Annotated in this window: 51 protein-coding genes and 3 tRNA genes (2 of these 54 cut by a window edge); 24 read left to right on the top strand and 30 right to left on the bottom strand. The window is 69.3% G+C overall.

Translation table 11 applies throughout. The features are described from left to right. The 4 genes in view from kdpC to G5C66_RS15685 are tightly spaced (at most 11 nt apart) and all read right to left on the bottom strand, a layout consistent with a single transcriptional unit that may run on beyond the window. Positions 1-495, bottom strand: partial view of a potassium-transporting ATPase subunit KdpC gene (gene kdpC, locus G5C66_RS15700; protein ID WP_165111894.1) — the 5' portion only. Its footprint begins 120 nt before the window's first position; 495 of the gene's 615 nt are visible here — the first part of the coding sequence; it begins with the start codon at positions 493-495; the stop codon falls past the left edge of the window. Positions 496-506: 11 nt separating this feature from the next. Beyond that, positions 507-2,579 carry a potassium-transporting ATPase subunit KdpB gene (gene kdpB, locus G5C66_RS15695; protein WP_165111893.1) on the bottom strand — a complete coding sequence of 691 codons (2,073 nt, stop codon included), beginning with the start codon at positions 2,577-2,579 and terminating at the stop codon, positions 507-509. Then, the gene (gene kdpA, locus G5C66_RS15690) at positions 2,576-4,240 is read right to left on the bottom strand and encodes a potassium-transporting ATPase subunit KdpA (RefSeq protein ID WP_165111892.1); all 1,665 of its coding nucleotides are present in this window, start codon (positions 4,238-4,240) and stop codon (positions 2,576-2,578) included. The genes kdpB and kdpA overlap by 4 nt, the downstream gene beginning before the upstream one ends. After that, positions 4,237-4,389, bottom strand: coding sequence for a hypothetical protein (locus tag G5C66_RS15685; protein ID WP_165111891.1), 153 nt, complete (start codon positions 4,387-4,389; stop codon positions 4,237-4,239). Before G5C66_RS15685 ends, kdpA begins: the two co-directional genes overlap by 4 nt. Before the next feature lie 301 nt (positions 4,390-4,690). On the opposite strand from G5C66_RS15685, the gene G5C66_RS15680 reads away from it, so the two are divergent. Then, positions 4,691-5,887 (top strand): magnesium and cobalt transport protein CorA, encoded by a 1,197-nt coding sequence (locus tag G5C66_RS15680; RefSeq protein ID WP_338144195.1) that lies wholly within the window; start codon positions 4,691-4,693, stop codon positions 5,885-5,887. 364 nt (positions 5,888-6,251) lie between these two features. Beyond that, entirely contained in the window at positions 6,252-6,836 is a 585-nt protein-coding gene (locus tag G5C66_RS25590; protein ID WP_206444156.1) for a hypothetical protein, read from the top strand. A gap of 5 nt (positions 6,837-6,841) precedes the next feature. Here G5C66_RS25590 and G5C66_RS15670 read toward each other — a convergent pair whose 3' ends face one another. After that, positions 6,842-7,672 carry an acyl-CoA thioesterase gene (locus tag G5C66_RS15670; protein WP_165111890.1) on the bottom strand — a complete coding sequence of 277 codons (831 nt, stop codon included), beginning with the start codon at positions 7,670-7,672 and terminating at the stop codon, positions 6,842-6,844. 134 nt (positions 7,673-7,806) lie between these two features. On the opposite strand from G5C66_RS15670, the gene G5C66_RS15665 reads away from it, so the two are divergent. Beyond that, entirely contained in the window at positions 7,807-9,021 is a 1,215-nt protein-coding gene (locus G5C66_RS15665) for an acetyl-CoA C-acetyltransferase (RefSeq protein WP_165111889.1), read from the top strand. Between the two features lie 84 nt (positions 9,022-9,105). Here the strand turns inward: G5C66_RS15665 and G5C66_RS15660 are convergent, their stop codons facing one another. Beyond that, a complete protein-coding gene (locus tag G5C66_RS15660; protein WP_165111888.1) occupies positions 9,106-9,585 on the bottom strand; it encodes a MarR family transcriptional regulator in 480 nt (159 codons plus the stop codon). Positions 9,586-9,756: 171 nt separating this feature from the next. Between G5C66_RS15660 and G5C66_RS15655 the strand changes: the two genes are divergently transcribed. Then, positions 9,757-11,082 (top strand): MFS transporter, encoded by a 1,326-nt coding sequence (locus G5C66_RS15655; RefSeq protein WP_165111887.1) that lies wholly within the window; start codon positions 9,757-9,759, stop codon positions 11,080-11,082. An 87-nt stretch (positions 11,083-11,169) separates the two neighbouring features. Here the strand turns inward: G5C66_RS15655 and ettA are convergent, their stop codons facing one another. The 5 genes from ettA to G5C66_RS15630 form a co-directional block, all read right to left on the bottom strand. Then, a complete protein-coding gene (gene ettA / locus G5C66_RS15650; protein WP_165111886.1) occupies positions 11,170-12,852 on the bottom strand; it encodes an energy-dependent translational throttle protein EttA in 1,683 nt (560 codons plus the stop codon). 68 nt (positions 12,853-12,920) lie between these two features. Beyond that, positions 12,921-13,448 (bottom strand): single-stranded DNA-binding protein, encoded by a 528-nt coding sequence (locus G5C66_RS15645; protein ID WP_165111885.1) that lies wholly within the window; start codon positions 13,446-13,448, stop codon positions 12,921-12,923. A 171-nt stretch (positions 13,449-13,619) separates the two neighbouring features. After that, positions 13,620-15,209 (bottom strand): GTP-binding protein, encoded by a 1,590-nt coding sequence (locus G5C66_RS15640; RefSeq protein WP_478354321.1) that lies wholly within the window; start codon positions 15,207-15,209, stop codon positions 13,620-13,622. Positions 15,210-15,299: 90 nt separating this feature from the next. Then, on the bottom strand, positions 15,300-17,144 hold the full coding sequence (locus G5C66_RS15635; protein WP_165111883.1) for a GTPase domain-containing protein: 1,845 nt from the start codon (positions 17,142-17,144) through the stop codon (positions 15,300-15,302). Continuing rightward, positions 17,141-18,307 carry a PrsW family intramembrane metalloprotease gene (locus G5C66_RS15630; protein WP_165111882.1) on the bottom strand — a complete coding sequence of 389 codons (1,167 nt, stop codon included), beginning with the start codon at positions 18,305-18,307 and terminating at the stop codon, positions 17,141-17,143. The genes G5C66_RS15635 and G5C66_RS15630 overlap by 4 nt, the downstream gene beginning before the upstream one ends. Before the next feature lie 124 nt (positions 18,308-18,431). Here G5C66_RS15630 and G5C66_RS15625 point away from each other — a divergent pair, with 124 nt between their 5' ends. Continuing rightward, a complete protein-coding gene (locus G5C66_RS15625; RefSeq protein WP_165111881.1) occupies positions 18,432-19,856 on the top strand; it encodes an aminopeptidase P family protein in 1,425 nt (474 codons plus the stop codon). 100 nt (positions 19,857-19,956) lie between these two features. Then, positions 19,957-20,748 carry an N-acetylmuramoyl-L-alanine amidase gene (locus G5C66_RS15620; RefSeq protein WP_165111880.1) on the top strand — a complete coding sequence of 264 codons (792 nt, stop codon included), beginning with the start codon at positions 19,957-19,959 and terminating at the stop codon, positions 20,746-20,748. Between the two features lie 12 nt (positions 20,749-20,760). On the opposite strand, the gene G5C66_RS15615 is transcribed toward G5C66_RS15620, so the two are convergent. Continuing rightward, a complete protein-coding gene (locus tag G5C66_RS15615) occupies positions 20,761-22,551 on the bottom strand; it encodes a hypothetical protein (RefSeq protein WP_165111879.1) in 1,791 nt (596 codons plus the stop codon). A gap of 405 nt (positions 22,552-22,956) precedes the next feature. On the opposite strand from G5C66_RS15615, the gene G5C66_RS15610 reads away from it, so the two are divergent. After that, positions 22,957-23,033, top strand: a tRNA-Arg gene (locus tag G5C66_RS15610). Between the two features lie 22 nt (positions 23,034-23,055). Here G5C66_RS15610 and yczE read toward each other — a convergent pair. Further along, the gene (yczE, locus tag G5C66_RS15605) at positions 23,056-23,679 is read right to left on the bottom strand and encodes a membrane protein YczE (RefSeq protein ID WP_165111878.1); all 624 of its coding nucleotides are present in this window, start codon (positions 23,677-23,679) and stop codon (positions 23,056-23,058) included. A gap of 78 nt (positions 23,680-23,757) precedes the next feature. On the opposite strand from yczE, the gene yczR reads away from it, so the two are divergent. After that, the gene (gene yczR / locus G5C66_RS15600; protein WP_165111877.1) at positions 23,758-25,188 is read left to right on the top strand and encodes a MocR-like transcription factor YczR; all 1,431 of its coding nucleotides are present in this window, start codon (positions 23,758-23,760) and stop codon (positions 25,186-25,188) included. 61 nt (positions 25,189-25,249) lie between these two features. Then, positions 25,250-26,875 carry a long-chain fatty acid--CoA ligase gene (locus tag G5C66_RS15595; RefSeq protein WP_165111876.1) on the top strand — a complete coding sequence of 542 codons (1,626 nt, stop codon included), beginning with the start codon at positions 25,250-25,252 and terminating at the stop codon, positions 26,873-26,875. Positions 26,876-26,888: 13 nt separating this feature from the next. Here the strand turns inward: G5C66_RS15595 and G5C66_RS15590 are convergent, their stop codons facing one another. The 3 genes from G5C66_RS15590 to G5C66_RS15580 all read right to left on the bottom strand — a co-directional run bounded on the left by G5C66_RS15590 (position 26,889) and on the right by G5C66_RS15580 (position 30,929). Beyond that, complete coding sequence (locus G5C66_RS15590) at positions 26,889-29,615, bottom strand: BTAD domain-containing putative transcriptional regulator (RefSeq protein ID WP_165111875.1); 2,727 nt, start codon at positions 29,613-29,615, stop codon at positions 26,889-26,891. A gap of 134 nt (positions 29,616-29,749) precedes the next feature. Next, positions 29,750-30,334 (bottom strand): hypothetical protein, encoded by a 585-nt coding sequence (locus G5C66_RS15585; protein WP_165111874.1) that lies wholly within the window; start codon positions 30,332-30,334, stop codon positions 29,750-29,752. A gap of 214 nt (positions 30,335-30,548) precedes the next feature. Then, positions 30,549-30,929 (bottom strand): MmcQ/YjbR family DNA-binding protein, encoded by a 381-nt coding sequence (locus G5C66_RS15580; protein WP_165111873.1) that lies wholly within the window; start codon positions 30,927-30,929, stop codon positions 30,549-30,551. A 171-nt stretch (positions 30,930-31,100) separates the two neighbouring features. On the opposite strand from G5C66_RS15580, the gene G5C66_RS15575 reads away from it, so the two are divergent. From G5C66_RS15575 to G5C66_RS15560, 4 genes are all read left to right on the top strand, one after another. Continuing rightward, entirely contained in the window at positions 31,101-31,565 is a 465-nt protein-coding gene (locus G5C66_RS15575; protein ID WP_165111872.1) for a MarR family winged helix-turn-helix transcriptional regulator, read from the top strand. Beyond that, positions 31,562-31,984 carry a hypothetical protein gene (locus tag G5C66_RS15570; RefSeq protein ID WP_165111871.1) on the top strand — a complete coding sequence of 141 codons (423 nt, stop codon included), beginning with the start codon at positions 31,562-31,564 and terminating at the stop codon, positions 31,982-31,984. The genes G5C66_RS15575 and G5C66_RS15570 overlap by 4 nt, the downstream gene beginning before the upstream one ends. A gap of 9 nt (positions 31,985-31,993) precedes the next feature. After that, on the top strand, positions 31,994-33,571 hold the full coding sequence (locus G5C66_RS15565; RefSeq protein WP_165111870.1) for a phytoene desaturase family protein: 1,578 nt from the start codon (positions 31,994-31,996) through the stop codon (positions 33,569-33,571). Positions 33,572-33,653: 82 nt separating this feature from the next. Continuing rightward, positions 33,654-33,726, top strand: a tRNA-Lys gene (locus G5C66_RS15560). A gap of 248 nt (positions 33,727-33,974) precedes the next feature. Here the strand turns inward: G5C66_RS15560 and G5C66_RS15555 are convergent. After that, complete coding sequence (locus G5C66_RS15555) at positions 33,975-34,958, bottom strand: LysR substrate-binding domain-containing protein (RefSeq protein WP_165111869.1); 984 nt, start codon at positions 34,956-34,958, stop codon at positions 33,975-33,977. A gap of 166 nt (positions 34,959-35,124) precedes the next feature. On the opposite strand from G5C66_RS15555, the gene G5C66_RS15550 reads away from it, so the two are divergent. The 3 genes from G5C66_RS15550 (at position 35,125) to G5C66_RS15540 (ending at position 38,647) form a co-directional block, all read left to right on the top strand. Beyond that, the gene (locus G5C66_RS15550) at positions 35,125-36,468 is read left to right on the top strand and encodes a Na+/H+ antiporter NhaC family protein (RefSeq protein ID WP_165111868.1); all 1,344 of its coding nucleotides are present in this window, start codon (positions 35,125-35,127) and stop codon (positions 36,466-36,468) included. Between the two features lies 1 nt (position 36,469). Then, positions 36,470-37,321, top strand: coding sequence for an alpha/beta hydrolase (locus tag G5C66_RS15545; protein WP_165111867.1), 852 nt, complete (start codon positions 36,470-36,472; stop codon positions 37,319-37,321). Positions 37,322-37,525: 204 nt separating this feature from the next. After that, a complete protein-coding gene (locus tag G5C66_RS15540) occupies positions 37,526-38,647 on the top strand; it encodes an MFS transporter (protein ID WP_165111919.1) in 1,122 nt (373 codons plus the stop codon). A gap of 236 nt (positions 38,648-38,883) precedes the next feature. On the opposite strand, the gene G5C66_RS15535 is transcribed toward G5C66_RS15540, so the two are convergent. Together G5C66_RS15535 and G5C66_RS15530 are read right to left on the bottom strand one after the other, a co-directional pair. After that, positions 38,884-39,450 carry a TetR family transcriptional regulator gene (locus G5C66_RS15535; RefSeq protein WP_165111866.1) on the bottom strand — a complete coding sequence of 189 codons (567 nt, stop codon included), beginning with the start codon at positions 39,448-39,450 and terminating at the stop codon, positions 38,884-38,886. 177 nt (positions 39,451-39,627) lie between these two features. Then, positions 39,628-40,299, bottom strand: coding sequence for a biliverdin-producing heme oxygenase (locus G5C66_RS15530; RefSeq protein WP_165111865.1), 672 nt, complete (start codon positions 40,297-40,299; stop codon positions 39,628-39,630). Positions 40,300-40,737: 438 nt separating this feature from the next. Between G5C66_RS15530 and G5C66_RS15525 the strand changes: the two genes are divergently transcribed. The 4 genes from G5C66_RS15525 (at position 40,738) to G5C66_RS15510 (ending at position 45,045) form a co-directional block, all read left to right on the top strand. Further along, the gene (locus G5C66_RS15525) at positions 40,738-42,048 is read left to right on the top strand and encodes a hypothetical protein (protein WP_165111864.1); all 1,311 of its coding nucleotides are present in this window, start codon (positions 40,738-40,740) and stop codon (positions 42,046-42,048) included. 171 nt (positions 42,049-42,219) lie between these two features. Then, complete coding sequence (locus tag G5C66_RS15520; RefSeq protein ID WP_165111863.1) at positions 42,220-43,086, top strand: GmrSD restriction endonuclease domain-containing protein; 867 nt, start codon at positions 42,220-42,222, stop codon at positions 43,084-43,086. 200 nt (positions 43,087-43,286) lie between these two features. After that, entirely contained in the window at positions 43,287-44,447 is a 1,161-nt protein-coding gene (locus tag G5C66_RS15515) for a hypothetical protein (RefSeq protein ID WP_165111862.1), read from the top strand. After that, a complete protein-coding gene (locus G5C66_RS15510) occupies positions 44,440-45,045 on the top strand; it encodes a sortase domain-containing protein (RefSeq protein ID WP_165111861.1) in 606 nt (201 codons plus the stop codon). Before G5C66_RS15515 ends, G5C66_RS15510 begins: the two co-directional genes overlap by 8 nt. Here G5C66_RS15510 and G5C66_RS15505 read toward each other — a convergent pair. Beyond that, positions 45,042-45,368 carry a GroES family chaperonin gene (locus G5C66_RS15505; RefSeq protein ID WP_478354320.1) on the bottom strand — a complete coding sequence of 109 codons (327 nt, stop codon included), beginning with the start codon at positions 45,366-45,368 and terminating at the stop codon, positions 45,042-45,044. The genes G5C66_RS15510 and G5C66_RS15505 overlap by 4 nt on opposite strands. Before the next feature lie 28 nt (positions 45,369-45,396). Further along, positions 45,397-45,654 carry a DUF3618 domain-containing protein gene (locus G5C66_RS15500; RefSeq protein ID WP_008363370.1) on the bottom strand — a complete coding sequence of 86 codons (258 nt, stop codon included), beginning with the start codon at positions 45,652-45,654 and terminating at the stop codon, positions 45,397-45,399. Between the two features lie 82 nt (positions 45,655-45,736). Between G5C66_RS15500 and bcp the strand changes: the two genes are divergently transcribed. Further along, positions 45,737-46,207, top strand: a complete 471-nt coding sequence (gene bcp / locus G5C66_RS15495) for a thioredoxin-dependent thiol peroxidase (protein ID WP_165111860.1) — start codon at positions 45,737-45,739, stop codon at positions 46,205-46,207. A 124-nt stretch (positions 46,208-46,331) separates the two neighbouring features. Here the strand turns inward: bcp and G5C66_RS15490 are convergent, their stop codons facing one another. Beyond that, complete coding sequence (locus G5C66_RS15490; RefSeq protein ID WP_165111859.1) at positions 46,332-46,727, bottom strand: hypothetical protein; 396 nt, start codon at positions 46,725-46,727, stop codon at positions 46,332-46,334. A gap of 110 nt (positions 46,728-46,837) precedes the next feature. Beyond that, positions 46,838-46,919, bottom strand: a tRNA-Leu gene (locus G5C66_RS15485). A 102-nt stretch (positions 46,920-47,021) separates the two neighbouring features. Between G5C66_RS15485 and G5C66_RS15480 the strand changes: the two genes are divergently transcribed. Continuing rightward, positions 47,022-47,621 carry a Maf family protein gene (locus tag G5C66_RS15480; RefSeq protein ID WP_165111858.1) on the top strand — a complete coding sequence of 200 codons (600 nt, stop codon included), beginning with the start codon at positions 47,022-47,024 and terminating at the stop codon, positions 47,619-47,621. Here G5C66_RS15480 and G5C66_RS15475 read toward each other — a convergent pair. The 6 genes from G5C66_RS15475 to G5C66_RS15450 form a co-directional block, all read right to left on the bottom strand. Continuing rightward, the gene (locus G5C66_RS15475) at positions 47,578-48,183 is read right to left on the bottom strand and encodes a GtrA family protein (RefSeq protein ID WP_165111857.1); all 606 of its coding nucleotides are present in this window, start codon (positions 48,181-48,183) and stop codon (positions 47,578-47,580) included. The two genes, G5C66_RS15480 and G5C66_RS15475, sit on opposite strands and share 44 nt — an antisense overlap. An 80-nt stretch (positions 48,184-48,263) precedes the next feature. Beyond that, the gene (locus tag G5C66_RS15470) at positions 48,264-49,442 is read right to left on the bottom strand and encodes an acyl-CoA dehydrogenase family protein (RefSeq protein WP_165111856.1); all 1,179 of its coding nucleotides are present in this window, start codon (positions 49,440-49,442) and stop codon (positions 48,264-48,266) included. A gap of 55 nt (positions 49,443-49,497) precedes the next feature. Continuing rightward, complete coding sequence (locus G5C66_RS15465) at positions 49,498-50,385, bottom strand: carbohydrate ABC transporter permease (protein ID WP_165111855.1); 888 nt, start codon at positions 50,383-50,385, stop codon at positions 49,498-49,500. Continuing rightward, entirely contained in the window at positions 50,382-51,404 is a 1,023-nt protein-coding gene (locus G5C66_RS15460; RefSeq protein ID WP_165111854.1) for a carbohydrate ABC transporter permease, read from the bottom strand. The genes G5C66_RS15465 and G5C66_RS15460 overlap by 4 nt, the downstream gene beginning before the upstream one ends. A 28-nt stretch (positions 51,405-51,432) precedes the next feature. Next, positions 51,433-52,842 carry an N-acetylglucosamine/diacetylchitobiose ABC transporter substrate-binding protein gene (gene ngcE / locus G5C66_RS15455; RefSeq protein WP_165111853.1) on the bottom strand — a complete coding sequence of 470 codons (1,410 nt, stop codon included), beginning with the start codon at positions 52,840-52,842 and terminating at the stop codon, positions 51,433-51,435. A gap of 50 nt (positions 52,843-52,892) precedes the next feature. Further along, entirely contained in the window at positions 52,893-53,654 is a 762-nt protein-coding gene (locus G5C66_RS15450; protein WP_206444153.1) for a sugar isomerase domain-containing protein, read from the bottom strand. 112 nt (positions 53,655-53,766) lie between these two features. Between G5C66_RS15450 and G5C66_RS15445 the strand changes: the two genes are divergently transcribed. Further along, a complete protein-coding gene (locus G5C66_RS15445) occupies positions 53,767-54,729 on the top strand; it encodes an N-acetylglucosamine kinase (RefSeq protein ID WP_165111852.1) in 963 nt (320 codons plus the stop codon). A gap of 67 nt (positions 54,730-54,796) precedes the next feature. Further along, positions 54,797-56,575 (top strand): acetyl/propionyl/methylcrotonyl-CoA carboxylase subunit alpha, encoded by a 1,779-nt coding sequence (locus G5C66_RS15440; protein ID WP_165111851.1) that lies wholly within the window; start codon positions 54,797-54,799, stop codon positions 56,573-56,575. A 90-nt stretch (positions 56,576-56,665) separates the two neighbouring features. Here the strand turns inward: G5C66_RS15440 and G5C66_RS15435 are convergent, their stop codons facing one another. Beyond that, positions 56,666-57,194 carry the 3' portion of a TetR/AcrR family transcriptional regulator gene (locus G5C66_RS15435; protein WP_165111850.1) on the bottom strand. The gene runs 206 nt beyond the window's last position, so the window shows 529 of its 735 coding nt (coding positions 207-735); its start codon lies off the right edge, out of view; the stop codon is at positions 56,666-56,668.

Here is a 57,194-nt window from a genome sequence, read left to right as displayed (position 1 = left end):
CTCCGAGAGCCCGTTGGCGCGAGCCACCCGGGACACCTGGATGGCTGCGTAAGCCGGCGAGATGTCCGGGTCGATGCCGGATGCGGAGGCGGTGACGGCGTCGGCGGGGACCTGGCCGACCGGGACGCCTTCGCGCGCGGCGATCTCGCGCTGGCGCTCCCGGATCGCCTTGACCAGGTCCGGGTCCTCCGGGCCGAGGTTGGAGCCGTAGGTGGACAGCGTGTCCCAGCCGTCGCCGGCCGCGCTGGGACGAGGGTAGAAGAGCCCCTCGTCGTCGTTGCGCTGCCCAATCAGGGCCGAGCCGACCGCCTCGTCGGGGTCGTTGGTGCGCTCACCTGTCTCCGTGACGAGAGAACCGTCGGCGCGCCAGCCGAAGGCCGCCTGGGCTATGCCGGTGACCACCAGCGGATAGAGGAGACCGCACAGCAGGGTCGCGGCGACGAGCACCCGGAGCCCGGCGAGCGAGTGGCGGAGCAGGGCGAAGAGATCTGACATGTCGGGTTTCCTCACAGGCCTGGGATGAGAGAGATGACGAGGTCGAGCAGCTTGATACCGACGAACGGCACGATCAGGCCGCCGACCCCGTAGAGCAACAGGTTGCGGCGCAGCAGCGCCGAGGCCGAGGCCGGCCGGTAGCGGACGCCGCGCAGCGCCAGCGGGATCAGCGCGACGATGATCAGCGCGTTGAAGACGACCGCGGAGACGATGGCCGACTCCGGCGAGGAGAGCCGCATGACGTTGAGGACGTCCAGCGCCGGGAAGGCCGTGACGAACATCGCCGGCAGGATCGCGAAGTACTTCGCCACGTCGTTGGCCACCGAGAAGGTGGTCAGCGCGCCTCGGGTGATCAGCAGCTGCTTGCCGATCTCGACCACGTCGATGAGCTTGGTCGGGTCGGAGTCGAGGTCGACCATGTTGCCGGCCTCCTTCGCCGCGGTCGTGCCGGTGTTCATGGCGACGCCGACGTCGGCCTGCGCGAGCGCGGGCGCGTCGTTGGTGCCGTCGCCGCACATCGCGACCATCCGTCCCCCGCGCTGCTCGCGCCGGATCAGGGCGAGCTTGTCCTCCGGCGTGGCCTCGGCGAGCACGTCGTCGACGCCCGCCTGCTCGGCGATGGCGGCGGCGGTCGCGGCGTTGTCGCCGGTGATCATCACCGTCTTGATGCCCATCGCGCGCAGCTCGTCGAACCGCTCCCGGATGCCGTCCTTGACGACGTCCTTGAGATGTACGACGCCCAGCACCCGTGCCGGGTCGCTGTTCCGCTTCTCGGCGACCACGAGCGGCGTGCCACCGCTCTTGGCGATCTCGGCGACGATCTCCGCGGTCTCCGGGGGCACCTGGCCACCATGGTCGCGGACCCAGGCCGCCACCGCGGACGAGGCGCCCTTGCGTACGCTCAGGCCGGGGCTGTCCACACCGGACATCCGCGTCGTGGCCGAGAACTCCACCATCGTGGCCTCCGCCGGCCCGCCCATGGAGCGCCCGACCAGCGTGAGGATGCTGCGGCCCTCCGGGGTCTGGTCGGAGAGGCTGGCCAGGACCGCGGCGTTCTCCGCGCCGGTCAGCGTCACCCCGGTGACCGGGACGATCTCGTACGCCTGCCGGTTGCCGTACGTGATCGTGCCGGTCTTGTCGAGCAGCAGGACGTCCACGTCACCAGCCGCCTCGACGGCCCGCCCCGACATGGCTAGGACGTTGCGACGGACGAGACGGTCCATGCCGGCGATGCCGATCGCGCTCAGCAGGGCGCCGATCGTGGTCGGGATCAGGCAGACCAGCAGCGCGGTCAGGACCAGCCAGGACTGGTGGGCGCCGGAGTAGCCGGCCAGATAGTAGAGGCTGCCGCAGACGACCACGAAGATGACGGTCAGGCTGGTCAGGAGCACGTTGAGGGCGATCTCGTTCGGCGTACGCTGCCGCTCCGAGCCCTCGACGAGGGCGATCATCCGGTCCACGAAGGAGTGACCCGGGTCGGCGGTGATCCGGACGACGATCCGGTCCGAGAGGACCAGGGTGCCGCCGGTGACGGCGGACCGGTCGCCGCCGGACTCGCGGATCACGGGCGCCGACTCGCCGGTCACGGCCGACTCGTCGACGCTGGCGACGCCCTCGATGACGTCGCCGTCACCGGGGATCCGCTCCCCGGCCTCGACCACGACGACGTCGCCGGCACGCAGGTCGGTGGAGGCGACGACCTCCTGTGTGCCACCGAGGCCACCGTGCAGGCGGCGCGCGGTCGTCTCGGTCTGCAGCGCGCGGAGCGACGCCGCCTGAGCCTTGCCGCGGCCCTCGGCGACCGACTCGGCCAAGGCGCCGAAGACGACGGTGAGCCACAGCCACACGGTGACCAGCCAGCCCATCACCGACGGGTCGAGGACCGACATGACGGTCGTGGCGGCCGCGCCGATCTCGACCACGAGCATGACGGGTGTCGCCACCAGCCGGCGGGGATCGAGCTTGCGCAGCGCACCGGGCACGGCCTCGGCGATCTGCCTGGCGGTGAGCACTGACGGCGCGGCATCGACGTGGGTGTGGTGCTCGGCGTGTTCCGCAGGGTTACGTACGGGCGTCTGGGTCATGACAGCGACTCCACGATCGGGCCCAACATCAGGGCCGGGACGAAGGTCAGGCCGACGACGACCAGCGCGACGCCGGTCAGCAGGCCTACGAAGAGCGGACGGTGGGTGGGCAGGGTGCCGGCGTTGTCCGGCAGCCGGTTGGCGGAGGCGAAGCGGCCGGCCAGAGCCAGCACGACGACCATCGGCACGAACCTGCCCAGCAGCATCAGCAACCCGAGCAGCGTGTTCCAGAACGGGGTGCCCGAGGTGATCCCGGCGAAGGCCGAGCCGTTGTTGTTGGCGGCGCTCGTCACGGCGTACAGCGCCTCGGAGAGGCCGTGCGGACCGTCGGTCGAGAGCCCGGCCAGCCCCGCGGGAGCGGTCAGCGCGATCGCCGCCCCGACCAGCACCAGGATCGGCGTGGTCAGGATGTAGACCGCGACCAGCACCATCTCGTGGCGGCTGACCTTCTTGCCCAGGTACTCCGGCGTACGTCCCACCATCAGGCCGCACAGGAACACCGTGACCACGGCGAGCATGAGCATGCCGTAGAGGCCGGAGCCGACGCCGCCCGGCGCGATCTCCCCGAGCATCATCCCGAAGAGGGCGACCCCGCCGCCGGGGGCGGTCAGGCTCTCGTGCATACCGTTGACGGCACCGGTCGAGGTGCCCGTCGTGGCCGCCGCGAAGAGCGCGGTGGCGGCCTCGCCGAAGCGGGTCTCCTTGCCCTCCATCGCGGCTCCGGCGAGCTGCGGGGCGGTGCCGTGTCCGGCCATCTCCGCCCAGGTCAGCAGGGTCACGCCGACGGTGAGCAAGACCGCCATCGTCGCCAGGACCGCGCCACCCTGGCGCCGGTCCTTCACGATCAAGCCGAAGGCCCAGGCCATCGAGAACGGCAGCACGAGGATCGCCCAGATCTCGAGCAGGTTGGTGAACGGGTTGGGGTTCTCGAAGGGGTGGGCCGAGTTGACGTTGTAGAACCCGCCTCCGTTGGTGCCGAGCTCCTTGATGGCCTCCTGGCTGGCGACCGGGCCACCGGTGAGGGCCTGGCTGCCGCCCGTCAGCGTGGTCATCTCGTGCACCGGGTGCAGGTTCTGCACCGCACCGGCCGCGACCAGCACGATCGCGATCAGGAAGGCCACCGGGAGCAGCACCCGGAGCGTCGTCCGCACCAGATCGACCCAGAAGTTGCCGATCCGTCCCTGGTTGCGCGTGCGGGCCAACCCGCGGGCGAAGGCCGCGGCGACGGAGAGCCCGACCGCCGCGGAGACGAAGTTCTGCACCGCCAGCCCGGCCATCTGGATGAGGTGGCCGGTGGCCGCCTCGCCGGAATACCACTGCCAGTTGGTGTTGGTCACGAACGACACCGCGGTGTTCCAGGCCCCGTCGCTGGGCAGCGGGTCGAAGCCGCCGTCGAGCGGCAGCAGGCTCTGCAGACGGCCGAAGGCGAAGAGGAACAGGATCCCCACCAGGGAGAAGCCGAGGACCGACATCGCGTAGGCGCGCCAGTGCTGGTCGGCCTCGGGGTCGACCTTGAGGGCCCGGTAGGCCGCCGACTCGGCACGTAGGTGCCGGGGGCTGGTGTAGACGCGGGCGAGGTGGCGGCCCAGGAGCGGCACGCTGAGCGCCAGCGCCGCGACCAGGGCCAGGATCTGCAGCACGGCGGCGAGCGTGGCGCTCATCGCGCGGCCCCGGAGACTCTGTCGTCGTGGGGGACATTCACGTCCGCGGCCGCCTCGGCCGAGCCCAACCGGCGGTCGATCAGCCCGACCAACAGGGCGAGCCCGGCGAAGCACGCGAGCGTGAGGAGGATGTAGATGAGGTCTGACACGGCTCCATTGCAGATCCGGATCCGGCCGGTCTCGCCGGCCTTGACGGTTCCCTGACGGTACCCCGTACGACCCCGGCCGACCTTGACGCTTTCCTGATGCCTCGGAAACTTCTCGCGTCGCGCCCGAACCACATAACCTGTCCTCGTGCGGAAGTGGCTCCGTACGAACGAGGCATCCGGGCGTCGGTCCCGCGAGCGAGGAAGAGAGGAGGTGGCCGGCATGGACGGTCAACCTCCGAGTACCACCTCGCCCTGACCGGTCCGGCCACCTGGAGAACGTGCCCGGGCCGGCGCGACGCGTCTGCGCGTCGCCGTCCCGCTCGCTCGCAGCATCCAGGAGGCCACCCATGTCCGAGCGCCCGTTCAAGTCCCTGCGCGCACTCACCAGGCAGCGCCGTTCCGACCCTCCGAAGGTTCCGCCGACGACCTCGTCGCACGGCGGGGGCGGTCGGTCCTCGATGCCGACGCCGGTGACTCGCGGCAGCATGATCGACAGCGCCGTCTATGTCGGCGGCGACCGGGTCGACTCGCCGTCGACGCTGGCCGAGACGTACCGCTCGCTCCACGAGCACGACGACGCCATGGCCTGGATCGGCCTCTACCAGCCCAACCAGCACGAGCTGGCCTCGCTGGCCGAGGAGTCGGCCTGCACGAGCTCGCCGTCGAGGACGCGATCCTGGCCCATCAGCGGCCGAAGATCGAGCGCTACGACGACACCCTGTTCGTCGTGCTGCGGGCGGCCTGGTACGTCGACGAGACCGAGGACATCGACTTCGGCGAGCTGCACCTCTTCATCGGCCCCGACTTCGTGCTCACCGTCCGCCACGGCGCCCAGCCCGACCTCTCCCCCGTACGCCGCCGGATGGAGAGCAACCCGGATCTGCTCCGGCTCGGCCCGGAGGCGGTGCTGTACGCCATCCTCGACCGTGTCGTCGACGGCTACGGCCCGGTCGTGGCCGGTCTGGCCAACGACATCGACGAGATCGAGACCGAGATGTTCCGCGGCGACACCCAGGTCTCCCGCCGCATCTACGAGCTCTCCCGCGAGGTGGTCGAGTTCCAGCGGGCGACCCGTCCCCTGCTGGGCGTCGTACGCTCCCTGGCCGCCGGCTTCTCCAAGTACCGCACCGACGAGGAACTCCAGCGCTACCTGCGCGACGTCGAGGACCACGTGATCAACACCGTCGAGCAGATCGACGAGTTCCGCAACCTGCTGCGCGACATCCTCACCGTCAACGCCACCCTCGTCGCCCAGCAGCAGAACGAGGAGATGAAGGCGCTCAGCGAGCTCAGCGTGCAGCAGAACGACGAGGTCAAGAAGATCTCCGGCTGGGCCGCGATCCTGTTCGCCCCGACCCTGGTCGGCACGGTCTACGGGATGAACTTCGAGTTCATGCCCGAGCTGCAGTGGCGCTACGGCTACTTCATGGCGCTCGGCCTGATGCTGACCGTCAACGTCGTCCTCTACATCCTCTTCCGCCGCCGCAACTGGATCTGAGAAGGGGCCCCACACATGTTGGTCCACGCCCTGCGCCCGACCGGTCTCACCGAGCATCAGCCGAAGGAGGTGCCCGACCTGCTCGAGGAGGCGGACACCGTGGTGTGGATCGACGTGCCGGAGGGCACGTGCACTACGTCGAGCTGGACCAGTTCATCGGCATGAACTACCTGGTCGCCGCCGTCGTTCTCTACGTGCTGCTCAAGGCACGCCGCTGGCTGTGAGCCCGCCTGGACCGCGCGCTTCGTGGCGCGGTCAGGAAACGCTGACAAAGGTCCCGCTTCTCGACATCGGACGCAAGCACTGAGAGGCTACTGGACTCAAGCACACCATTCTGCAGACCAGACCCATTCTCGGAGGGCGCATGCGGGCAATTCAGCGGGCGATCGTCGGAGTCGGACTTGCGCTCGTCGCCGTCGTCGCGATGGCACTGCTCATCGGGGACCGTTGGTCGGCGGAGACGGACCCGTCGAGCCAGGCCTCGACGCAGGCGACCAGCCCGAAGGGTCCGCTGGTCGACGTCCCGGAAGGCCCTCCGGAGCCCGTCGACGCTGCCGAGGACACCTCGGTCGGCACGCTGCCGCCACCCGCGGACGCCTCGCTCGACACCCAGCAGATCTCCCGCGACCTGCTCGCGCCGCCCACCTCGCCGAACGCCCCGGACACCCGAGCCCCGCAAGCCCCGCGGGACGGCAAGACGATGAACGCACGGAAGTCGCCTGGTCAGAGGCAGGCCGAGACCTCCGGCCCGGCCCTCCCCCAGCAGGACGTGACGAGCAACCAGGACGGCTGGGCATGGGACGGCTGGCACGAGTGGGACGACGTCGACGGGTCCTACGGTGACGAGCGCGACGACGACGAAGACTGCCGGAGCGACGACCGGGACGACCGTTACGACCGCCGCCACGACTGCGACGATCGTGACCGCGACCGCGACCGCCGCGACTGAGTCCGCTAGAGCACGCTCTCGACGGCCGCCCGCACCTCCGGGGTCGGCTCGACGGCCTTCCCGGACTCGAGGTCGTAGAAGACCAGCGTGACCTGCCCGCGGGCCAGTCTGAGGTCGCCGTCGGCGATCTCGGACTCGATCGTCATCGACTTGGTGCCCAGCCGGGAGATGTGGCTCCACACGTCGTACGGCTCCGAGCGGGCGAGGATCGGCGCGTGGTAGGAGACATCGGTCTGGGCGACGACGACGGACGGCCAGGTGTCGAGGCCGTGCTGGGACCTGAGCCGCTGCATGAGCGCCACCCGCGACTCCTGGAAGTACTCGAAGTACTTCACGTTGTTCACGTGCCCGTAGGCGTCGACGTCGGAGAAGCGGACGTAGAGCGGGAAGTGGCCGTCCTCGAGCCGCTTCGGCTCTCCCAGGGCGAGCGGCTTCGAAGGGGTCTTCTCGAGGTAGGGCTCGAGGTTGGCCTTCTCCTCCGGCTTGAGCCGGCGCGGCGACTCGGTGGCGAAGACGTACGGAGCCAGGACCGTGCTGGCCCGCACGTAGACCGTGCGGGTGCCGTCGGGCCGGGTGCGGAAGATCTCGTAGGCCATCGTGAAGCTCGCCGCCCGGATGTCGGTCACCCAGGACTCGACGTAGACCGGCGTGAAGTCGAACAGCAGCGGCGCGACGTACGTGACCTGGTGGCTGGCCACCACGACACCTTCGGCCAGCCCCTGGGTCTGCGGGCTTCGGGCATGCGTGCGCAGCATGTCCACGCGCGCCTCTTGGAGGTAGTCGACGTAGACGACGTTGTTGACGTGGCCGAGCATGTCGAGGTCGGCCCATCGCATGGGGCATTCGTAGAGGTGGCGCACGTGGCCGATCCTTCCAGACCATCTTGGGCACTGGGCCTGGTCACCACGGAGCGGGCGGGCGAGTATGGTGTCGACCACAGTCCTCTACTCATCAGTAACCGGGAGTCTTCATGCCTGAGGCAGTCATCGTCGCCGCCGCCCGCACCCCGATCGGGCGAGCCAACAAGGGATCTCTGAAGGACTTCCGTCCCGACGACCTCGCGGCGCTCATCACCAAGGAAGCTGTCGGGAAGGTCGAGGGCCTCGACCCCAACGACATCGACGACCTGCTGCTGGGCTGTGGTCTGCCGGGTGGCGAGTCCGGCAACAACATGGGCCGCGTGGTCTCCGTCCTCAACGGCTGGGACAAGGTGCCCGGCGCGACCATCACCCGCTACTGCTCCTCCTCGGTGCAGACCTCGCGGATGGCGCTGCACGCGATCAAGGCCGGCGAGGCCGACATCATCGTCTCGGCCGGTGTCGAGACCGTCTCCCGCTTCGTCAAGGGCACCTCCGACCACCTGCCCGACACCGTCAACCACCTCTTCGACGACGCCCAGTCGCGCACCGCCGCGACCGCCGCCTCCAACGAGAAGTGGCACGACCCGCGCGAGGACGGCCTGCTGCCCGACGTCTACATCGCGATGGGCCAGACCGCGGAGAACCTGGCCACCTCGCGCGGCATCTCCCGCCAGGAGATGGACGAGTTCGGCGTACGCTCGCAGAACCTCGCCGAGAAGGCCATCGCCGACGGCTTCTGGGCCCGCGAGATCACCCCGGTCACCACGCCCGACGGCACCGTCGTCTCGGCCGACGACGGCCCCCGCGCGGGCGTCACTCTGGAGTCGATCTCCGGTCTCAAGCCGGTCTTCCGCGAGGACGGCACCGTCACCGCCGGCAACTGCTGCGCCCTCAACGACGGCGCCGCCGCCGTGGTGATCATGTCGGACACCAAGGCCGCCGAGCTCGGCGTCACCCCGCTGGCGCGGATCGTGTCCACCGGCGTCTCCGGCCTCTCCCCCGAGATCATGGGCCTCGGCCCGGTCGAGGCGACCCGGAACGCGCTCAAGTACGCCGGCATGTCGATCGGCGACATCGACCTGGTCGAGATCAACGAGGCCTTCGCCGCCCAGGTGATCCCGTCCTACCAGGACCTCGGCATCGACATCGACCGCCTCAACATCAACGGTGGCGCCATCGCCGTCGGTCACCCCTTCGGCATGACCGGCGCGCGCCTGCAGAACACCATGCTCAACAGCCTCGACTGGCACGACAAGACCACCGGTCTCATCACCATGTGCGTCGGCGGCGGCCAGGGCATGGCGATGATCCTCGAGCGCATCTGACACCCCGCCGACTCGGCGCGTCTGCCCCAGGCAAGCACGCCGAGTCGGCGCGTCTGTCCCACCTGGACGCGTCGAGTCGGCGCGTCAGCGCATCTCGATGCCGGGACGGTCGCTGATCAGGTTGTCCGAGACGGCGTTCATGACCCGACCCAGGGCGGCGAAGTCCTCCGGGCTCACCAGATCGATGAGGTATTCGCGTACGCCGGCGACGTGGACGGGAGCGGCCTCCCGCAGCAGCGCGAAGCCGCGGTCGCTCAGCGTGGCGACCACGCCGCGGCCGTCCTCGGCCGAGTTGCGGCGCTCGACGAGCCCGGCGCGCTCCATCCGGGTGATCGTGTGGGTGACCCGGGAGCGCGAGTGAGCCAGGGAGTCGGCGAGCTGGGCCATCCGCATGGCGCCGTCGTTCTCGGAGAGGCGTACGAGGATCTCGTACTCCGGCAGCGAGATGTCGAACTGGGCGCGCAGATCGGCGTCGAGGCGGTCATCGAGCAGGGTCATCCCCATCATCAGCGCACGCCACGAGCGCTGCTGCTCTTCGTCCAGCCACCGAGTCTCATCACCCACGGGGCATTACGTTAGACCTCTCTCCGGGCTGTTCCGTGCACGGGCACGCATGTTGGGCCCACAGAATCGGGACCAACGGCAGAAAACTACGGGACCTTAGCCCGGGTCGAGCCGCCTCGGGAGCGCGAGAAACAATTCGCCACCGGTTCAGGTAAAGGCGAAGATGTTTCGGTGTCGACTTCCCCAGCCCTCAGACTTCGTGACTTCCTAGCCGCCCTCCCACGCGAGGGCCGCTGGCTCCTCGCGACGGTCGCGATCCAGCTCCTCGGGCGCGGCATGACACTGCCGTTCACGATCATCTACCTGCACGAGGTACGCGGTTTCGACCTCGGCCTCGCCGGCACCCTGATGGGCCTGATCGCCATCGTCGGCTTCGTCGTCACCGGTCCGGCCGGCTCGTTGATCGACAGGTACGGAGCCCGTCCGGTGATCCTCGGCGGCCTGGCCTGCGCGATCGCCGGCGACATCATGCTCGCCTTCGCCGCCACCCCGGTGCTCGCCGCCGCGGCGCTGTGCCTCCTGGGCGTTCAGGCCGGGGTCTCCTGGCCCGCCGCCAACGCCCTGGTCGCCACCGTGGTCGAGGGTGAGCTCCGGCAGCGCTACTACGGCGTGAACTTCGCCCTGATCAATCTCGGCATCGGCGTCGGCGGCGTCATCGGCGGTCTCTTCATCGACGTGACCCAGCCCGAGACGTTCACCTACGCGTTCCTGGGCAACGCCGCCACCTTCACGATCCCGGCGCTCGTCCTGCTCGGACCGCTGCGCCACCTGCACGGTCGAGCCGCGCGGCCCGCTGCCGACGAGCCCCATGCCACCGCGTCGTACGCCACGATCCTGCGCCGTCCCGAGGTCATCTGGCTCGTGGTGATCGGGGTCCTCCTCTCGACCCTCGGCTACGGCCAGATCGAGAGCGGCTTCCCGGCCTACTCCCGGCAGATCTCCGAGGTCTCGACGCGGGTGGTCGGGTTCGCGTTCGTGGTGAACTGCGCGGTGATCGTGCTCGCGCAGTTCTGGGTGATGAACCGGGTCAGCGGTAAGCGGCGCACCCGGGTGCTCATCGCCACGGCAGGGATCTGGGCCTTCGCCTGGATCGTGTTCGGTGCGACCGGCCTGGTGCCGGGCTCCGTTGCGGCCATCGTCGGCGTGGTCGCCTTCCAGGGGCTGTTCTTCGCGCTGGGCGAGACGCTGATGCAGTCGGCGTTCCCGGCCCTGACCAACGACATGGCCCCCGACCACCTGCGCGGGCGCTACAACGCGATCAACTCGGCCTCGTTCCAGACCGGGGCGATCGTCGGTCCGATCCTGGCCGGGTTCCTGCTCGAGCACGGCCAGTCGACGCTGTTCATCGCCCTGATGGTGGTCGGCTGCGTCGGCATCGTCGCCGGCTCGCTGCGGCTCGAGCGCCGGATCACCCCCGCCGTGAACGGCCTCCGTCCCGCCCTGATCGCCGAGTCGGCTCGAACTGACGCCGACGTCGGCCGAGTCAGCTCGTCTTGACGGGCCGACTCGGCACGGGGGTCGGTCAAAACGCGCCGACTCGGCACGTCCGTTCGAGACGGACGCGCCGAGTCGGCGGGGTGTTGCTCAGTCGCGGGTGAGGCGACGGTGGGTGACGCGGTGCGGGCGTGCGGCCTCCGGGCCGAGGCGCTCGATCTTGTTGGCCTCGTAGGACTCGAAGTTGCCCTCGAACCAGAACCACTCGCCCTCGTTCTCCTCGGTGCCTTCCCAGGCGAGGATGTGGGTGGCGACGCGGTCGAGGAACCAGCGGTCGTGGGAGGTGACCACGGCGCAACCGGGGAAGTCGAGCAGCGCGTCCTCCAGCGAGGAGAGCGTCTCGACGTCGAGGTCGTTGGTGGGCTCGTCGAGCAGCAGCATGTTGCCGCCCTGCTTCAGGGTGAGCGCGAGGTTGAGGCGGTTGCGCTCACCGCCGGAGAGCACGCCGGCCTTCTTCTGCTGGTCGGGACCCTTGAAGCCGAACGACGCGACGTAGGCGCGGCTGTTCATCTCGAAGTTGGCGACCTTGATGAAGTCCAGGCCGTCGGAGACGACCTCCCAGACGTTCTTGTTGGGGTCGATGCCGCCACGGCTCTGGTCGACGTAGGAGATCTTGACCGTCTGACCGACGTTGAGCTCACCGGCGTCGGGCGTCTCGGAGCCGGTGATCATCCGGAACAGGGTGGTCTTGCCGACACCGTTGGGGCCGACGATGCCGACGATGCCGGCACGCGGGAGCGAGAACGAGATGTCGTTCCACAGCGTGCGGCCCTCGAAGCCCTTGGTCAGGCCCTTGGCCTCCATCACCACGTCGCCCAGACGCGGGCCCGGCGGGATGTTGATGTCGGCGGTGTCGATCTTGCGGGCCTTGTCGGCCTCGGCGGCGAGCTCCTCGTAGCGGGCCAGACGCGACTTCGACTTGGTCTGACGCGCCTTGGCGTTGGAGCGGACCCACTCCAGCTCCTTCTCGAGCATCTTGGCGCGCTTGGCGTCCTTGAGGCCCTCGACCTTGAGACGCTCCTTCTTGGTCTCCAGGTAGGTGGAGTAGTTGCCCTCGTAGCCGTGGATCGACCCACGGTCGACCTCGGCGATCCACTCGGCGACGTTGTCGAGGAAGTAGCGGTCGTGGGTGACGGCCAGGACGGCACCCTTGTAGCTCTTCAGGTGACCCTCCAGCCACTGCACCGACTCGGCGTCGAGGTGGTTGGTGGGCTCGTCGAGCAGGAGCAGGTCGGGCTCCTGCAGGAGCAGCTTGCACAGCGCGACCCGGCGGCGCTCACCACCGGAGAGGTTGTCGACGATCGCGTCGCCCGGAGGGCAGCGCAGCGCGTCCATCGCCTGCTCCAGCTTGGAGTCGATGTCCCAGGCGTTGATGTTGTCCAGGTAGGTCTGGAGCTCACCGGTCTCGGCCATCAGGGCGTCCTGGTCGGCGTCGGGGTCACCCATCTCCATGTAGGCGTCCTCGAGGCGCTTCATCTTCGCCTTGATCTCGCCGACCGCCTCCTCGACGTTCTCGAGGACGGTCTTGCCCTCGGTCAGGGGCGGCTCCTGCTGGAGCATCCCGACGGTCGCGTCCTGGTCGCGGACGATGTCGCCGTTGTTGGGCTGGTCGAGCCCCGCCATCAGCTTGAGCAGCGAGGACTTACCCATACCGTTCGGGCCGACGACGCCGATCTTGGCACCGTGCAGGAACGAGAGGGTGACGTTGTCGAGGACGACCTTGTCGCCATGGGCCTTGCGCACGTTGCGCAGGGAGAGGATGTAGTCGGCCATGGGTCCACCCTAATGAGGGAGAGGTACGCCGGTACAACCGGCGCACCCCGCCGCAGGCCCGGCCCACCTCAGGCCGCCGCGGTGGCCTCCGAGTCCGGGGCCGCCTCACCCTCGTCGGACGTCGCCGGCTGCTGCTCCCACGGGTCGGAGCCGGGCGCCCGCCAGTCGGCCATCGGGTCGCGGCCGGGCTCATCGTCACGGGGCCCGGGGGCAGCGGCGGCGACCGCGGCCAGCGTGCGCGGGTTGCGCGAGAGGCTGGTCATACCGCGGTTGAGGTCGTGGCCGACGACGTTCGCCTCGACCTCGAACGTGTTGACCTCGAGACCGTCCTTGTTGACGTAGCTGCGGGCCGTCAACCGCCCGTGGACGACCACCGGGTCACCCTTGCGCAGCGAGCGCCCGACGTTCTCCCCCAGCTGGCGCCAGGCGCTCACCGTGAACCACTGGGTCACACCGTCGGTCCACTCCCCGGTGGCCCGGTTGAGCTTCCGCGGCGTGCACGCCAGCCGGAAGTTGGCCACCGAGACGTCGCCGACGCTCCGCACGATGGGGTCCGCGCCGACGTAGCCACGCAGGGTGATGATCGAGTCGTTCATCGTTGTCTCCTCAGGTTGCACGCCCGCCTGGTGCGGGCCTCGGAGACAACCCTGCGCTCGACCACCGACAGTTCCGGGCGGCGTACGTCCGGCTGTGGACAACCCCGGATCGAACCATCCCTGTGGACAGTGATCGGCCCGGAGGTCGGCCCTACCCGCCCGACCTCCAGGTCAGCGCAGCGCCTTGGCCACCCCGTGCCGGAGCGCGGTGTAGGCCGCCAGCTCGGTCTCGATCGGGTCGACGACCAGCTCACGGGAGACATCGGCGACCGCCGTACGCAGCCGCGCGTCAGCCACCCGCGCCCGGCGCCGCGCGGTGCTGATCACCAGCAGGTGACACACGCACCACAGCAGCAGCCCGAGCCCGACACCACCGATGAGCAGGACGTAGGGCAGCTCGACCCCGGCGACCGACGGGGTCACCTCGCCGACCTGAGCGGCTCCGGAGAGGAGCAGTGCCACCGACCACACCAGCCCGATACCGGCCACGATGATCAGCAGCCACTGGAGCGCCTTCACCATCCCGGTCCACAGCGGCAACCGCTCGGCGTTGAGGTCGACACCACCGACGGAGGCGTCGAGCCGGTCGGCGAGGTCGCCCATCCGGGAGACCGACGCCCTGCGGATCGCGTCGCGCCACGGCGAGGCGAGGCCGGCACCGGCCTCGTCGGCGAGCTGGCGCACCTCGGTGTCGACCCGCGCCCGCTCGACGGCGGTGGTCTGCGGCAGCGAGGTCCGGGCACGCCCGGCCAGCTGGGTCGCCTCCTCCCCCAGCGAGAGGTGCAGCCGCTTGAGAGGATCGGGCCGAAGCCGGGAGACCCACGAGACCAGCGGCCAGCCGGTGGCCGCCCGGGCGCGGGTGCGTACGGACCGCTCGACCGCGTCCACCACGGTCGGCACCCCCGCCGCCTCGGCGATGGCGTCCTCGAGCGCCTCGACCCGCGGCTTGGCCAGGGAGCGCGGCTTGGCGTCGCCGGAGGCCTTGGCGAGCTTGACGGCGGCGGTCTTGATGTCGGCGGAGAGGCGGGACTTGTTGGCCCGCTTCGCTGCGGCCCGCTGGGCGATCTCTGCCTTGAGCTGTGGGATCCCCCAGCCGAGCTTGGCCGAGACCGGGATCACCGGGACGTTGCGCAGCCCGTCCTGGTCCAGCAGCCGGCGTACGTCACCCAGCATCGACTCCCGACGGTCCTCCGGCACCCGGTCGATGTGGTTGAGCACCACGACCATGATCTCGGAGTGGGTCCGGAGCGGCTGCAGGTAGCGGTCGTGGATGGCCGCGTCGGCGTACTTCTGCGGGTCGAGCACCCACACCAGCATGTCGGCGAGCTCGACCAGTCGGTCGACCTCGAGATGGTGGGAGACCTCGGTGGAGTCGTGGTCGGGCAGGTCGAGCAGCACGACGCCGTCGAGCTCGTGCCCCTCCCGCCGGGTGTCGAGCATCGAGTCGCGGGTGGTCTGGTGACGCTCCGGGATGCCCAGCCACTCGAGCAGCTCCTGGGCACCCTCCGAGCCCCACACGCAGGCGGTCGCCCACGACGTGGTCGGCCGGCGGACGCCGACGGCGGAGAGCTCCAGCCCGGTCAGGGCGTTGAACGTGGAGGACTTGCCCGAACCGGTCGCACCGGCGACCCCGACGACCGTGTGGTCGGCGGAGAGCTTGAGGCGCCCCTGGGCCTTGTTGACCACGGTGCGCGCCTCCTCGACGAGCCCGTCGTCGAGGCGCCCCGTCGCAGCCACGGTCGCAGCGGTCAGTCCGTCCAGTCGATCGCCGAGATCTCCACCCCGGCTGACCAGGTTCTTTGCACCTTCGAGCAAGCCGCTCAATGATCCCCCTTCAATCCCTGGCTAGTCTCAGTCATCGCCGCGCTGGCTGGCGAACCGGGCGTCGCTGACCTTCCGCGCGGCGTGCCGCAGTCGCTCCGGTGCGCCCTGGTCGATCTGCAGCGCGTCGACCTGATCCGTGTAGCGGGCACGCTCCTCGTCGACGAGGCCGACGATGCGTACCTCCAGCGCCTTGCGCGCCTTCGACGCCAGCCCGCGCACGGCCTGGTCGCCGAAGACCGCCTCCAGCAGCTTCTGCCCGAGCAGGAGGGTGCCGCCGGCGATGCCCACCTCGGCACCGACGAGCGCTCCTCCGGTCGAGGCGAAGACGACCACCATCAGCGCGACTCCGAGGCCGTTGACCCCGTAGGAGAGGAACTTCGCAGTCGTACGCTTGTCCTGACCCTCGCTGCGCACCATGTCGAGCACGTCCTGCTGCCAGTCGCGCACCGCGCGCTCGGCCTTGGGCCGCAGCGCCCGCGAGGCCCGGCCGAGGTCGGCGGGCCCGGTGGCGAGCATTCCGCGTCCGGCCGGGCTCATCTGCCAGGCTGCCTCGGCCTTCTCGGCGGCCGCCTCGCACTGCTCGAGGATGAGCATCTCCAGGCCACCCTGCACGGCCGCGGTCACCCGCTCGGCCTGCTGCGGCTTGCCCTTGATCGAGCCGAGGATCTTGTCGCGGAGCATCCCGACCCGGCTCTCCAGCGCCTTGAGGATCTCGCCGGTGCCGACGAACTCCTGCCAGCGCGCGAGCACCTCACCGCGCAGCAGCGTGCCGTCGGCGGTCGCCGCCATGATCGACTTGAGCGCGTCGTCGTAGGCCATGTCCGCGTCCGCACGCAGCCGCTGCGCGGCCTCGCCCTGACCGTCGGCGGTGTCGGCGACCGGGTGGACCTCGAGGGTCAGTGCCCGCACCGCACCGTCGAGCGTCTGCGTGACCACCTGGTGGCGCGCGCTGGCGTCGTCGGCGAGCATGTCGAGCCAGGCGCGTACCTCGGCGACGTGGTCGGCCGGCAGCAGCCCGGCATCGGAGACCTCGCCCTCGTGGACGATGAAGAGCGGCGAGTCTTTGAGGCCACGCGAGGCGAGCATCCGGGCCAGGTGACCGGCCACGGTCTGCACGGCCTCGGTCGGGGTGCGGTCGAGCACCACGGCCACCGCGGTGGAGCGGTTGGCGGCGAGCTGCAGGAACTCCCAGGGCACCTGGTCGGCGTAGCGCGCGGCCGAGGTGACGAAGACCCACAGGTCGGCCGCGGCGAGCAGCTCGGCCGCGAGCACCCGGTTGGCCTCCTCGACCGAGTCGACGTCGGGAGCGTCCAGGATCGCCAGCCCGGGGTGCAGCTTGTCGCTGGCGACCAGCTGCAGCGCGCCGGGGTCGTTGGTCGGGTGATCGACCCGCTCCAGCTCGGGCAGCAGCCGGTCCTGCCCGAACCAGCGGGCGTCGTCGGGGTGGTGCACGAGGACTGGGGAGCGGGTCGTCGGCCGGAGCAGGCCGGGGGTGGTCACCTTGGTGCCGACCAGCGAGTTGACCAGCGTCGACTTGCCGGCGCCGGTGGAGCCGCCGACGACCGCGAGCAGCGGCGCGTCGATGGTCATCATCCGCGGGATGACGTAGTTCTCGAGCTGCTCGACCATGTTCTGCCGGGCGGCCCGCTGCTCCTCGGCGCCGGGCAGGTCCAACGGCAGGGTGATCTCGGTCAGCGCCTGGTGGAGCTTCACCAGCGCGGTCACCATCCGGTTGCTCTCGCCGCCGGACGCCAGGATCTCGGCCTTGGCGGCCTCGAACTCGGTCGTCGGCTTCTCGGCGAGCATCCCCGCGGTCTGCGCCTCGTACGCCTGCGGCTCCTCGTCAGGAGCCTGTGCTTGTTCCTCGCTCATCCTGTCATCACCTGTCCGCTCGGGAACGCGATGTGTGGACGTACCTCACTGATCCGGTCAACGTATGCCCTCCCCCGGGCGGCGAAGTCTGGCGGCGGGTTGCCGCGCAGGAATCGCCAGTGCAAGTATCCGAGCTCGATCGCAGCCTGCTGGTATTCACGCATGGCCGCAACCCCCTGAGCCCCACCATGGGTCGACGCGAACTTCCGCGCCTGGTCCCGCCGCCGCAGATCGACCACCCAGCCGATGTCGGTGTAGGGGATCAGGCCGCGCTGGGCCGCATCGGTCAGCGAGCGGGTCAGCACGATCCGCTCGGACTTCCGCCGCCAGATCGCGAAGACCACCATCGAGACGAACGCAGGCACCATCAGCACGACGTACGCCAGCAGGAAGCCGGCCCCGTCGAAGAGCAGCGTCGAGCCGTTCCAGGTGCCGTGGGTCAGCACCGCGACCGCGTAGCCCAGCAACGGCGCGACCACCTTCAGCCAGCGCTTCCGGGTCACCACCGCGACGCCGATGCCGATGCCGGTGAAGGCGGTGAAGAGCGGGTGCGCGAAGGGGCTGAACAGGCAGCGCATCACGAAGACGACGGTGAACTCACCGATGTGTCCGGCCGAGCTGTCGCCCATCCCGGGCGTGCCGTTGTAGGTGCCGCCGAGATAGAGGATGTTCTCGGTGAACGCGAAGCCGATGCCGACCATGCCGGCGTAGACGATCCCGTCGAGCACCCCGTCGAGGAGGTGGCGTCGCCACACCAGCAGCACGAAGAGGAACAGCCCCTTGGCCGCCTCCTCGGTGACCGGCGCGACGATCGCCAGCTGGGTCGGCTCGCTCCACCCGGCGAGCAGCGCCCCGACGCTCTGCACGATCAGCGCGGCCGCCACCGCGATGAAGGCGCCCCACCCCAGTCCGAGGGCCAGCAGCGACTTCGGCTCGGGCTCGTAGCGGTCCAGCCACAGGAAGGCGTAGACGAGAGGCACCACCGGGATGGCCGCGAAGAGCACCCCGAGGATGGCGCCGGTCGGAGCCAGCTGGTCGTTGACCACGCTCGTGCTCAGCAGAACCACCCCGAGCACGGGTAAAGAGGTCAGCACGACAAGCACGCCCACCACGATGGTGAACGTGCGGCTGCTTCTTGTCGGATCCTTCGGGATCGCCCCCATGCGCGCCAGACTATCGGGCGACCGGGCCGGACGTGCCACCAGACACCGATCGAGACACCCTCGCCACCCCCGTGGCCTGGGAACTCACGAGCGTCGTCGTCACGGCGCGGCGTACGATTCCCATATGACGGACAACGGCGCCCCCACCCCTGCAGACGACCACACCGAGAGCCACGACCAGCCGGTTCCCGAGGCCTGGTCCAACTTCATGAGAGAGGGCTGGGACGACCGCGAGGTCGAGGTTCCCGAGCATCCGATCACCCCGTGGGCGGCCGCCCGCCGGGAGCGACTCGCGGGCATCTTCCCCGGCGAGCGGCTGGTCGTCCCGGCCGGCACCTACAAGGTCCGCGCCAACGACACCGACTACCGCTTCCGGGCCGACACCGCCCACGTCCACCTGACCGGCAACCAGACCTCCGACGCCGTCGTCGTGATCGAGCCCGACGGCTCCTCGGTCCTGTACGCCCGCCCGCGCAGCGGCCGCGACACCGACGAGTTCTTCCGCGACCGTCAGTACGGCGCGCTCTGGGCCGGTGCGCGTCCCTCGGCCCGTGAGCTCTCCGACTCGCTGGGCATCGAGGTGCGCCACGTCGACCAGCTCGCCTCCGCGCTCTCCGGCAACACCCCGACCCGCGTGCTCCGCGGCGTGTCGGCCGACGTCGACAAGCTGGTCAGCCCGACCGAAGGTGGCCGCGACGAGGAGTTCGCCCGGGCGCTCTCCGAGCTGCGCCTGATCAAGGACGAGTGGGAGCTCGGAGAGCTGCAGGAGGCCTGCGACATCACCGTGCGCGGCTTCACCGACGCGGTGCGCGAGTGGGACCAGGTGCTCGAGCACGGCGAGCGCTGGATCGAGGGCACCTTCTTCCGGCGTGCGCGCGCCGAGGGCAACGACCTCGGCTACGACTCGATCGTCGGCGGCGGCTCGCACGCCACCACGCTGCACTGGATCGACAACAACGGCCCGATCGTCCCCGGCGAGCTGGTGCTGCTCGACATGGGTGTGGAGGGCCACAACCTCTACACCGCCGACATCACCCGCACCCTCCCGATCTCCGGGAAGTTCACGCCCCTGCAGCGCAACCTCTACGAGCTCGTCTACAACGCCCAGCAGGCCGGCATCGAGGCGATCCGCCCCGGCGTCACCTTCCGGGCCGGCCACTTCGCCGCGATGGAGATCCTCGCGCACGGGCTCGACGACCTCGGGCTGCTCCCGGTCTCCGTCGACGAGGCGCTCTCCGAGGACAACAAGACCTACTCCCGCTGGACCCTCCACGGCGTCTCCCACATGCTCGGTCTCGACGTGCACGACTGCGCCTCGGCGTCGAAGGAGGCCTACGTCGAGGGCCCGCTGCAGGAGGGCATGGTCCTCACCGTCGAGCCGGGCCTCTACTTCCAGAAGGAGGACAAGCTCGTCCCCGAGGAGCTGCGCGGCATCGGCATCCGCATCGAGGACGACATCGTCGTCACCAAGGACGGCGCCGTGAACCTGTCCAAGGGCCTGCCCCGTACGGCGGACGACGTCGAGGCGTGGATGGGCCAGTATCTGTGACGTGATTGCTGACCGAGGCAACTCAGTCGGGTGGCGCTGCCTTCGTGGAACTCCACGAGGGCAGCGACTGCTCGCCGAGTTGCCTCGGTCAGCAGCCAGCGTGGCCGGCTGCGTCACCCTGGCCGCGGCCCTGATGGCCTGCAGCCCCGGAAGTACGCCGCGGCAGCAGCCCGCCTCGTCGGAGACGCCGAGCACCTCGGCGTCGGCTTCCCCGGCTTCCCCTGCCTCGGACGACGTCTTCGAGGGCACCGTGGTCGGGATCGACCCCGGCCACAACGGCGGGAACGCGGCCGCACCCGAGGTGATCAACAAGCCGGTGTGGAACGGGCGCTCGCGGAGCCCGTGCAACACGACCGGCACCGCGACGGACGACGGCTACCCGGAGACCGACTTCACCTGGGCGGTGGCCACGAAGCTCGCCGCCGACCTGCGCGAGTCCGGCGCGAAGGTGGTCATGACCCGCGACAGCAACGACGGCGTCGGGCCGTGCATCGACAAGCGGGCCCAGATCATCAACGATGCGAGGGCCGACGTCGCGATCGACATCCACGCCGACGGCGCGGCGCCGGCCGAGCGGGGCTTCTCGCTGCTGATCCCGGTGCCCTCGGGCACCAACGACGAGGTCGTCGAGCCGTCGCGTCGCTACGCCGAGATGCTGCGTACCGAGATGCGGAAGACCGGCATGCCGCTGGCCTCCTACCTCGGCGAGGGCGGGTTCGTGGAGCGCGACGACCTGGCCGGGCTCAACCTCACCACGGTGCCGCAGGTGCTGCTCGAGACCGGCAACATGCGCAACCCCGAGGATGCGCGGCTGCTGACGTCCGACCGGTTCCACGAGCGGACGGCCGCCGCCATCAAACGGGCGATGGCGGCGTACCTCCGCTCACGCTGAGCTCAGATCAACTCAGAGCTTCGTCCACTCGACCGACTCGAGCCCGTACTCCTCCGCGATCGGCCCCCATGCCTTGGCGGCCGCCTTCTTCGGGTCGTGGCTGGCCAGGCTGAGCGTGGTCGCCTTCTCCAGCTTGCGCTTGCCACCGACGCACTCGCCCTCGGCGTTGACCTTGCGCTTCTCACCCCAGGCCGCGAAGGCGAGGTCGGCGTTCTGCGAGGTCAGCCATGCGGCCTCGAGGTTCTTGACGAGCTTGCGCGACCCCGGCAGGACCGCGGTGTCGATCTTGGCGACCTTCGTCGCCAGCTCCTTGCGAGACGCGGCGGCGTCCTGGAAGGTCTGGATCGCCTCCTCGATGTTCTCGCACGCCTCGAGGTCGGCCTGAGCGGCGCCGATGGCCGCCTTGTCCTTGGCCGAGGTCTTGATGAGCTCGTCGACCTTCTTGGCCTCGGCGGCCGCGCCGCCTCCGGTCGTGGTGGCGCCCTTGGTGGTGCCGGTCTTCGCGTTGGCGTCGCCGTTGTTGTTGAGGCCGATGATGAACGCGATGATCGCGACCACGACAGCGACCACGAGGACGATCAGACCCCAGCGCTTCAGGTCGAGACCGCCGAGACCCTTGCCCTGGCCCTGGCCGCGCTGCGGCTCGTAGCGGGCGTCGTAGGCGTTCCCGTACGGGTCGTAGCCCTGCGGCGCCATCGGCGGCGGCGCGGGGGTGTTCGGCCCCGGACCGACCGGCGGCTGACCCACGAGGGTCGCGTCGGCGTAGACGTTCTGGCCGTAGGGATCCCCGTACGGCTGGCCGAACTGGTCCTGCGACCCGTCCTGCGGCTGGCCGTAGGACTGCTCGTAGGCCTGGCCGGGGCCCTGGTCGTAAGGCTGGTCGTACGGCCCGGACCACTGGGCCTGGTCCGGCTCCAGCTGCGGCGCGAGCGGGGCGTAGGCCGGATCGCCGTACACCGCCGTCTGCTCGCTCTGCTCGGGCTGGCCGTGCTCCGGCTGCCGGTGGTCGGGCTGGGCGTCGTAGCGGGCCTCGGGCGCCGGGGCGTCGAACTGCTGCGGCGGCGGCGCGAACTGCTCGAACTGCTCGAGCTCGTCGCGCGGGCGGGTGCCGCCGGGAGCGTCCTCCGCGGCGTCGAACCGCGGGCTCATCGCGACCTGGGTGGCATCCGGGCGGGCCGGCTCGGGCTGGCGACGCTCGACCGGCGGCATCGCCTCGACGGTCGCGTCGGGGTCGGGGCCGCCCACCTGCGGGCGGTCCGCCAGCGGGGCAGGCTCGACGAACGCCGCATGCTCACCGCTCTGGCCGCGGGCACCGACCGGTCGCTCGGGCAGCGGAGGCGCCGCCATCGGCTCCGGGCTCTCGGGCACCTGCTGCTGCCGCATCTCCGGCTCGGGCGCGGGCGCCTCGAACGCGGGCTGCTCCGGCTCCGGCCGCTCGGCCGGAGCGGGCTCGGGCGCGGTCGGCTCCTCCGGCGCCTGCTCAGCCTGCTGCTCGGCCTGCTCAGCCTGCTCGGCGACCTTCCTGCGCTTCGGCAGGAAGAGCGACTGCGACTGGGAGGCGAGCTCGGGCTCGAACTTCGGCGTACGCGCCGCGAGCCCGAACAGGCCACCACCCTCCGAGCCCGCCGGCGGCGGAGCCATGCCGCCACCGAAGGCGGGCTGCTCACCGCTGGGCGCGGTCATGCTCAGCTGGGGCGCCATCGAGGCCCCCGGCGTACGTCGTACCTGCTCGAGCGGCAACGGGGCCGGCTCCGTGTCGGCGTCGGGCGCGGGCGCGAAGGCTCCCTGGCCACGCCTCGGCAACGACAGACCACCCTGCTCAGGATCGGCACCCCGCTGCGGCAGTCGCGGCGGTGCGACCGGCTCCGGTGCACCCTGCGACGGCGGCTGATGAGCGCTTCTGACGGGGGTCCCACAACCTGTGCAGAAGCGCATACCGGTGACGGCTGCACCGCACGAGGTGCACATGGACTCCATAGTCATGTCCGGGGACCTTACCGATGATCCGGTCCAGTCTCGAACCCTCGTAGTCCGCCAACCGGACACGCACGTCGACAGTGCGGGGACAGTGCGCCCAAATACCGCCCACACCTTGGTAACACTCCGCCCAGCCTTTCGCTTTCCGATGCACACAAGGGATACGGGCACCGGTAAGATCGGGCGCGGCCTGCGCAAACCCCCTTCCGGCGGGGTGCTCACGCGGGCCACGCCTCCGTAGCTCAGCTGGATAGAGCATCGGCCTTCTAATCCGACGGTCACAGGTTCGAATCCTGTCGGGGGCGCCACAGGAATTTTGTGTGGGTTAAATCATGCGCCCGCGCGTGTTTCGGCTGCGACGGTCTCGGAGGCGGGCCTCCCGGCGTACAGCGTCCGGAAGAACGGCAGGGCGCGGTGCACCATCGGGCCGATGAGAAGGGCCTCGGCGACGGTGCCGATCCCGACGAGTCCACCGAGGAGCCAGCCGATCGCCAGCACGGTGATCTCGACGCCGGCACGGCAGAGCCAGACCGGGGCGCCGGTCCGCTGGTGGAGGCCGGTCATCAGGCCGTCGCGCGGACCCGGACCGAGGCCCGGCGCGATGTAGATCCCGGTCGCCGCAGCGAGCAGCGTCAGCCCACCCACGAAGACCGCGACCTGCGCGAACGGACCGGAGACCGGCGGGATGAGCCACAGGCCGATGTCGGCCGCGGTGCCGACCATGAGCACGTTGAGCACCGTCCCGATCCCGGGCCGCTGTCGCAGCGGGATCCACACCAGCAGCACGCCGAGCCCGATCAGGTTGGTCATCAGGCCGAACGAGATGCCGGTGACCTCGACCAGACCCGAGGTCAGCACGTTCCACGGCCCGACGCCGAGCGAGGCACGCAGCAGCAGGGCGAGCGCGATGCCGTACAGAAAGAGTCCAGTTATCAACCAAGCGAGCGACTTCACAGAGAGATCCTTCACGATTGCAAAGCCAATCACGGGTCCAATCGAAGGTAAAGAAGCCAATCGGCGTAAGGTGGACTCATGCCTCGCGGAAGAATCGGTGCCACTGCGCTCGCGGGCCTGCTCGGTCAGTGGCAAGGGGAAGGCCCGGCGTACGAGAACCTCGCCGAACGGATCCAGCTGCTGCTCATCGACGGACGGCTCTCCGCCGACGTACGGCTCCCCTCCGAGCGCGAGCTCTCCGAGCGGCTCATGCTCAGCCGCACCACGATCACCGCGGCCTATCGCCGCCTGCGCGAGCACGGCTATGCGCTGAGCGTGCAGGGCTCGGGCACGACGACGAAGCTCCCGCCGACCGCACCCGACTCGTTCACCGAGGGCGGCGAGATCGACCTGGTCCGGGCCACGTTGCCGGCCACCCGGCGCCTCCCGGAGGCCGCGGTCGAGGCGACCCGGCGGCTGGCCGACCACATGACCGGCCCCGGCTACACGCTGTGGGGCATCGAGGAGCTCCGCGCGGAGATCGCGGCGCGCTACACCGCTCGCGGTCTACCGACCGACCCCGACCAGATCATGGTGACCACCGGCGGCCAGAGCGCGATCGCACTGCTCGCCCGCACCGTGATCAGCCGCGGCGACCGCGCCTACGCCGAGAGCCCGTCCTACCCCAACGCGTACGACGCCCTCAGCCTCGCCGGCGCCAGGATCATCACCAGCCCGGTCACCACCGACGCCGGCTGGGACATGCCGGCGATGGCGGCGGCCATCGCCCGCACCACCCCCGTGATGGCGTACGTCATGCCGGACTTCCACAACCCGACGTCTCGCTCGATGTCGACCGAGGACCGGCTCCGCCTGCTGCACGCCGCCGCGAAGGTCGACACCCTCGTGGTGGCCGACGACACCACCGCCGAGCTGAACATCGACCGCCCGCACACCTACCCGCCGCTGGCGGCGATGGCCGGGGAGCACCAGGCCCGCGTCGTCCACATCGGCTCGGCGAGCAAGATGCTGTGGGGCGGGCTGCGGGTGGGCTGGATCCGGGCCGACCCGGTGCTGCTGACCCAGATCGCCAGCGGACGCTCGGCGACCGACCTCGGCACCCCGATCTGGGAGCAGCTGGTCACCACGATCCTGTTCCAGCACCTGCCCGAGATCCTCGAGGAGCGCGCCGCACAGCTCGCCGCCGGCCGCGCCGCGCTCTACCACGCGATGCGCGAGCACCTCCCCGACTGGGAGTTGCCGCCGCGTATCGACGGCGGCCTCTCCGCCTGGGTCGGTCTGCCCGCTCCGGTCAGCTCCCAGCTCACCCTCGCCGCTCGGCCCCACGGCCTGCTCGTCACCGCCGGGCCGCGGTTCGGCGTCGACGGCGCCTACGAGCGCCACCTGCGGCTGGCGATCACGCCCCGTCCCGAGCTCGTCCGCCGCGGTATCGAGATCCTCGCCGAGGTCTGGCCCCGCGCCGCCTCCACCCCCGCCCTGGCCCTCACCACCTCGGAAGCGGTCGTCTGAGCATCAAGAAGTTCATACGAACTCGTTGTGACGCGCGCCACGTTGGGTCACGATGTGCAGCATGCAAGGACTGATCCAGGACGCACCGCTGACCATCGACACGATCATCCGGCGCGCCGAGCGCGTCTTCCCGACGCGGGAGATCGTCACCAAGACCGCGACCGGTCTGGAACGCAGCACGTTCAAGGACCTGGCCGTGGAGGTACGCAAGCAGGCCAGCGTCCTCGACCGCCTCGGCATCTCCGAGGACGGCCGGGTGGCGAGCTTCGCGTGGAACACCCTGCGCCACCTGGCGCTCTACTACTCCGTCCCGTGCACGGGACGGGTGCTGCACACCGGCAACATCCGCTACTTCCCCGAGCAGCTCGTCTACACCTTCAACCACGCCGAGGACGAGGCCGTCTTCATCGACCGGTCGCTGCTCGGCCTGCTGGCCCCGCTGCTCCCGCAGCTGACCACGCTCAAGCACGTCGTGGTGATGGACGACGGGGCGCCGACGCCGCTCCCGGACGACCCGCGGGTCGTCTCCTACGAGGAGCTGATGGCCGATGCCGAGGAGGCGGTGATCGACGGGCGGGTCACCGACGAGCGCGCCGCCGCCGGGATCTGCTACACCTCCGGCACCACCGGCAACCCGAAGGGCGTCGTCTACACCCACCGCTCGCAGTACCTGCACGCGCTGGCCTCGCTGGCCGGCACCCTCTTCGGCACCAACGACCGTGACCGGGTGCTGCCCGTGGTGCCCTTCTTCCACGCCAACGGCTGGGGTTTCGCCCACTCCTCGCTGCTGGCCGGCGCCAACCTGATCCTGCCCGGCCCCGACCTCTCGCCCGGCGGCATCATCAAGCTCCTCGAGGCCGAGAAGGTGACGATCGCGGCCGGCGTACCCACGATCTGGATGGGCATGGTCCCGCTCCTGAAGGACGCCGACCTCTCCTCGCTGCGGGTGGTCATCTGCGGCGGCTCCGCGGTGCCGAAGTCGCTCTCAGAGGCCTGGCGCGAGGCGATCGGCCTGCCGATCACCCAGGCCTGGGGCATGACCGAGATGTCGCCGCTCGGCAGCGTCTTCAACGAGCGCGCCGAGATCGCCGGCCTCTCCGAGGAGGAGAAGGCCGACTACCGTACGTCGCCGGGCATCCCCGCCGTCGGCGTCGAGCTCCGCATCGTGGAGCCCGGCACCACCGACGAGCTCCCCTGGGACGGCGAGACGACCGGAGAGCTCGAGTGCCGCGGTCCGTGGATCGCCTCGGGCTACTACAAGGTCGACGCGGAGAGCTCCTTCTCCCCCGACGGCTGGCTGCGCACCGGTGACATCGCCGCGATCGACCCGCTGGGCTACGTACGCATCGTCGACCGCACCAAGGACCTGGTGAAGTCCGGTGGCGAGTGGATCTCGACCGTCGCGATCGAGAACCTCATCATGGGCCACCCGAGCATCGCCGAAGCCGCCGTCGTCGCGGTGCCGCACCCGAAGTGGGGCGAGCGGCCGCTGGCGTTCGCGGTGGTCAAGGACGGCGAGTCGGTGACCAAGGAGGAGCTGCTCGGCTACCTCGCCGACAACCTCGGCAAGTGGCAGGTGCCCGACGACGTGGTCTTCATCGACGAGGTGCCCAAGACCTCGGTCGGGAAGTTCTCCAAGAAGACCCTGCGCGAGGAGTACGCCGACTACAAGCTGCCCACGGCGTAGCAGAGATCGCGGCTCAGCCCAGCTGCGCGAGGATCGCGTCGCACTCGACCCTCGCGCAGCGGGCGTCCTCGTGCTTGCCCAGGGCGGCGCGGGTCTCGGCCAGGTGGCCGAGCGCGTCGGCCAGACCGGGCAGGTCGCCGGCGGCACGGAGCTTGGTCACGGCCTCCTCGAAGTGCCCGGCCGCCTCGTCGACCGCGCCGAGCTGCTGGTGGATCCAGCCGATGGTGGCGACGACGTTGCCCTCGCTGCGATAGCCGGGTGCGACCCGGCGCAGCTCGGCGAGCGCCGCCTCACAGTGACGCAGCCCGGACTCGTAGGACCCGTCGAGCGCCTCGTAGAGGCCCAGCCGCCCGGTCGTCCAGGCCGCGCGGATCAGGTCGCCTCCGCGCGCGAAGACGTCCGCCGCCCGCGCGGCGTACGCAGCCGCCCCGGCGTGGTCGCCGGAGGCCGTGGCCACGGTGGCCAGCCGGTGCAGGGTCTTCCCCTCCGCCACCAGGTCGCCCGACTCCGTCGCCAGGCCGAGGGCCCGGCCGAGGTGGTCGAGGGCGTCCTGGACCCGGCCGAGCCGCCCACAGGCCGCCCCGGCGGCGCGGTGCATGACCCCGAGCCCGGCCGGGTCGCCGCCCTGCGAGACGCTGCGGCGCACCCCGGGGAGCGCGGCCTCGGCCAGCGCGGCGAGCTCGATCCAGCGTCCCTGGAGGTCGAGCAGGCGCTCGAGGGCGCCGACGAGCAGCACGATCCGATCGGGTGCGAGGCCCTGGGCGACCGCGGTGTCGATGACCCGGGAGATCACCGGCAGCTGGGTGGCGATCCAGGCCAGCGCCTCGCCGCTGTCCCCGACGATCTCGACAGCGACCCCCTCGCGCATCGGCTCGGTGGCGTCGAGGTGGCTCTGATGGGGATCGTAGGCACTGTGCACCGACCGCGCGCTGAACACGTAGTGGTCGATCATCCGCAGCTGGGCCTCCTCGCGCACCGAGTCGGGCTCGGTGGTGGCGAGGTCGGCGGCGTACTCCCGGAGCAGGTCGTGCAGCACGAACCGCCCGGGCGCCACCTCGGTCAGCAGGTTGGCCTCGGTGAGCTCGTCGAGCAGGCGCCGCGCCCGCACGCGCGAGATCCCGGCCAGGCTGGCCGCGGCGAGCACGCTGAGCGTCGGCCCCGGATGCAGGCCGATCAGGCGGAAGAGCCGCGCCGCCGGGTCGGACAGGTGTCGCACCGACCAGGAGAAGGTCGCCCGGAGGTCGCCACGACCGCTGCCGAACCCGTCCAGGCGGGACTCGCCGAGCTCGTCGGCCAGGTCGGCGAGGGCGTAGGCCGGACGCGTGGCCGCGCGGGCGGCCACGACCGAGAGCGTCAGCGGCAGCGAGGCGCACAGCTCGATGATCCGCTCGACCGCCTCCGGCTCGGCCAGCAGGCGTTCCGCGCCCAGGCGACCCGCCAGCAGCTCGTACGCCTCGGCGTCGTCGAGCAGCCCGAGCTCCATCGGCCTCGCACCGGCCTCCGCGACCAGGCCGGAGAGCCTGTTCCGGCTGGTCACGAGGGTGACGCAGCCAGGGCTGCCGGGGACCAGGCTGCGCACCTGCTCGCTGTCGCGGGCGTTGTCGAGCACGAGCAGCACCCGCTTGCCGGCGAGCTTGCTGCGCAGCAGCCCCGCCCGGCCGTCGATGTCCTGGGGCTGGCGGGACCGCTCGACCGCGAACGCCTCGAGCACCACCCCGAGCGCGTCCAACGGGTCCAGCGCGTCGCACGGGTCGAAGCCGCGCAGGTTCACGAACACCTGTCCGTCCGGGAACCGCGGGGCGCTCCGGTGGGCCCAGTAGAGCGCCAGCGTCGTCTTGCCGATCCCCGCCGTGCCGGCGATCGCGGAGATCACCACGGCGCGGCCCTCGTCCTCCGCGACCAGCTCGTCCAGCATCGACAGGTGGTGCTCACGGCCGGCGAAGGCAGCGACGACCGGCGGCAGCTGGCGCGGCACGATCTGCTCGCGGGTCCGCGTCGGCGCGAGCTCGGGATCGTCGCCGTCCAGGATGCGCAGATGCAGGTCGCGTACGTCCTTGGACGGCTCGACCCCGAGCTCGTCCCGCAGGAGGCGGAAGAGCCGCTGGTAGGCGTCCAGGGCCTCGGCGGTGCGGCCGGACTGCCACAGCGCCGTCATCAGCAGCAGCCACAGCCGCTCGCGGAGCGGGTTGTCCTGGACGACCGGCCCCAGGTCGCCCACCACGGCCGCGGGCCGGCCGAGCGCCAGGTCGGCGGCGGCCCGGGACTCGACGGCCACCACGCGCAGCTCGTCGAGCCGGGCTGCCTCGGTCGCGATCATCTGGGACTCGCCGACCCCGCCGTACGCGCTCCCGGTCCACAGCACGAGCGCAGCATCGAAGAGGAGGCTGGCCCGCTCCTGGTCGCCGGCCTCGGCGGCGGCCCGGCCCCGCTCGACCAGCTCCTCGAAGCGGACCTGGTCGACATCGGCGCCGACCAGCGCATAGCCGTTCGCCCGGCGCTCCAGACGGCGGCGATCGTCGCCGAGAGCACGCCGCAGGTCACGGATGCGCTGGTGAAGGAGGTTCACCCCCGTCGCCGGGGGTGAACCTCTCCACAGCTCCTCGACCAGCAGGTCGGAGGAGACGGGTGCTCCGCGCGCGGCCACCAGGAGGGCAAGCAGAGTCCGTCGCGTACGCGACAGCTTCTGCACCGTGCCGTCGTCACAGATCAGCTCGACGGCGCCAAGGACCCGGACCCGCACCACACCTCCTGTTTGACCACGCAGCATTACGTCCGAGACGCCTCATCGTCTCATCACCGCAGAGATGGTGACGCGGAATGCCGCCAGAAGGTTGCCTGGAGGTTGGTGCTGAGCCCAGATTTAGGGCTTCTGGTCTACGGAACGCGCCAGAGGCCGCTCTCGCCACCCTTGTCGATCTGGAACTCGACCTGCTTGATGTTCACCCCGACCGGGACGACGAACGGCACCAGGGCCGTCCGCTGGTCACGCGGCTGCAACCCGAACGGGTTGGGGAACACCTCGCCGCCGTCGACCGACACCGTGCTGGGCTGGCTCTTGTACTTCTTGCCCGAGGCATCGATCACTGTCGTGCCCGCCGCCGGGCTGCCGTTGAATACCCTCGACCCGGCGTTGACCACCTGGATCTCGACGGCCATCACCCGCGACCCCGGCGGGGTCTGGGTGCCGTCGGTGAACGACGTCTCGAAGACGTCCTGCACGATCACCCTCAACAGGATTCCGGGTGCCTCGCCCTTGATGGTGCCCTCACTCGTCAGCCCCAGCTGCTGGTTCTGCTGGATCCTCTCGGTGCTGTCGACGGTGATCACCTTCTTCTCCATCGCCGGGTTCTCACCGTGGTTGTTGCTGTACAACCCGTAGTCGACGGAACTGTCCGAACCGCAGCCGACCCCGGCCGCCGCGACGGCTCCCCCGAGGATCAGCATGGCCAAACGACGCACACGCACTCCTTATGAAATTTGTTGCCATGGGAAGGAAATTGTTCCCCTTGATTTACCATGGCAACATGCCCGAGTCCAGACAGCCGGCCTAGGGTCTAAGGTCCCAATCGCTGCACAACTCTTCGGTGACCATTTCCACAGAACGACGTAGCGGACACGGGCCGGAATCGCCGTCGCCACACGAAATCAGGGCGTGACCAGCGAAAGCCTGGCTCTACTCCGTCCCCACGGCCGGACGCTCGACGAGAGCGGCCAGCTTGGCCGGGGCCTGGATGCAGTAGGAGTCGGTCAGGAGCTCGGTCATCTCGTCCCAGTCGGTGTCGTCGTCGATGATCATCCCGACCACGTTGCCGCCCCACCCGGCCTTGAAATAGGGGTGGCCGAGGTGCTCGAAGGCGATCACCTCGTCGGGCTCGGCCCGGAACACGATCCGGAAGAGCTGGTCCTCACCCCCGAAGACGTGCGCGATCGTCGCCGGGCCGACCCGCCAGCGCACCCCCACCCAGGCATCGTCCTCGAGGCACTTCGGGAACGCGCTGAGGATCTCCCTCAGTCGCGCCACCATCGCTTCGGGCACCTCTGGACGCTCAGCCATGCTCCGATCCTGCCAGGGACCACCGACATCCGAGCCTCGCCCGGCGCTTGCGCTGGGCGAACGCGAGGAGGTCGAGCGAGCGCAGCGGGTGAGCTTGCGAACCCCGCGAAGCGGGTCGAGACCGACAGAATTCCATATACATGTTTATGATAAACATGTACCGTTTCTTCCATGAAGAAGCAGACGATCGGATACGTCGTGTGGCGCCTCGCCATGCGTCTGCGGGTCTCGATGGACCGAGCGCTCGCGCCCCTGGGTCTCACCCACGCGCAGTACTCGCTCATCGCCTCCCTCCACGGCCTCCGCGCCTCGGAGGCCCCGACCCAGAAGCAGCTGGCCGACCTCACCGGGCTGGAGCCGATGTACGTCTCCAAGCTCGCCCGCCAGCTCGAGGCCAAGGGCTGGGTGGAGCGCGTCCGGGACGCCAGAGACACCCGAGCCGTACGCCTCGCCATCACGCCCGAGGGCACCGAGGTCACCCGCGAGGCGATCGCGGTGACCGGCCGGCTGCTCGACCAGCTCACCGCACCGCTCGGCGGACGCAACAGCCGTCGTGCCGCCGAGGCGCAAGCAGCGCTCGAGGCGATGCTCGCCGCCCCCATCGACACCGATCTCATCCCAGGAGAACCATCATGACCACCACAGCTCCCGTCCTGACCGGCGCCAATCTCGGCGTCGCCTACTTCGCCATCCGGAAGAACCTGCTCGACGTGCTCGACGACTACGACCTGACCTTCGAGCAGTCGCTCCTCCTCAACTACCTGCGCCAGAGCGACACGTCCCGTGCCGACCTGGTCGCCACCACGGCCCACAACATCAAGACCTCCGAGGCGGAGGTCGAGTCGCACCTCGACGCCGCGATCGCTCGTGGCCTGATCTCCGACGGCCTCACCCTCACCGAGGGGGGAGACCGCCTCCAGCAGGAGATCACGGAGCGCACCCAGCCGCTGACCAGGACGTTCTTCGCCGACATCCCCGCCGACGACCTCGCTGTGACCGCACGCGTCCTGGCCACCCTCACCGAACGGGCCAACGCCGCTCTGTCCGCCTCCTAGGATGCGGGCATGGCGCATGAGACTTACGACGTAGTGGTGGCCGGCGGTGGTCACAACGGCCTCACCGCCGCCGCCTATCTGAGCCGGGCGGGCCTCTCCGTCCTCGTGCTGGAGCGGCTCGACCATGTCGGCGGCGCGGCGATCTCGGCGCAGGCCTTCGAGGGCTTCCCGACCCGGCTCTCCCGCTACTCCTACCTGGTCTCCCTGCTCCCCGAGCAGATCCGCACCGACCTCGGGCTCGACATCGAGCTCGCGTCGCGGCAGACCGCGTCGTACTCGCCCTTCCTCGACGGCTCCCGCGCCTCCGGCCTCCTCGTGGAGACGCCGGAGGGTGAGGCCACCGCGGCGAGCTTCCGCGCGGTGACGGGGTCGGACGAGGAGTACGCCGCGTGGGGGTCGTTCTACGCCGAGGTCGCCGACCTCGCCCGCGTCGTCGCGCCCACCCTCACCTCTCCGCTGCCGACCGCCGCCGCGATCCGCTCCCAGGTCGACGCACCGATCTGGCGCGACGTCGTCGAGCGGCCGCTGGGCGAGGCGATCGAGCGCCGCTTCGGCAACGACCTGGTCCGCGGCGTGGTCGCCACCGACGCCCTGATCGGCACCTTCGCCAGCCTCGGCGAGGAGAGCCTGATCCAGAACCGCTGCTTCCTCTACCACCTGATCGGCAACGGCACCGGCGAGTGGCGCGTACCGGTCGGCGGCATGGGCGCCGTCACCGGCGCCATCGCGAAAGCCGCGTACGCAGGTGGCGCGCAGGTCCTCACCGGCGCGACCGTCACCTCGATCCGCGGCGGTGCCGTCGGCGAGGGCGCCGAGGTCACCTGGACCGACTCCTCCGGCTCCCACACGGTCGCCACCGACTTCGTGCTCTCCGGCCTGGCTCCGTACGTCCTCGACGGCCTCCTCGGCCACACGCCCTCCCCGGCGGTCAAGCCGGTCGGCGCCCAGCTCAAGATCAACATGCTCCTCGAGCGACTCCCCCGGCTGCGCTCGGGCGAGGACCCCGAGGTCGCCTTCGCCGGCACCCTTCACCTCGGCGAGTCCTACTCGGAGCTCGAGAAGGCGTACGCCGAGGCCTCTGCCGGCTCGGTGCCCACCGAGATGCCGGGCGAGGTCTACTGCCACTCGCTGACCGACCCCTCGATCCTCGGCGACGTCCCGCCCGGCACCCAGACGCTGACCTACTTCGGCCTGCATGCCCCGGCCACCCTCTTCGACGACCCGGCCACCCGTGATGAGCGCAAGGCCCAGGCGGTCGAGCGCGCCATCGCCTCCCTCGACAAGCACCTGCTCGACCCGATCTCCTCCGTCGTCGCCCGGACCGCTGACGGCGAGCCGTGCATCGAGGCCAAGATCCCCCAGGAGATCGAGGCCGACCTGGCCATGCCCGGCGGACACATCTTCCACGGCGACCTCGCCTGGCCCTGGGCACCCGACACCGCCGACCTGACCACCCCCGCCGCCCGCTGGGGCGTCGCCACCGAGGTCGGCAGCATCCTGATGTGCGGCTCCGGCGCCCGCCGTGGCGGTGCCGTCTCCGGCCTCGGCGGCCACAACGCCGCCCAAGCCGTCCTGGAGCTCCGCTGACCCTCTCCTCGATTTGGGCCGCATCCGAGCCCGCTGCTAATGTTCTTCTCGTCGCCGAGCGCGCCTGACGCGCGAAGGACATGCGCCATTAGCTCAATTGGCAGAGCAGCTGACTCTTAATCAGCGGGTTGTAGGTTCAAGTCCTACATGGCGTACATCGAAACCGGCCCTCACCTGGCCTTTCAGGTGAGGGCCGGTTCTTTGTTAGCTGGCCCGGGCACACAATGGGCACACAAACCCCAATGACGACGGCCCGCCGAAGGGGACGGACGTTCGTTCAGCCAACCCGCTTCCTGACCGAGCGAACGGCATTACCCGTACGCAAGTGGCGAGACCCCAACGGTCTGTCCGTCACTTCCAATAGCCGTCGGGCCGGGATCCTTGCAGGGCGCTGTGGTTCAACTCAGGATTTGAGGCGATTCCGAGGGGAATGAGCAGACGCTGTTGGTTCCGGTTCGGAGTCTTCAGGAGCGCTCGCGAACGCGGAGAAGGTCGTGACGAGCGCGTGCTGCACGAGACCAATCGCGGCCTCCAGCTTGGGTGACAGGGGTAGACCAGCTCGGACGGCGGTTCCGGAGATCAGCGGCGGGGTCGCCTCTGATAGTCGGGCGAACCGAAGGCCTTCTCGGCGGGATCGGTCTGCTGGGGTCAGCAGTACCTCCGGAACGATTGCCACGCCGAGACCTAGTTCCGCGAGCCCAAGAAGCGTGTCCGTACTGGAGCTTTCCAGCGCCACGCTCACGCCGGCGAGGCCGTCAAGGAATGGCGCGAGATGCGTCCGGACTCCTCCGGCTGTCGGCAGCAGCAGCTCCTGCCCTTCCAGGTCTACCGGGGCGATCGCGCCGTCGTTGTCCCGCGCGATCAGCCCGCTCTGATACGCCGCGACGAACCCGCTCGAAAGCACGGGGGAGAACGAAAGCCCTTCGCCGATTGCGGCCGACGTGATCGCAGCCACGTCGACCACCCCTTTGGCCACCAGGGCGGCGAGTTCACGGGAACTGGCTTCGATGAGCTGGATCCTGTTCGGGTCTTCTGGACCAGGAGCGCGCTCGCGGGACGCGGACAGGAGGGCGGGGAACAGCCGTCGGGCCATCCGAGGGGTCGCGCCGATCGCGATGGGTGAGGAGAGAGCGCTGGCACGCGCCGAGGCGAGTGCCTCGGAGTACAGGAGGTCGATCTCCGAAGCTTTCGGGATGAATCGCTGACCTTGCGGCGTCAGACCGACAGGGCTGACCGAGCGATCGAAGACGACGAAGCCCAACTCGTCCTCGATTCTTCGCACCAACTGGCTCAGAGCAGACTGCGAGGTATGCAGCCGCCGGGCGGCCGCAGTGAAACTGCGCTCTTCGGCGACGACAGTGATCGCGTGCAGGTTCCGTACATCCACGCGTCCATTATGAATACATAATGGCTGTGATGACGACATTAGACCTTCTTTATTGAATGGGATCGGGGCAGACTGCGGAGCCTTAAGCCACCACAGACACGACGAGGTACCTGTGACCGCCACGACTCCCACGCACCCGGACAGCAAACGCCGTTCGGCACCCAATGTGCTCACTCTTCTGCTCGGCATCCTGGTTGCCTGCGCCGCGATGACGTACGTGATCCCGACTGGATCGTTCCGGCGCGACGGCGACGGGACGATCATCCCGGGCACCTATGCCGCTGCACCGAGCTCGCCGACGACCCTGTTCGAGCTGCTCACCTCCCTGCATACCGGGCTGGTCGAGTCCGCGCCGATCATCTTCGGCATCCTCATCACCGGAGGGATGCTCGCGGTGATCGACTCCCGCGGCGTCATCAGCGGGGCGGTGCATCTTCTCGCAGTGCGTTCGGGGTCCAACCGGTATGTCGTGGTCAGCGTCGTGATGCTCTTCTTCGGCGTGATGAGCGCACTCGGCACGATCACATCCGAGGCGATGGCGTTCTTCCCGCTCGGTCTCGTCCTCGCCCGGGCGCTGCGACTGAGCTCGCTCACCGGAGTCATGACGATCCTGCTGCCGGCATCCATCGGCTACGCCACGAGCTTCCTCAACCCCTCCTCGCTCGCGCTAGCGCAGACCATCGCCGGGATCCCGCTCTTCTCGGGGATGCCCTACCGAGTCGTGCTGTTCTGCGTGTTCCAGGTGGTCACGATGGCGTTCGTACTGCTGCGGGTGCGGAGCGAGGCACGACAGGCCGAAACGGAGCCAGAAGCGATCGATCCCACAGAGATCCAAAGCGTGGCTGCACCCGAAGCAGGAGGGCCGTTCGGCGTGCGCCACGTGCTCGCACTCGTGGCCTTCGGTCTCTGTCTGGCGCTGTTCGTCGCGGGCACCGCAATGTACGCGTGGAGCGTCGCCGAGATGGCAGCGTGCTTCGTGCTCGCGACAGTGCTGGTGGCCGTGATCTTCCGGATGCCTCCAACCGAGGTCTACGAGCACTTCATCGAGGGCATGAAGTCCCTCGTCTGGGTTGGCGTGGTGATCGGCGTGGCACGCTCGATCAGCGTCGTCCTGGAGGCCGGCGGCATCCTCGACACGATCGTGCAGGCCTTGGGCAATCTCCTCATCTCGCTGCCGCCGACCGGTGGGGCTCTCGCCCTGCTCGGCACCGGCGGTGCGGTGAACTTCTTCGTCGGGTCCGGCACCGGTCAGGCCGCGCTCACGATGCCGATCATCGCGCCGCTCACCCATGTCGTGGGCCTCACCCCCCAGATCGGCGTGCTCAGCTTCCAGTTGGGCGACGGCGTGACCAACCTGCTGTTTCCGACGTCCTCGATGCTCATGGCAGGGCTCGCGGTCGCGGGGGTCTCATACATGCGCTGGCTACGAGAGACCGGGTGGTACCTACTCACTCTGGCCGTGTTGGCGATCGCCGCAATGGTCGTCAGCGTCCTGATCGGATACAACTGATATGCCCGCTGAAATGCCGCCCGATATGCCGCCCAGCACCGAGATACAGCTCTCGGCGACAGCATCACACGTGTTCGTAGAACACTATCCCGGCCTCGTCTATCGGCAGTTCATCGACGGGCGGCTGTTCCCAGGGGGACGCGAGCTTCACTTCGACCTGCTGAAGCCGGTCAGCCCGACACCCACCCCGCTGGTGGTCTTCGTCAAGGGCGGAGGCTTCCAGAACGTGCACCGTTCCCGCTACCTGCCCGCCCTGGTGCCTCTCGCACAGCGCGGCATCACGATCGCCAGCGTCGAATACCGCACTAGCAATGAGGCGCGGTTTCCTGCGCCGGTCGACGACGTACAGCACGCGATCCGTTACATCCGCACGCACGCGCAAGAGCTCAACGTGCTCACGGATGCGATCGCCGTATGGGGAAACTCGGCCGGAGGGACCATCGCAGCGATCATCGGTGCGGCCGGTGTCGGTGGTGAGTGCGGCGTCCGTGCAGCAGTGAGCTGGTACGGCGTGCACGATCCGGCGCGCTCAGAGCGCTACCGCGATCCTGACTCGCCGATCCGCCACGCGTTCGGCCCCGGTGACGACGGAGCCGCGCCATGGCCGCGTCCGTCTGACCACGTGCATCCCGGCTCGGCACCGATGCTGCTGATCCATGGCACCGAAGACGAGGTCGTCGACGTCGAACAGAGCCAGTCGCTCGCGCGCGAACTCGTGAAGCAAGGCGTTCCCCATGAGCTGGCACTCGTCAAGGGCGGGCGCCACAGTTTCGCCCAGATGTGCACACGCACGGACGCCCTGGCGAGGACGTTCTCATTTCTCGAGCAGCACCTGACTACCGCTCGACCTTGACAACCGACCTCGGTGCCGAACGACCTTCATCGATACCGGCCCTCACCTGGACTTCCAGGTGAGGGCCGGTTCCTTGTCACAACGGTGAGGTCCCATTCCCGCCAGCAGCCCGCGTCGCCCTTTCCTACGGTCAGTCACGTGTCCACAGATACCGCTTCCCTGACTCCTGCTCCTACCGCATTACGTGCCCCTGCCGTGCTGTTCATGTCGGTCTCGGCCGCTCTCGGAACCTCGACCATCTACCCGATGCAACCCGCGATCGCGGATGTTGCGGAGTCGTTGGATACGCAGATCCCGGCGATCGGGATCGCGCTCGCGTTCGGACCGGTCGGCTACTTGATCGGTCTCGGACTGCTGGTGCCGCTGGTCGACCGGTTCAGCCCGGCGCGGGTTCTGGCCGCTCAGTTCGGGGTGCTTGCGTGTGCGTTGGTGGCCAGCGCGGTCGTACCCGGGGCGATGCTGCTGGGCGCAGCGGTGGGGCTGGTCGGGGCGTGCTCCGCGGTGGGGGCCAGCCTGAGCTCCGTCACGGGCCGCCTGGCCCTTCCTCGGCAGCGCGGGACGGCGCTGGGAATCGTGACCGCTGGGATCTCGGTCGGGGTCCTTGCCGGCCGTACGGTGGGCGGGTGGCTTGCCGACGAGATCGGCTGGCGCGGGATGCTGCTGACGTTCGCCGCCGCCTGCGGTGTCGTCGCGGTGTGCTGTCTGCTGGCCCTGCCGAATGCGCGCGGCGCTGCAGAGCGGGGCTACCTCGCCACCTTGCGTTCCTTGCCTGGCCTGTTCGCGCGCTATCCAACGCTTCGCCTTGCGTCCGTGCGCGGTTCCCTGTGGTTCTTCGCGTTCTGCGTGGTGTGGGCCGGGATCGCGGTGGCGCTCTCCGAGCCGCCGTTCTCGTACTCGGCTGAGCGCATCGGCCTGTATTCGCTGGCCGGCCTTTCGGGCGTCCTTGCCACCCAGGCCGCCGGGCGTGCCACCGACCGTGTCGGTCCCCGCCTGGTGATCCTTGTCGGCCTTGCGCTGGCAGGGGTTGCCGCAGCCACCATGGGCTTCAGCCTCGAGAGCACGGTCATCGCACTGATCTGCCTGGCGCTCTTCGATGCGGGTCTGTTCGCGGCACAGGTGGCCAACCAGAGCATGGTCCTGGCGATCGACCCGTCGTCGCCGGCACGCTTCAACAGTGCGTACATGCTGGTCTACTTCGTGGGGGGCAGCCTGGGGACCGCCGCCGGGGCGGCGGCGGTGGAGTGGTTCGGCTGGCTGAGCACGGCCGCGATCGCCGCAGCAGCCATCGCGGTCGCCGCGACGATCACCGTGCTCGAACGGGAGTAGGCATCTCGAAGCTCGTCGCGGTCCAGGCCCCGGACTGGACCGCGACCCCGAGCCCAGGCCCAAGGTCGCGGCGCCGACGACACGAATCCTGGTGTCAGGCGCCGCGCGCTCGTCCGCCCTGATGGCCCGGACGATTACGAGCTGAAGTCACCCCGATTGCCCCATCGGCGCTGAACACGGTAACCAAACACGCGCCGGCGATGCACGCGAATACGGACAGAAAACATCGGCACCGGTCATCGGAGGGCGCCGACGGCGCGGAGGACGAACTCCTCGATCCGCTCGGCGGGGAGATGGCGGGTGCCGAGGACGGCATGGATGAGCGCGAGCGTGGCGTCGACGTCGGTGACAGCGAACGTGCCTTGCTCGGCACCCTGCTCGAGGATCTCGGCGAGGACCTGCTCGACGGCGACGACGTGCTCACGGATCTCCTGGCGGGCCTCCTCGGGAAGGCCACCGTAGACCTGGGGCCCGAAGCCCATGTGGAACTTCTCGCCGAGGGCGAGGTGATTGCGTACGTAGATCCGCAGCCGCTCCGCCGGCTGCTCGCTCGCGGCGAGCTGGGCCTGCAGAGACGCGACGTACTCCGAGGTCTCGTGGGTCGCGAACGCGACCATCACCGCATCACGGTCCTTGAAGTGATGGTAGATCGCGGTGCGGCCGATGTCGGCGCGCTGCGCGAGCTTCGACATGGTGATCGCGTCGTAGCTGCCCTCGGCCATCAGCTCCGCGAACGCCGCGAAGATCCGCTCGCGCACCAGCCTGCGGTGCTCGGCGACGTTCTCGGCAGCGATACGGGGCACGAGGACGAACCCTAGTGTCCCAATCCGAGAGGCCGTGCCGTAGGTCGTGCGATGCGTGCGCGCATCGCAAGGCGGCGTCGCGACGGCATACCGGGTGTCTTCCGAGCGACGCCAACGCAGCGAGGTGCGTGCGCAGCGTGCGACCTACGGTGCGGAATCGAGGTGCGGGACACTCATTCACCTGCGATAGGCGTCGAGGCGTTCGCCGAGCTCCTCGAAGAGAGCCTGGTTGAGACCGAAGGCGACCTGGACCTCCTCGACGATGCGGAGCTTCTCCGCGGGGTCGAGATCCAGCGCGTCGAGGCGGGCGCGGTAGCCGTCCTTGTAGGGCTTCGGCTTGGGGATCTCGGCGAACTCGTAGAACGCCACCCCCTCGCCATCGAGCTCGAAGAAGCGGTCGAGCAGCCGGCCGATCGCCTGACCGCCGGAGAGGTCGCCGAGATAACGGGTGTAGTGGTGGGCCGCGTAGAGGCCTCCCCACGCGCGGGTGGCCTCGATCCGGGCGACGTACGCATCGGCAGCCGCCGACTCCACAGCGTCTCCGTCGACGCCCGGCGCCCACACGTCCAGGTCGGCATCGATCGCGGCCAGGCGCTCGAGCGCGATGTCGTGGACAGCCGCGGCGATGGGGTCGGTGGCGGCGAGGTCGCGGCCCACCGACTCGAGCGCGACATAGACCTTGCGCAGGCGCAGGAGGTAGTCGGCGTACCCCTGCTCGCTGACCCGACCGGCCAACAGCTCCTCCATGAAGGACGACGTCTCGGCGGCGGTGTGCTGAACCCGGGAGCCCTCGCGCATCAGTGCGGAGAGCGGAGCCCCGAGGGTCTCGTCGACAAGTTGGGCAGACATGTGTGCTCCAGTGCGGTCGGGGCGTCGGGCGATCGGCGTTCCAGCAAAGATGTTGACACACTGTCAGAAAGCCATCAAGGGCGTACTTAGGCCAACCTAACTCGACGCAGTCCCGAATTGAGAACGAGTTTTTGTTTTCGGAGCCGAAAAGAACAGTCCGGACACAAGATCCATACGCCCGATCCATATTGACGACCACGTTCGGGACGTAGGTCATTTCTGCCTCGAAATCGGCGCCGACCACGACCTGTTACCGGCGAAGTTACGGGCGAAATTGTGTGACCTCAGGCATCGGTTGGTCGCTAGGCGACGGCGAAACGACGTGGCTAGACTCCCCGCTTCGTCACGGCGAGTCACAGCAACCGGGGGGCTGCAGAGGCTGACTTCTACTCGTCGTGCCCTGTCATCGACAGATATCAACATCATTGGAGAAGTCACTTGCGCTCCCCACTCTCGGTCCGCGGAGCCGCCCTTGTTGCGGCGACCGCGATGATCGGTCTTTCCGTGACCGCGGCCCCGGCGACTGCTGCGTCGGCGGAGAAGCCCCAGGCCAAGGCGTCGTCGGTCGCTCTGACCGCCAACGTGTCTGACAAGGTCAAGGTGGACACCGGTCGCTACACCGCCACCTACAACGGCAAGAAGACCGTCAACTCCGGCACCAACAAGCCGGCCCTGCCGCTCCTCGACGGCGAGCAGCAGCTGCTCTCGGTCGGCGTGTTCGCCCAGGACGCCGCCGCCGCGCTCAAGAACGGCACCGCCTACTCGGGCGCCTGCTCGGCCCTGGCCGGCAAGGGCGCGACCCTGGTCTCCATCGGCGACGGCTCCAGCTGCGTCAAGCCGGGCGAGGCCGTCACGGTGAACCTCGCCGAGCTCAACCTGCAGAAGCTGGGCGCCACCACCGACTACCTGCTCACCGACGAGAGCAAGGACGTTCACGTCAAGCTCGGCCCGGTCAACGACCTGGTCCAGAACGTCGTCTCCGGCGTGCTCACCAAGGTCGGTGGCCTCTCGGTCGGCGTCGACCTCGACGCCGCGGAGAGCACCTGCATGGCGAAGGGCACCACGTTCAAGGGCGACACCCAGCTCAAGAACGCCGCGGTCACCGTCAACGTCCCCGGCAAGGGTGACATCAAGGTCGCCGACCTGCCCGCCGACCCGAAGAAGAACACGACGGTCGTCCCGGACCTCTCCCCGGTGACCGACGCCGTTCTCAGCCGCGTCGACACGCTGCTGCGGTCGGGCCTGAAGAGCAACGCCCTGGGCGGCCTGGACGTCTCGATCCGCATCGACCTGATCGAGAACATCAAGAAGCAGCTCGCCACCCTGCTCAAGGGCCTCGAGACCGACCTGGTCAAGCTCACCCTGAACAAGCAGGACAAGACCGCCAAGTCGCTCGAGGTGTCCGCTCTGGACATCAAGGTCCTCGACGCCGTGAAGAAGGTCGGCGCCCCGACCGCCGCCAAGGTCGCCATCGGCACCAGCACCTGCGGCACCAACGGCCTCACCGCCGCCGAGGAGAAGGCCGCAGCCAGCGGTGACAAGAAGAACGTCGACGTGGTCGTCTCCGGCGACAAGTCCGACCCGGACACCAGCGTCCAGGCCAAGCCGGACAACGCCCCGGCCAACGCCGAGCTCGACCTGCTGTCCTCCCCGGCCGCCAAGGGCGGGTTCGCCGCCGGCGCGCTCGTGCTGCTCGTCGCCGCCGCTGCCGCCACCCGGTGGTTCCTGCTGCGCCGCGCACAGGCCTGATCGACTGATCAGCACCCCTCCCGGGCCAAGGCTTCCTGCCTTGGCCCGGGATTCTTTTGTCGGGTCGACGACAGGGCGGCGCGCCTGCGTGCCGCCCGCTGCAGGATCCGACAAAGTTGCGCCGCCCCCGATGCTCCCCAGAGCTCTTCCCCAACTCTCTGGAGTTCCCCCATGCTGCGCCCTGTGGCGACCCTGCTCGCCGTCGTACTCCTCTGCACTGGTTGTGCCGAGATCTCCGACACCGCCGAGGCCGACACCGCCGTCCAGGCCGGGTACGGCGCCGAGACGGGCGGGGAGGTCAGCCTCCCGCTGACCGAGGCCGTCGCGAGGCTCCCGGTCGCCAAGGAGGTCACCTCGGGCTACGAGCGGGAGAAGTTCAATCACTGGGTCGACGCCGACGGCGACTGCCAGGATGCCCGCAACGAGGTGCTCCTCGAGGAGTCGAGGAAGAAGGCACGCGGGAGGTGCGAGGTGAGCCGGGGCGCCTGGTTCTCCGCGTACGACGGTCTCACCCTCAAGCGCCCCGGCGGCCTCGACATCGACCACATGGTCGCGCTCAAGGAGGGCTGGGAGTCCGGGGCGAACGCGTGGAGCGACGAGGAGCGAGAGGCGTACGCCAACGATCTCGGCGACCCGCGCGCCCTCATCGCGGTGACCGCGGCGACCAACCGCAGCAAGGGTGACCAGGACCCTGCCGACTGGCTGCCCGACGCCACCGGCTACCACTGCACGTACGTCGCGGACTGGGTCGCCGTGAAGATCCGCTGGGGCCTCTTCGTCGACCGCGCGGAGAAGGCCGCACTGACGAGGGTCGCCGCGGGCTGCGACAACCCCGTGATCACCGTACGTCTAGCCCGCGCCGGGCAGCCCGAGAGCGACCCGAGCGGTGATCCCGGAGGCGGCTCGGGCGAGGACCCCCGCTTCGACACCTGCGCCAAGGCGACCGCGAAGGGTTACGGGCCCTACCGGAAGGGCAGCGACACCGAGTACGAGTGGTATCGCGACGGCGACAAGGATGGCACCGTCTGCGACAGCTGAAGTGGCGGAAGACCTGCGGATTCCGTTCTACAGAACAGGTTACGCGCCCGTAACCCCCGGGGTATGTCGACCGTTGAGTGTGACGAAGGTCAAAGGGAGGGGAGAAGTACGTGCGCACAACACTCATCGCGCGGGGAGCCGCAGTCGCGGCCGCAGCTGCCATGGTTGCCTTGTCAGCCGCACCTGCGAGCGCCGCAACGGTGTCACAGGCGTCCGCAACCGCGCTGAGCCTCGAGCTCGCCGGCACCGGGGCGAGGGACACCGGCACCTATGCCGTCACCAACAACGGCTCCACCGAGTCCGCCGAGGGCACCAACGAGCCGCTCATCACCGCGCTCGGCGGCCAGGACGCGATCCATGCCGGCACGCTGGCCCAGGACGCGGTCGCCAACAAGGACGCCACCTCGGCGGCATGCGCCGGCCTCGCCGGAGACGGCGCGACCCTGGTCGCAGCGGGATCCGGCAACTGCCTCAGCGGCGGCGACAACATCTCGCTCGACGCGGCCAGCCTCGACTTCAGCGATGTCGAGCTCGTCTCGTCCGGCCTGTTCCAGGGCGTCGACCAGCAGCTGATCACCGCGCTCGAGGAGGCGGGCCTGAGCCAGACCGCGGTCACCGACCCGCTCTCGGCGGCGCTGAAGGACGTCCTCGCCGCGATGGGTGACCCCGGCCTCCACCTCGACCTCGGTGCCGTGCAGAGCAGCTGCACCGCGGACAAGGACTCGGCCTCCGGCGACAGCAGCCTGGCGAACAGCCGTGCGTACGTCACCATCCCGACCGTCGGCGACGTCACCCTGGTCGACCTTCCGGTCGATCCCGGCGTCGACCAGAAGGTCGTCACCGACCTGACCGGTGTCACCGACGCGATCCTGGATGCGCTGCGCACCCAGTTCACCAACGCCCTGAACGGCGCCCTGGCACCGGCCAACGACGGGCTCGACCAGCTTCAGACGCAGGTGCTCGACACGGCCCTCGGTCAGATCGAGTCGCAGCTCGCGCCGCTGGAGGAGAACGTCCTCGACATCACCCTCAACTCCCAGGACACCGCGCCCGGCGAGATCACGGTGACCGCTCTGGACGTGAAGGTCCTCCCGGCGGCCCAGGAGTTCGTCGGCGGCAGCCTGGCCCACCTGACCATCGGCACCAGCCACTGTGGCCCGAACAGCCCGGTCACCAAGACGGTCGCCAAGAACCCGCCGAAGGCGGCCAACCCGCCGGCCTCGGTCCCGACCGTCGTGACCGCCGGCATGGAGAGCTACGACGACGGCAGCGCCGGTCGGATCGCCCTCGTCACCCTGCTGCTCCTCGCGGCCGCGGGCGCCGGCGTTGCGACGTACGTCCGTATGTTGCGACGTGGCTGAAGCACCTGCTGACTCGCCGTCGCGGCTTGCCGCGGCGGCGGGCGGCCTGTGGACCGCTCTGGTCGTGCTCGCCGTGGCGATGGTGCTGGGCGGTCTGGTGTGGCCCGGGGGCAGCGCCGCCGTGGAGGTCCCGCCCGGCGCCCCGAAGCGCCTCGAGCTTCCCGGCCTCAACACGAAGGCCAAGGTCGTCCCGATCCGGCTCGACGGGGAGGTGCTCGACCCGCCACGCAACCCGCGCGAGATCGGCTGGTGGGTCGGCAGCGCCAAGCCGGGCTCCGCGCAGGGTCAGACCGTCGTCACCGGCCACACCGTGCACACCGGTGGCGGCAGCCTCAACAAGCTCGATCACATCGAGGAGGGGCAGGAGGTCGACATCGTCACCAAGGACGGGACCTTCCAGCACCAGGTCGACTCCGTCGAGGTGCTGAGCCGCAAGGAGCTGGCCGAGCAGGCACAGCGCATCTTCGGTCAGGACCACGGCGACGGCCGGCTGGTGATCATCACCTGCACCGACTGGAACGGCTCGAGCTACGACAGCAACATCGTCGTGCTCGCGCATCGGTTCAACGCTTTGCCCCGAGTGCAGAAGAAGAGCTAGAGGTAGAGGCCCGTCGACTCGTCGGCGATCCGCTCCGCGGCCACGGCGTGCACGTCGCGCTCGCGCATCAGGACGTAGACCTCGCCGGCGACCTCGACCTCGGGCTTGTCATCGGCGTCGAAGAGGACCCGGTCACCGATCTCGACGGCACGCGCGTGCGGGCCGACCGCGACCACCCGCGACCAGGTGAGCCGCCGGGCTCCGCCCATGGCGGCCGTCGCCGGGATGACGATGCCGCCCGAGGAGCGGCGCTCACCGGCGTCGGCCCCGACCTCGACCAACACCCGGTCGTGGAGCATCTTGATAGGGGTCTTGTCGGTCACGTCCGTCTTGCCTTGCCGTGGTGGGGGTTCAGTTGACCTTGGTGATCTTACGCAGCGTCGCCATGAGCAGGACGGTGCCCACCACTCCGCCGACGGTCTTGGCGATGTTGCCCATCCTCGGCTCGCCGGAGACGGGGTCGACGTAGACCGCCTTGACGGCCGCCACCTGGCGCTGAACGATCGTCTTCGGGCTGCCCCGGTAGATCAGCTCGTCGATGGTGCCTGCGAGCCGCTCGCGGATCTCTTCGATCTCGGACTCGAGCGAGGAAGTCTGGTCCTTGGACATGCGCAGACCTTAGCAACCGGCGTACGTCCACTGCGTGCTCCACCGCTGCGGTTCGCTCGATCTCTTAGGTAGGTTGTCGCCCATGACGCGTCTCGAGCCGGGCGATGTTGCCCCTGACTTCACTCTTCCCGACGACACCGGAGCGGAGGTCTCGCTCAGCAGCTTCCGCGGCCGCAAGGTGATCGTCTACTTCTACCCCGCCGCGATGACCCCCGGCTGCACCAAGCAGGCCTGCGACTTCACCGACTCGATCGACTCGCTGAAGGCCGCCGGCTACGAGGTCGTCGGCGTCTCGAAGGACAAGCCCGCCAAGCTCGCGAAGTTCCGCGAGCGTGACGGGCTCACCATCACCCTGGCCTCCGACGAGGACCTCGCCGTCCACCAGGCGTACGGCGCCTACGGCGAGAAGAAGCTCTACGGCAAGGTCGTCGAGGGCGTCATCCGCTCGACGTTCGTGGTCGACGAGGAGGGCAAGATCGAGGTCGCGCAGTACAACGTCAAGGCGACCGGTCACGTCGCCAAGCTCCGCCGCGACCTCAATCTGGCTGTGTAATTTGCGATTGCTTCGCAATTCGCGCAGCGCTTCCGCTTGACCCTCGTCTTCCTTCCCGCCGCTCAGTCGCTGCGCTCCCTCGCTCTGGTCAGTCCAGACGAGGGGCGCTCCAGCGCTGACCTTCCTACTTCTCGCTGGGCGGAGGCGGGGGAGGTACGTCCCCCGGGATCTCCTTCGGGGGCTCGACGACCACAGGGCCGGTGCCGGCACTCCACTTGGCACCGGTCTCCTTCAGCCACTCACCCGCGTGGGCGGCGACCTCGGTGGCGGCGGCGCCGACCTGGAGCAGGCCGGAGATCGCCTGGGTGCGCGGCGAGTCGGCGTCGGGAGCCGATGCCATCTCGGCCCGCTTGGCCTCGATCTGCGCCTTGAACTCGGTGGCCTTCTCGATGGTCTTCTCGCCGCCGGTGACAAGGTGAGGTGCCGACTTCACCTTGGCGTCCTCGACGGCAGGCTTCGCGCCTTCGACGCCCTTCTGGACGCCATCGCGCCAGTTGGACGCGTTGTCCTTGAACGACATGACTTCATCCCTCTCTGGATGGGGTGTTGTGCTTCCATCCTTGAGGGTCGGGGGCTCGATGTCCATGGGGATCGCCCCTGGTCCGCCCCGGGTCGAACCCGGACTCTGGGTGCCGAAGGCGGGACTTGAACCCGCACGTCCTAAGACACAGGAACCTAAATCCTGCGCGTCTGCCTATTCCGCCACTTCGGCCGAGCGGCGATCAGTCTAGAGACTGATCGCCGCTCGTGGTTAGCCGCCGGGCAAGTCGGGACGGTTGGCGAGGTAAAGGACCGCTACCCCTAGGGTTGAGCCATGACCACGCTGGTCCTTGCCTCCCAGTCCCCCGCCCGGTTGCAGACGCTGCGCAGCGCAGGCGTCGAGCCGGTGGTGATCGTCTCCGGTGTCGACGAGAGCGTCCTCGACGGCCTCGGGCCGACCGAGCTCGCCCTGGGGCTCGCCGAGCTCAAACGCGATGCGGTCGCCAGCCGCCCGGACGTCCCCGAGGGTGCTCTCGTGCTGGGGTGCGACAGCGTCCTCGAGCTGGACGGGAAGCCGCTGGGGAAGCCGCACGACCCGGAGGAGGCGACGCGGCGCTGGCGGGAGATGCGGGGGCGCAGCGGCGTACTCGTCTCCGGGCATGCGCTGACCGACACCGCGACCGGGGAGAAGGTGTCGCAGACGGCTGCCACCACGGTGCACTTCGCCGATGTGAGTGACGACGAGATCGAGGCGTACGTCGCGACCGGCGAGCCGCTGCACGTCGCCGGGGCGTTCACGATCGACGGGCTCGGCGGCGCGTTCATCACCGGGATCGAGGGCGATCACCACAACGTGGTCGGGCTGAGCCTGCCGCTGCTACGCGACCTGCTCAGCCAGCTCGGTCACGCGTGGCCTGATCTGTGGAACCGGTGAGCCGCTCGGGGCGTTCCGGCGCCACCACGAGCGTGGGTCTCTCCATGGCGCCGAGCGCGGCCGCTTCCTCCTCGACGCTGCCGTAGACCTGCGTGTAGCGGATCGGCCGGCCGAAGACGAACTTCCGGAACAGGAAGAACCGGGCGATCTGGCCCAGGAGCACCCCGACGACGTTGGCCGAGAGATTGTCGGCGATCGCGCTGTCCCAGCCGAACACGCTGCGGGTGAGGTAGAGACACGCCACCGGCAGCAGCATGGTGACCGCGTTGATGACGACGTAGGCGGTGAAGCCGCCGTCGGGGTGGTCCGAGACGCGATGACGGAAGGTCCAGCGACGGCTCAGCTCGTAGCTGATCAACATGCCGACCGTGTTGGCGATGATGTAGGCCGGGATCGGCTGCCCGTTCATCGGACCGGCGCCCATGAAGAAGCCGTGGACCAGTCCGTTGAACAGCACGAAGGCAACTGCGGTCGCGATCCCGCCTACCATCATGAAGCGGACCACCTCTCCGAAGAGGCGGGTGCGACGCAGCCGTCCCAGCAGCTGTCCCCCGAACACCATGGGGCCACAGTAAATGGTCGGTGGTGATATGGCCCTTGATTACTTCATGGGTTTCGTTCAGTCCGCCGGAAGATCGACGCCTATTCGACCGGAAGACCGAGACCCCTGGCGATCAGCATGCGCTGCACCTCCGAGGTGCCTTCGCCGATCTCGAGGATCTTGGCGTCGCGGTAGAAGCGGGCGACCGGGTACTCCTCCATGAACCCGTAGCCACCGAAGATCTGGGTGGCGATCCGGGTGGCGGTCACGGCCGACTCGGTGGCGTACAGCTTGGCGGCGGAGGCTGCCTGCTTGAACTCCTTCATCGCCACCGCGCCGGAGTCGAGCCCCGACTTCATCGCGGCGGCCTCGTACGTCATCAGGCGCGAGGCGCGCAGCATGACCTCGAGGTCGGCGATCTGGAAGGCGACGCCCTGCTTGCGACCGATCGGGCCACCGAAGGTCTGCCGCTCGCCCGCGTACTCGAGCGCCATGTCGAGGCAGGCCTGGATGCAGCCGACCGCGAGCGCGGCGATCGCGACACGGCCGTCGTCGAGCGTGGCGAGGAACTGGGCGTAGCCGCGGCCGCGCTCACCGAGGAGGTGGTCGGCGGGGACCCGGGCACCGTCGAAGGAGAGCGGGTGGGTGTCGGAGGCGTGCCAGCCGAGCTTGTCGTAGCCCTTCTCGGCGGTGAAGCCGGGCGTGCCCGAGGGGATCATGATGGTGCTGATCTCGGGCTTGCCGTTCTCCCGCGTGCCGGTGCGCGCGGTGACGGTGACGACCGAGGTGATCGAGGAGCCGGAGTTGGTGATGAACTGCTTGGCACCGTCGACGACCCACTCGTCACCGTCCAGGACGGCCTTCGTGGCGGTCGCGCCGGCGTCGGAGCCGGCACCCGGCTCGGTGAGACCGAACCCGGCGAGCTTCTTGCCCGCCACCAGGTCGGGGAGCCACCGCTCCTTCTGCTCGTCGGTGCCGTAGGTGAGGATCGGGTTGATGCCGAGGCCGACGGCGGCCTCGAGCGTGATCCCGATCGACTGGTCGACGCGGCCGAGCTCCTCGATCGCGACGCAGAGCGCGACGAGGTCACCGTCGCCCCCGCCGTACGCCTCGGGGGCGGTCAGGCCGAACAGGCCCAGTTCACCCATCTTGTGCACCACATCGACCGGGAAGTGATGGTCGCGGTCCCACTGCGAGGCGTGGGGCGCGATCTCCTTCTGGGCGAAGTCACGGACGACAGCACGCAGCTCTTCGTGCTCGGGCTGGAGAAAAGCGGTCACGCGCCCCAGGTTAGCGCTTATTAACCTGAGGCGCGAGACCCGCGTCACAACAAGATCAACGGAACGTGCCGGTAGAGACCGTTCCGGCGATCCGCCGCTGGAAGATCAGGTAGACGACCAGCACCGGGAGCACCGTCATCACCACGCCGGCGAAGAGCGCGCCGAAGTCGACGTTGTAGCCGGCCTGCGACGAGAACGACGCCATCCCCTGGGTGAGCACCCAGTTCTCCCGCTGGGTGTTCAGCGCCACCGGCAGCAGGAACTGGTTCCACAGCCCGAGGAAGTTGAAGATCGCCACGCCGGCCATGCCGGGCGCCGCCATCGGCAGCATGATCTGGAAGAACGTGCGCCACTCCCCCGCGCCGTCCATCATCGCGGCCTCGTAGACGTCGTCGGGCAACGTCTTGAAGAAGGCGTAGAGGAAGAAGACGGTGAACGGCAGCGCGTAGGCCACGTACGTCAGGATCAGCCCCGGCAGCGTGTTGAGCAGCCCGAACCCCTGGAGCACGAAGAACAGCGGCACGATGACCAGGAAGACCGGGAAGGTCAGCCCGCCGAGCATCGAGTAGTAGATGAAGTTGCGCCCGAAGAACTCGAACCTGGCCAGCACGTAGGCGCACATCGCCCCGAGCAGCATCACCAGCACCAGCGCGGTGCCGACGACGATGACCGTGTTGAAGAAGTACGTCCCGATGCCCGCCTTGGTCCAGGCGCTGGTGTAGTTCTCGAAGCTCCACTCGGCCGGCAGCGAGAACGGCGAGGACAGGATCTCCTTCGACGTCTTGAACGAGGAGAGCAACACCCAGCAGAACGGCACGATGACGATCACCGACCAGATGATCAGCATCGTGTGCGAGGTGCCGGCGACCAGCGCGTCGCCGGGCGTACGCCGCTGGCGGTCGGTGTGGGCAGCGACAGGCTTGTCCAGAGTGACGGTGCTCATCGGCGTACGTCTCCCTTCTTGTCCCGCCCACCAGCGAAGTGGAAGACGGCGAAGACCAGGGCGGCGAAGAGCAGCGTGACCAGGGCGAGCACGACGCCCATCGAGGTGGCGTAGCCGAACTGGCTCTTCTTGAAGGCGGTGTTCATCAGGTGCTGGCTCATCGTCAGCGTGCTGTTGGCAGGACCGCCGCCGGGGGCGAGCGCGGCCATGAAGACGTAGGCATCGAGGGTGAGGATGCCCAGGTAGATGTAGGCCGTCTGCACGTTGTCACGGATCGAGGGCAGCGTGATCGAGATGGCGGTGCGGAAACGACCGGCGCCATCGATACGGGCGGCCTCGTAGATCTCCGCGGGGACGCCCTTGATGGCGGCCACGAAGAGCACCGTGTAGAAGCCGATGTTGGCCCAGATCATCACGAACATCGAGGCGGGCATCGCCGCCCGCACCTCGCCGAGCCAGGCGTAGTCCTTGAACCCGTCGAAGCCGAGGCCGGTGAGCATGCCGTTGAGCAGACCGGCGGCCGGGTCGTAGACCTGCGCCCAGAGCAGACCGATGACGACGGCCGGGACGGCGTACGGGAAGAACGAGACGACCCGGTAGAAGCCGGAGCCGTTCAGACCGCGGACCTGACCGGTGCTGGGGCCCGCCGTGGTCACGACCACCGCGATCGCCAGCGCCGCGACCAGGGTCACCAGCGGCACCACGATCGTCAGCAGCACGTTGTTGCGCAGCGCCTTGAGGAAGGTCTCGTCGTCGAGCAGCTTGGCGTAGTTGTCCAGGCCGACGAAGTTCATGACCGGCGAGAAGCCGGTCCAGTCGGTCAGCGAGTAGAAGAGGGCCTGCCCGATCGGGACCACGACGAAGATGACGAAGACCGCGACCGGAAGGCCGAGGAAGACCGCCATGAACAGTGCCCGGTCGAGGGTGAGCTTGGGGCGACGGCGGCGCGGCGGGGCTCCCCAGGGGTTGTCCCCGGGGAGCCCGCCTGCCAATGTCGCATCAGCGGCTGATACAGACATGTGTGGTTCTCGATCTATGAGGGACGGATCAGGTGATCTTGAGCTTCTCGATCGACGAGTCGTCTGCGACCTTGTCGAAGATGCCCTGGACGGCCTTGGTGAGGCCCTTGACGTCCAGGTCACCGGAGAGGAACGAGTTCCACACGACCAGCTCGTCGGCGTTGGTGCCGTAGTAGTCGTAGAACTGGAAGTTGAAGGTGTTCTCACCGGCGGCGTCGAGCATCGCGCTCTGCGACTTCAGCGCCGCGGAGCCGAAGCCGTCCTCGGGGATGGTGTCCTTGACGATGGTCGGCGCGAGCTTCGTCTTGGCGAAGTTGGTCGCGGCCTCCTTCGACAGCATGGCGCGGAGGATCTCCTTGCCGCCGGCCGGGTTCTTCGCCTTGCTCGGGACGATGAACGCCTCACCGGCCGCGGCACGAACGGCCTCGTACGGCAGCGCCGGGCTGTCGCTGAGCACGAACTCCGGGATGCCGGTCATCTCGAAGCCGTCCTTGGTGGCGTCCTTCATCTCGTTCTCGATCCAGCCACCGCTCGGGTAGAGCAGCGCCTGCTGGTCGTTGGACCACTTGGCCTGCGCGGCGGTGAACTGGGTGCCGGCGCCGCCCGGGATGAACATGTCCTGGCTGACCATCTCGCCGAGCTTGCCGAGGATGTCCTGGATGACCTTGTGGGACCAGATGCCCTTCTCGAGGTTCTCGAGACCGAGGCGCACCTCGTCGCCGCCCTCCTTGGCCGCGGAGTCGATGACCAGGGTGCGGTAGTAGGTCGCCGCCTCCTTGCCCCAGGTCCACAGGTACTTCTTCTTGGCCTTGGCCTTGGCGCCGAGGTCGAGCGCCTCGTCCCAGGTCTTCGGCGGCGTCCAGCCGTTCTCCTCGAAGAGCGAGGCGGAGTACCACACGCCGTAGAGGGTCATGACGTAGTTGATGGCGACGAAGCGGTCGCTGTAGGTGCCGGGCACCTTCACGTTCGGGTAGAGGGTGTCCTCGATCTTGACGCCCTCGTAGCTGTCGGCCTCGAAGACGTCGTCGAGCTCCTCGAGCTGGGCCGCGATCGAGCTGAAGCCGATCAGGTCCGCACCCGAGTTGTCGATCAGGTCCGGGGGCGTGCCACCGACGAAGCGCGGCTGCAACTCCGTGGCGATCTTGGTCGTGGCGCTGACCTTGATGTCGGCGTCCGCGAACTCCTTGCCGACGATGCCGGCGGCGAACTCGACGTAGTCGTAGCCGTAGCCACCGTCGAAGATCACCGCGTCGACGGTGCCGTCCTTGGGCATGCCGAACGGGTTGGACGCGGACTTGGTGCCACCGCCGGAGTTGTCGGTGTCGCTACCGGGCGCGCCACACGCTGCGAGCGCTCCGGAGAACGACACGAGCGCCGCGCCGGCAAGGGTGCCGCGCAGAAGGGTCCGGCGGTCGAGCCGGTGAAGCTGCTGGGACATCGTGCTGCCTTCTTTCGGGTGGGTTCCTCTTTACTTCTTCTTACGGGGGTTCAAGCCATGCTTCCGATGCGCTCGCCGTAGCGGGCCTTCAGTGCATCGTTGTGCTCATCGCCACCCGGGATATTGGCGGAGAGATAGAGGGGCGGGGTCTCGCCGGCTTCCTGGATCCTGGCGGCGGTGCCGAGGGTCAGGAGCTGGGCGATGTAGGCCGCCGTGATCGAGGAGACGGCGCCGGCGAGCACGCCGTCGTCGCCGACCGGCACCGTGGCGTCGCCGAAGGGGGCCAGGTTGTCGATCACCACGTCGGCGACCTCGGCCAGGCGCTTGCCGCTGGGGTGCTTGGGGGTGACCGCGTTGGTGTGCTCGAGGCTGGTCACGGCGATCACCTTGTGACCCTTCTCCTTCGCCCGCAGCGCGATGCCGACGATCGAGCCGTTGACGCCGGAGTTGGACGCGATCAGGAAGACGTCCTCGGGGTGGAACTCGTGGAGGCTCCAGAGCTCGTCGGCGATGTCGGCGTCACGCTCGAGGAGACCGCCGCCGAGGTCGCTAGCCGGCCGGTCGCCCATGAGGACCGTGTCGCGCAGCGCGATGGCGTGGGTGGGGATCAGACCACCGGCGCGGCCGGCGATCTCCATCGCGAACGCCTGCGAGTGGCCGGTGCCGAAGGCCTGCAGCACACCGCCGTTGCGGATGCTCGCGACCATCACCTCGACCGCCTCGTCGAGACCACCGGACTGGGCAATCGACTGCAGCGCGGACAGGCGTGTGCGAACCTGCTCGTCGAAGGCTCCGAACACGTCTCTGGTCAATTAGTCCACCCACCTAGCAAACTCGCGCCGCGACTGTATGCCGAGGCCTGCGCTCGAAAACTATTTGGAGAGAGTACGCCTGGCAATGGTTTTCTGTTACGAAACGGTGTCAATGAATGACTACTACTTGGGACTCGACGCCGGAGGCACCAGCACTCGCGCCGTCGTGGTCTCCTCCGAGGGGCACTGCCGAGGCATCGGGAAGGCCGGCAGCGGCAACCCCACCTCCGCCGGTGTCGACGCTGCCACCGCAGCGATCAGGGACGCGGTCACCCAGGCCGTGACCACGGCGAGATCCGGTCCGGTCGCCGGCGCTGCCCTGGCGGTGGCGGGTGCCGGCTCCGCCGGTCACCGGGCGGCGATCGTGGCCGCCCTCTCCGGGCTGGTCGCGAGCGAGCCGGTCTTCGATCTCGATGTGCTGGCTGCGTACTTCTCGGGGACGGCGGCCCCGGACGGCTATGTGCTGCTCTCCGGCACAGGAGCGTCGGCGGTGCGGGTCGAGGACGGCCGGCTGGCCGGCATCTCGGACGGGCTGGGCTGGCTGCTCGGCGACGTCGGCTCGGGCTTCTGGCTGGGCCGCGAGGCCGTACGCGCCGGGCTGGCGCCCCTCGACGGTCGCGGGGCGACGACGTTGCTGACCGGCCTGCTGCTGGACCGGCTCGGAATCGCCGTGGACGACAGTCGGCAGAGCGGCCGCACCACGACCCTGGTCACGGCGACCGCCGCTCTCTATGCGATGCCGCCGCTGCGGCTGGCCGACTTCGCGGCGCTCGTGTTCACCGCGGCGGGCTCCGGTGACGCGGTGGCCGCGGGCATCCTCGACCGAGCGGCAGCCGGGCTGGCGGAGACGCTGGCGGCGGTGCGTACACCCGATGTCGAGGGGCCGCTGGTCGCCGCCGGGAGCGTCCTGGCCCGGCAGCCGGACTTCGCCGCCCGGGTCGCTCCGGGGGCCGTCGTCGCCACCGACGGGCTGGCCGGAGCGGCCGTGCTGGCGCTGCGTCATGCGGGCGTGCTCGTCGACGACGCGGTGTACCGCCGGGTAACCTCCTCGCTCGCTCAGCTGGCCGGAGTGTGACAATCGTTACTACGGATGGCTGGAGCCAGGGCCTGATGGCCTCCCCTAGCATGTCCTTGCATTCACGATGGAGGAGTTCTCGTTGAGCAAGCCACTGACAAAGGTCCTGATCGCCAACCGCGGTGAGATCGCCGTTCGAGTGATCCGCGCGTGCAAGGACGCCGGAATCGGCTCCGTAGCGATCTACGCGGACCCCGACCGTGACGCGCTCTTCGTGCGCCTGGCCGATGAGTCCTACTCGCTCGGCGGAGCCACGCCCGCGGAGTCCTACCTGTCCATCGAGAAGATCCTCGATGTCGCCAAGCAGTCCGGTGCGGACTCGGTCCACCCGGGCTACGGCTTCCTGGCCGAGAACGCCGACTTCGCCAAGGCCGTGATCGACGCCGGCCTGACCTGGATCGGCCCCTCCCCGGAGGCGATCGACGCGCTCGGCGACAAGGCGAAGGCCAAGCAGATCGCGCTCAAGGCCGGCGCCCCGCTGGCTCCGGGCCTCAAGGACCCGGTCAAGGACGCCTCCGAGATCGTCGCCTTCGCCCAGGAGCACGGCCTGCCGGTCGCCATCAAGGCGGTCTTCGGTGGCGGCGGTCGCGGTCTGAAGGTCGCGCGCACCCTCGAGGAGATCCCCGAGCTCTACGAGTCGGCCGTCCGTGAGGCCGTCGGCGCCTTCGGCCGTGGCGAGTGCCTGGTCGAGAAGTTCCTCGACCGTCCCCGACACGTCGAGACCCAGTGTCTGGCCGACCAGCACGGCAACGTGGTCGTCGTCTCCACCCGCGACTGCTCGCTGCAGCGTCGCCACCAGAAGCTGGTCGAGGAGGCCCCCGCACCGTTCCTGACCGACGAGCAGAACAAGCGCCTCTACGAGTCCTCCAAGGCGATCCTGCGTGAGGCCGGCTACGTCGGCGCGGGCACCTGTGAGTTCCTCGTCGCCGCCGACGGCACCATCTCCTTCCTCGAGGTCAACACCCGCCTCCAGGTCGAGCACTGCGTCTCCGAGGAGGTCACCGGCATCGACCTCGTCCGCGAGATGTTCCGCATCGCCGCAGGTGAGGAGCTGGGCTACGACGACCCCGAGATCCGCGGCCACTCCATCGAATACCGGATCAACGCCGAGGACGGCGGCAACAACTTCATGCCCGCCCCCGGCACCCTGACCGAGTGGGCGCCGCCCGCCGGCCCCGGCGTACGCCTCGACGGCGGCTACGAGAAGGGCGAGACCATCCCGGGCGCGTTCGACTCGCTGATCGCCAAGCTGATCGTCTCCGGCCGCGACCGCACCCAGGCCCTGGAGCGCTCGCGCCGCGCGCTCGACGAGTTCAAGGTCGACGGCATGCCGACCGTCATCCCGTTCCACCAGGCCGTCGTCAACGACCCCGCCTACACCGCCGAGAACGGCTCCTTCGACGTCTACACGACCTGGATCGAGACCGACTTCGACAACCAGATCAAGCCGTACGCCGGCGCTGCCGGTGAGGCTGAGGAAGCCGGCGAGCGCCAGACCGTCGTCGTCGAGGTCGGCGGCAAGCGCCTCTCGGTCTCCCTGCCCGCCGGGCTCGGTGGCCTCGCGGTCGGCGGTGGCGCCGGTGCCGCGAAGAAGCCGAAGCGCTCCGCGAAGAAGGCCGGCGCAGCCGCCTCCGGCGACTCCGTCGCCTCCCCGATGCAGGGCACCATCGTCAAGATCGCCGTCGAGGAGGGCCAAGAGGTCGCTGAGGGCGACGTCGTCGTGGTCATCGAGGCCATGAAGATGGAGCAGCCACTCAAGGCCCACAAGGCCGGCGTCATCACCGGCCTCAACGCCACCGTGGGCGAGACCGTCGCCAACGGGGCGGTCATCGCCGAGATCAAGTAGCTGGCAGAACCGGCGGCCGTTCACCGAGGTAACTCGGTGAACGGCCGCTTCCTTTGTGGAGCTCCATGAATGAAGCGCGCGCCTACCGAGTTACCTCGGTGAACCATCCGCCGCGCTCAATCCGAGCTCGTCCGCCATCACGGCCAGGTGGAGCTCGAAGAGGCCGGCCGGGTCGCCGAAGCGGTCGGGGCCGAACTGGCCGAAGACCTCGAAGCTGACGCGGCCGAAGAGACTGGTCCAGACGAGTACGCCGCGGGTGAGGACGGCATCGGGGAGGTCGAGGCCGAGCTGGTCGCGGATGCCCTGGAGCCCCACCCCGAGCTCGGGCGAGATCTCCTCCGACTGTTCCGGCACGGCCAGCCGGCCGGCGGCGAGGGCTCCGGCACACACCCGCAGCATCGCGGTCGGGACGCGGGTGCCGGGGACGCTGGTGCGCTCGTCCGGGGCGGCGTAGCCGGGGACGGGCGACCCGAAGAGCAGCGCGTACGTCGCCGGCTCGGCGAGCGCCCAGGTCCTGACCGCGCGACCGAGCGCCAGGAACTGGGCGCGGTGGTCGTCCTCGGGGGCTGAGACGACGGCTGCGTCGACGGCGTCGCCGAGCTCGTCGTACCCGGAGACG

Source organism: Nocardioides turkmenicus (genome assembly GCF_011045035.1).
Lineage (GTDB): Bacteria > Actinomycetota > Actinomycetes > Propionibacteriales > Nocardioidaceae > Nocardioides > Nocardioides turkmenicus.
The sequence above is the reverse complement of the archived record's forward strand: the minus strand, read 5'-3'. Positions and strand labels throughout refer to the sequence as shown.

Coding starts and splice junctions, on each gene's coding strand:
- kdpB (WP_165111893.1), bottom strand. CDS start 2,579: ATGACCCAGACGCCCGTACGTAACCCTGCGGAACACGCCGAGCACCAC.
- kdpA (WP_165111892.1), bottom strand. CDS start 4,240: ATGAGCGCCACGCTCGCCGCCGTGCTGCAGATCCTGGCCCTGGTCGCG.
- G5C66_RS25590 (WP_206444156.1), top strand. CDS start 6,252: ATGCGGGCAATTCAGCGGGCGATCGTCGGAGTCGGACTTGCGCTCGTC.
- G5C66_RS15670 (WP_165111890.1), bottom strand. CDS start 7,672: ATGCGATGGGCCGACCTCGACATGCTCGGCCACGTCAACAACGTCGTC.
- G5C66_RS15665 (WP_165111889.1), top strand. CDS start 7,807: ATGCCTGAGGCAGTCATCGTCGCCGCCGCCCGCACCCCGATCGGGCGA.
- ettA (WP_165111886.1), bottom strand. CDS start 12,852: ATGGCCGACTACATCCTCTCCCTGCGCAACGTGCGCAAGGCCCATGGC.
- G5C66_RS15645 (WP_165111885.1), bottom strand. CDS start 13,448: ATGAACGACTCGATCATCACCCTGCGTGGCTACGTCGGCGCGGACCCC.
- G5C66_RS15635 (WP_165111883.1), bottom strand. CDS start 17,144: ATGAGCGAGGAACAAGCACAGGCTCCTGACGAGGAGCCGCAGGCGTAC.
- G5C66_RS15630 (WP_165111882.1), bottom strand. CDS start 18,307: ATGGGGGCGATCCCGAAGGATCCGACAAGAAGCAGCCGCACGTTCACC.
- G5C66_RS15625 (WP_165111881.1), top strand. CDS start 18,432: ATGACGGACAACGGCGCCCCCACCCCTGCAGACGACCACACCGAGAGC.
- yczR (WP_165111877.1), top strand. CDS start 23,758: ATGCCTCGCGGAAGAATCGGTGCCACTGCGCTCGCGGGCCTGCTCGGT.
- G5C66_RS15595 (WP_165111876.1), top strand. CDS start 25,250: ATGCAAGGACTGATCCAGGACGCACCGCTGACCATCGACACGATCATC.
- G5C66_RS15580 (WP_165111873.1), bottom strand. CDS start 30,929: ATGGCTGAGCGTCCAGAGGTGCCCGAAGCGATGGTGGCGCGACTGAGG.
- G5C66_RS15575 (WP_165111872.1), top strand. CDS start 31,101: ATGAAGAAGCAGACGATCGGATACGTCGTGTGGCGCCTCGCCATGCGT.
- G5C66_RS15570 (WP_165111871.1), top strand. CDS start 31,562: ATGACCACCACAGCTCCCGTCCTGACCGGCGCCAATCTCGGCGTCGCC.
- G5C66_RS15565 (WP_165111870.1), top strand. CDS start 31,994: ATGGCGCATGAGACTTACGACGTAGTGGTGGCCGGCGGTGGTCACAAC.
- G5C66_RS15545 (WP_165111867.1), top strand. CDS start 36,470: ATGCCCGCTGAAATGCCGCCCGATATGCCGCCCAGCACCGAGATACAG.
- G5C66_RS15540 (WP_165111919.1), top strand. CDS start 37,526: ATGTCGGTCTCGGCCGCTCTCGGAACCTCGACCATCTACCCGATGCAA.
- G5C66_RS15530 (WP_165111865.1), bottom strand. CDS start 40,299: ATGTCTGCCCAACTTGTCGACGAGACCCTCGGGGCTCCGCTCTCCGCA.
- G5C66_RS15520 (WP_165111863.1), top strand. CDS start 42,220: ATGCTGCGCCCTGTGGCGACCCTGCTCGCCGTCGTACTCCTCTGCACT.
- G5C66_RS15500 (WP_008363370.1), bottom strand. CDS start 45,654: ATGTCCAAGGACCAGACTTCCTCGCTCGAGTCCGAGATCGAAGAGATC.
- bcp (WP_165111860.1), top strand. CDS start 45,737: ATGACGCGTCTCGAGCCGGGCGATGTTGCCCCTGACTTCACTCTTCCC.
- G5C66_RS15490 (WP_165111859.1), bottom strand. CDS start 46,727: ATGTCGTTCAAGGACAACGCGTCCAACTGGCGCGATGGCGTCCAGAAG.
- G5C66_RS15480 (WP_165111858.1), top strand. CDS start 47,022: ATGACCACGCTGGTCCTTGCCTCCCAGTCCCCCGCCCGGTTGCAGACG.
- G5C66_RS15475 (WP_165111857.1), bottom strand. CDS start 48,183: ATGGTGTTCGGGGGACAGCTGCTGGGACGGCTGCGTCGCACCCGCCTC.
- G5C66_RS15465 (WP_165111855.1), bottom strand. CDS start 50,385: ATGAGCACCGTCACTCTGGACAAGCCTGTCGCTGCCCACACCGACCGC.
- G5C66_RS15460 (WP_165111854.1), bottom strand. CDS start 51,404: ATGTCTGTATCAGCCGCTGATGCGACATTGGCAGGCGGGCTCCCCGGG.
- ngcE (WP_165111853.1), bottom strand. CDS start 52,842: ATGTCCCAGCAGCTTCACCGGCTCGACCGCCGGACCCTTCTGCGCGGC.
- G5C66_RS15445 (WP_165111852.1), top strand. CDS start 53,767: ATGAATGACTACTACTTGGGACTCGACGCCGGAGGCACCAGCACTCGC.
- G5C66_RS15440 (WP_165111851.1), top strand. CDS start 54,797: ATGGAGGAGTTCTCGTTGAGCAAGCCACTGACAAAGGTCCTGATCGCC.